At 37.1% G+C, this 57,671-nt stretch carries 44 protein-coding genes, 1 other RNA gene and 2 pseudogenes; 24 read left to right on the plus strand and 23 right to left on the minus strand.

The features are described from left to right. A partial coding sequence (locus SAGCYANO_RS03435) for a hypothetical protein (protein WP_202218799.1) occupies positions 1-2,432 on the plus strand: 2,432 nt, incomplete at its 5' end. Positions 2,433-2,892: 460 nt separating this feature from the next. On the opposite strand, the gene SAGCYANO_RS03440 is transcribed toward SAGCYANO_RS03435, so the two are convergent. The 6 genes from SAGCYANO_RS03440 to SAGCYANO_RS03460 form a co-directional block, all read right to left on the minus strand. Beyond that, complete coding sequence (locus SAGCYANO_RS03440; RefSeq protein ID WP_202218800.1) at positions 2,893-3,165, minus strand: DUF29 domain-containing protein; 273 nt, start codon at positions 3,163-3,165, stop codon at positions 2,893-2,895. Between the two features lie 73 nt (positions 3,166-3,238). Beyond that, positions 3,239-3,382 carry a hypothetical protein gene (locus tag SAGCYANO_RS43920; protein WP_237395703.1) on the minus strand — a complete coding sequence of 48 codons (144 nt, stop codon included), beginning with the start codon at positions 3,380-3,382 and terminating at the stop codon, positions 3,239-3,241. 217 nt (positions 3,383-3,599) lie between these two features. Next, positions 3,600-3,905 (minus strand): hypothetical protein, encoded by a 306-nt coding sequence (locus SAGCYANO_RS03445; protein WP_202218801.1) that lies wholly within the window; start codon positions 3,903-3,905, stop codon positions 3,600-3,602. A gap of 724 nt (positions 3,906-4,629) precedes the next feature. Next, a complete protein-coding gene (locus SAGCYANO_RS03450; RefSeq protein WP_202218802.1) occupies positions 4,630-4,779 on the minus strand; it encodes a hypothetical protein in 150 nt (49 codons plus the stop codon). A 38-nt stretch (positions 4,780-4,817) separates the two neighbouring features. Next, the gene (locus tag SAGCYANO_RS03455) at positions 4,818-4,991 is read right to left on the minus strand and encodes a hypothetical protein (protein WP_202218803.1); all 174 of its coding nucleotides are present in this window, start codon (positions 4,989-4,991) and stop codon (positions 4,818-4,820) included. Positions 4,992-5,030: 39 nt separating this feature from the next. Next, positions 5,031-6,872 carry a sister chromatid cohesion protein PDS5 gene (locus SAGCYANO_RS03460; RefSeq protein ID WP_202218804.1) on the minus strand — a complete coding sequence of 614 codons (1,842 nt, stop codon included), beginning with the start codon at positions 6,870-6,872 and terminating at the stop codon, positions 5,031-5,033. A 1,185-nt stretch (positions 6,873-8,057) separates the two neighbouring features. Here SAGCYANO_RS03460 and SAGCYANO_RS03465 point away from each other — a divergent pair. From SAGCYANO_RS03465 to SAGCYANO_RS03485, 5 genes are all read left to right on the plus strand, one after another. Continuing rightward, a complete protein-coding gene (locus SAGCYANO_RS03465) occupies positions 8,058-8,372 on the plus strand; it encodes a hypothetical protein (protein WP_237395704.1) in 315 nt (104 codons plus the stop codon). Between the two features lie 175 nt (positions 8,373-8,547). Continuing rightward, the gene (locus SAGCYANO_RS03470) at positions 8,548-8,787 is read left to right on the plus strand and encodes a hypothetical protein (protein ID WP_202218806.1); all 240 of its coding nucleotides are present in this window, start codon (positions 8,548-8,550) and stop codon (positions 8,785-8,787) included. Between the two features lie 691 nt (positions 8,788-9,478). Continuing rightward, entirely contained in the window at positions 9,479-9,640 is a 162-nt protein-coding gene (locus tag SAGCYANO_RS03475; RefSeq protein WP_202218807.1) for a hypothetical protein, read from the plus strand. A 150-nt stretch (positions 9,641-9,790) separates the two neighbouring features. After that, positions 9,791-9,952 carry a hypothetical protein gene (locus tag SAGCYANO_RS03480; RefSeq protein WP_202218808.1) on the plus strand — a complete coding sequence of 54 codons (162 nt, stop codon included), beginning with the start codon at positions 9,791-9,793 and terminating at the stop codon, positions 9,950-9,952. Then, positions 9,949-10,194, plus strand: a complete 246-nt coding sequence (locus SAGCYANO_RS03485) for a hypothetical protein (RefSeq protein ID WP_202218809.1) — start codon at positions 9,949-9,951, stop codon at positions 10,192-10,194. Before SAGCYANO_RS03480 ends, SAGCYANO_RS03485 begins: the two co-directional genes overlap by 4 nt. Before the next feature lie 478 nt (positions 10,195-10,672). Here the strand turns inward: SAGCYANO_RS03485 and SAGCYANO_RS03490 are convergent, their stop codons facing one another. Further along, positions 10,673-12,883: a peptidase domain-containing ABC transporter gene (locus SAGCYANO_RS03490; protein ID WP_202218810.1), complete on the minus strand. Its 2,211-nt coding sequence runs from the start codon at positions 12,881-12,883 to the stop codon at positions 10,673-10,675. Between the two features lie 228 nt (positions 12,884-13,111). Further along, positions 13,112-13,348 carry a hypothetical protein gene (locus SAGCYANO_RS03495; RefSeq protein WP_202218811.1) on the minus strand — a complete coding sequence of 79 codons (237 nt, stop codon included), beginning with the start codon at positions 13,346-13,348 and terminating at the stop codon, positions 13,112-13,114. A 248-nt stretch (positions 13,349-13,596) separates the two neighbouring features. Here SAGCYANO_RS03495 and SAGCYANO_RS03500 point away from each other — a divergent pair, with 248 nt between their 5' ends. Continuing rightward, positions 13,597-13,818, plus strand: coding sequence for a DUF6887 family protein (locus SAGCYANO_RS03500; protein WP_202218812.1), 222 nt, complete (start codon positions 13,597-13,599; stop codon positions 13,816-13,818). Positions 13,819-14,310: 492 nt separating this feature from the next. Here the strand turns inward: SAGCYANO_RS03500 and SAGCYANO_RS03505 are convergent, their stop codons facing one another. From SAGCYANO_RS03505 to SAGCYANO_RS47275, 7 genes and pseudogenes are all read right to left on the minus strand, one after another. Beyond that, positions 14,311-16,014 carry a calcium-binding protein gene (locus tag SAGCYANO_RS03505; RefSeq protein WP_202218813.1) on the minus strand — a complete coding sequence of 568 codons (1,704 nt, stop codon included), beginning with the start codon at positions 16,012-16,014 and terminating at the stop codon, positions 14,311-14,313. 675 nt (positions 16,015-16,689) lie between these two features. Then, positions 16,690-20,157 carry a magnesium chelatase subunit H gene (gene bchH, locus SAGCYANO_RS03510; RefSeq protein ID WP_202218814.1) on the minus strand — a complete coding sequence of 1,156 codons (3,468 nt, stop codon included), beginning with the start codon at positions 20,155-20,157 and terminating at the stop codon, positions 16,690-16,692. Beyond that, positions 20,154-20,792 (minus strand): DUF3479 domain-containing protein, encoded by a 639-nt coding sequence (locus tag SAGCYANO_RS03515; RefSeq protein WP_202218815.1) that lies wholly within the window; start codon positions 20,790-20,792, stop codon positions 20,154-20,156. The genes bchH and SAGCYANO_RS03515 overlap by 4 nt, the downstream gene beginning before the upstream one ends. A gap of 958 nt (positions 20,793-21,750) precedes the next feature. Beyond that, positions 21,751-21,897, minus strand: a pseudogene (locus tag SAGCYANO_RS43925) (nucleotidyltransferase domain-containing protein); the annotation flags it as partial. Between the two features lie 1,092 nt (positions 21,898-22,989). Beyond that, positions 22,990-23,226 carry a type II toxin-antitoxin system PemK/MazF family toxin gene (locus tag SAGCYANO_RS03525; RefSeq protein WP_202218816.1) on the minus strand — a complete coding sequence of 79 codons (237 nt, stop codon included), beginning with the start codon at positions 23,224-23,226 and terminating at the stop codon, positions 22,990-22,992. 213 nt (positions 23,227-23,439) lie between these two features. Beyond that, positions 23,440-23,604: a type II toxin-antitoxin system PemK/MazF family toxin gene (locus SAGCYANO_RS03530; RefSeq protein WP_202218817.1), complete on the minus strand. Its 165-nt coding sequence runs from the start codon at positions 23,602-23,604 to the stop codon at positions 23,440-23,442. Next, on the minus strand, positions 23,594-23,719 hold the full coding sequence (locus SAGCYANO_RS47275; RefSeq protein WP_255502451.1) for a hypothetical protein: 126 nt from the start codon (positions 23,717-23,719) through the stop codon (positions 23,594-23,596). The genes SAGCYANO_RS03530 and SAGCYANO_RS47275 overlap by 11 nt, the downstream gene beginning before the upstream one ends. Positions 23,720-24,029: 310 nt before the next feature. On the opposite strand from SAGCYANO_RS47275, the gene SAGCYANO_RS03540 reads away from it, so the two are divergent. From SAGCYANO_RS03540 to SAGCYANO_RS03575, 8 genes are all read left to right on the plus strand, one after another. Then, complete coding sequence (locus SAGCYANO_RS03540; RefSeq protein WP_202218819.1) at positions 24,030-25,301, plus strand: ATP-binding protein; 1,272 nt, start codon at positions 24,030-24,032, stop codon at positions 25,299-25,301. Positions 25,302-26,244: 943 nt separating this feature from the next. After that, the gene (locus tag SAGCYANO_RS43930) at positions 26,245-28,128 is read left to right on the plus strand and encodes an ATP-binding protein (protein WP_237395706.1); all 1,884 of its coding nucleotides are present in this window, start codon (positions 26,245-26,247) and stop codon (positions 28,126-28,128) included. Positions 28,129-28,178: 50 nt separating this feature from the next. Then, positions 28,179-29,069 (plus strand): ATP-binding protein, encoded by an 891-nt coding sequence (locus SAGCYANO_RS03550; protein ID WP_237395708.1) that lies wholly within the window; start codon positions 28,179-28,181, stop codon positions 29,067-29,069. Positions 29,070-29,162: 93 nt separating this feature from the next. Beyond that, positions 29,163-32,168 carry an ABC transporter substrate-binding protein gene (locus SAGCYANO_RS03555; RefSeq protein WP_202218820.1) on the plus strand — a complete coding sequence of 1,002 codons (3,006 nt, stop codon included), beginning with the start codon at positions 29,163-29,165 and terminating at the stop codon, positions 32,166-32,168. Between the two features lie 65 nt (positions 32,169-32,233). Continuing rightward, positions 32,234-33,796, plus strand: a complete 1,563-nt coding sequence (locus tag SAGCYANO_RS03560; RefSeq protein WP_202218821.1) for a glycosyltransferase family 39 protein — start codon at positions 32,234-32,236, stop codon at positions 33,794-33,796. 65 nt (positions 33,797-33,861) lie between these two features. Further along, a complete protein-coding gene (locus tag SAGCYANO_RS03565) occupies positions 33,862-34,023 on the plus strand; it encodes a hypothetical protein (protein WP_202218822.1) in 162 nt (53 codons plus the stop codon). A 452-nt stretch (positions 34,024-34,475) separates the two neighbouring features. Then, on the plus strand, positions 34,476-34,742 hold the full coding sequence (locus SAGCYANO_RS03570) for a type II toxin-antitoxin system HigB family toxin (protein ID WP_237395711.1): 267 nt from the start codon (positions 34,476-34,478) through the stop codon (positions 34,740-34,742). Next, positions 34,717-35,130 (plus strand): type II toxin-antitoxin system HigA family antitoxin, encoded by a 414-nt coding sequence (locus SAGCYANO_RS03575; RefSeq protein ID WP_202218823.1) that lies wholly within the window; start codon positions 34,717-34,719, stop codon positions 35,128-35,130. The genes SAGCYANO_RS03570 and SAGCYANO_RS03575 overlap by 26 nt, the downstream gene beginning before the upstream one ends. Positions 35,131-35,469: 339 nt before the next feature. On the opposite strand, the gene SAGCYANO_RS03580 is transcribed toward SAGCYANO_RS03575, so the two are convergent. Next, positions 35,470-36,069 (minus strand): DUF4126 domain-containing protein, encoded by a 600-nt coding sequence (locus SAGCYANO_RS03580; protein WP_202218824.1) that lies wholly within the window; start codon positions 36,067-36,069, stop codon positions 35,470-35,472. A gap of 121 nt (positions 36,070-36,190) precedes the next feature. Between SAGCYANO_RS03580 and SAGCYANO_RS47280 the strand changes: the two genes are divergently transcribed. Next, positions 36,191-36,313 (plus strand): hypothetical protein, encoded by a 123-nt coding sequence (locus tag SAGCYANO_RS47280; RefSeq protein WP_255502452.1) that lies wholly within the window; start codon positions 36,191-36,193, stop codon positions 36,311-36,313. A 799-nt stretch (positions 36,314-37,112) separates the two neighbouring features. Here SAGCYANO_RS47280 and SAGCYANO_RS03585 read toward each other — a convergent pair. Further along, on the minus strand, positions 37,113-37,271 hold the full coding sequence (locus SAGCYANO_RS03585) for a hypothetical protein (RefSeq protein WP_202218825.1): 159 nt from the start codon (positions 37,269-37,271) through the stop codon (positions 37,113-37,115). 152 nt (positions 37,272-37,423) lie between these two features. Here SAGCYANO_RS03585 and SAGCYANO_RS03590 point away from each other — a divergent pair, with 152 nt between their 5' ends. Further along, the gene (locus tag SAGCYANO_RS03590) at positions 37,424-37,732 is read left to right on the plus strand and encodes a hypothetical protein (RefSeq protein WP_237395712.1); all 309 of its coding nucleotides are present in this window, start codon (positions 37,424-37,426) and stop codon (positions 37,730-37,732) included. A 227-nt stretch (positions 37,733-37,959) separates the two neighbouring features. After that, a pseudogene (locus SAGCYANO_RS03595) lies at positions 37,960-38,901 on the plus strand (sigma-70 family RNA polymerase sigma factor); the annotation flags it as partial. A 138-nt stretch (positions 38,902-39,039) separates the two neighbouring features. Here the strand turns inward: SAGCYANO_RS03595 and SAGCYANO_RS03600 are convergent. The 4 genes from SAGCYANO_RS03600 to SAGCYANO_RS03615 all read right to left on the minus strand — a co-directional run bounded on the left by SAGCYANO_RS03600 (position 39,040) and on the right by SAGCYANO_RS03615 (position 43,265). Beyond that, entirely contained in the window at positions 39,040-39,234 is a 195-nt protein-coding gene (locus SAGCYANO_RS03600) for a hypothetical protein (RefSeq protein ID WP_237395714.1), read from the minus strand. A gap of 870 nt (positions 39,235-40,104) precedes the next feature. Then, complete coding sequence (locus SAGCYANO_RS03605; RefSeq protein ID WP_202218828.1) at positions 40,105-40,305, minus strand: hypothetical protein; 201 nt, start codon at positions 40,303-40,305, stop codon at positions 40,105-40,107. After that, complete coding sequence (locus tag SAGCYANO_RS03610) at positions 40,283-41,146, minus strand: VWA domain-containing protein (protein WP_202218829.1); 864 nt, start codon at positions 41,144-41,146, stop codon at positions 40,283-40,285. The genes SAGCYANO_RS03605 and SAGCYANO_RS03610 overlap by 23 nt, the downstream gene beginning before the upstream one ends. Before the next feature lie 754 nt (positions 41,147-41,900). After that, positions 41,901-43,265: a lipid-A-disaccharide synthase-related protein gene (locus SAGCYANO_RS03615; protein WP_202218830.1), complete on the minus strand. Its 1,365-nt coding sequence runs from the start codon at positions 43,263-43,265 to the stop codon at positions 41,901-41,903. 911 nt (positions 43,266-44,176) lie between these two features. Here SAGCYANO_RS03615 and SAGCYANO_RS48790 point away from each other — a divergent pair. The 6 genes from SAGCYANO_RS48790 (at position 44,177) to SAGCYANO_RS03645 (ending at position 55,311) form a co-directional block, all read left to right on the plus strand. Next, positions 44,177-46,003, plus strand: coding sequence for a serine/threonine protein kinase (locus SAGCYANO_RS48790; RefSeq protein ID WP_202218831.1), 1,827 nt, complete (start codon positions 44,177-44,179; stop codon positions 46,001-46,003). A 247-nt stretch (positions 46,004-46,250) separates the two neighbouring features. Beyond that, positions 46,251-46,645, plus strand: a transfer-messenger RNA (tmRNA) gene (gene ssrA / locus SAGCYANO_RS03625). A 1,017-nt stretch (positions 46,646-47,662) separates the two neighbouring features. Beyond that, a complete protein-coding gene (gene bchD, locus SAGCYANO_RS03630) occupies positions 47,663-49,687 on the plus strand; it encodes a magnesium chelatase ATPase subunit D (protein ID WP_202218832.1) in 2,025 nt (674 codons plus the stop codon). 757 nt (positions 49,688-50,444) lie between these two features. After that, entirely contained in the window at positions 50,445-52,805 is a 2,361-nt protein-coding gene (locus tag SAGCYANO_RS03635; protein ID WP_202218833.1) for a macro domain-containing protein, read from the plus strand. Then, on the plus strand, positions 52,802-53,335 hold the full coding sequence (locus SAGCYANO_RS43940; protein WP_237395715.1) for a response regulator: 534 nt from the start codon (positions 52,802-52,804) through the stop codon (positions 53,333-53,335). The genes SAGCYANO_RS03635 and SAGCYANO_RS43940 overlap by 4 nt, the downstream gene beginning before the upstream one ends. A gap of 479 nt (positions 53,336-53,814) precedes the next feature. Next, complete coding sequence (locus SAGCYANO_RS03645; protein WP_202218834.1) at positions 53,815-55,311, plus strand: M48 family metallopeptidase; 1,497 nt, start codon at positions 53,815-53,817, stop codon at positions 55,309-55,311. A gap of 675 nt (positions 55,312-55,986) precedes the next feature. Here the strand turns inward: SAGCYANO_RS03645 and SAGCYANO_RS03650 are convergent. Both SAGCYANO_RS03650 and SAGCYANO_RS03655 read right to left on the minus strand, forming a co-directional pair. Next, positions 55,987-56,385, minus strand: a complete 399-nt coding sequence (locus tag SAGCYANO_RS03650; RefSeq protein ID WP_202218835.1) for a nuclear transport factor 2 family protein — start codon at positions 56,383-56,385, stop codon at positions 55,987-55,989. 706 nt (positions 56,386-57,091) lie between these two features. Continuing rightward, on the minus strand, positions 57,092-57,601 hold the full coding sequence (locus SAGCYANO_RS03655) for a TM2 domain-containing protein (RefSeq protein WP_202218836.1): 510 nt from the start codon (positions 57,599-57,601) through the stop codon (positions 57,092-57,094). Positions 57,602-57,671: the final 70 nt, after the last annotated feature.

Raw genomic sequence — 57,671 nt, forward strand, 5'->3', positions numbered from 1 at the left:
AGAGTGCAGTTAATAATGAAATTGCCGATCAAAGCGATGGTTTCTTTGCTGTAGCAATACCAGCACCTATAACTATTACCAGTCCTAATGGTGGTGAAAATCTGAGATTAGGACAAGTATACGAAATTACTTGGGATGACAATATTGAGGGGAATGTCACTATAGAATTGCATGGGGAAGAGCAAAAAAGACAGTCTGAAGAAGACCCTGGGTTTTATAGTGAACTCCCATATCCAATTGTAATTGCCAGCGATATTCCTAGCAATGGTAGTTACACTTGGGATCTGAATCATTGGGATACAACGGCGCCAATAGAAGACGACAATTTTAAAATTAAAATTCGCAGCGTTGATGGCGAATTTGAAGATGAAAGCGACGACTTTTTTAACATTATATACGACCCCGATAAATACATCCAAGTTCTTTCTCCAAATGGTGGCGAAACTCTAGCTCAGGGAAGCACGGTCGATATTTCATGGACTCATAATATTGATGATGGAGATTCTCCCACTCAATCGGTTGAGATTCAATTGGTGAACGAGGAGGGTAGTTTAATACAGACTATTGGATTAACTGCCGCTAACGATTATAGCGATAGTTGGGAAGTCCCTACTTACTTGAATGGAGGTAAGGGAGGAAAATATAAAGTTGATGTTAGGGGTTTTGGGAATTATGTAACGACGCGGGATACTAGCGATGACTTCTTTACCATAGCACCAAGAGATTACCTCAATATCACTGATTCTATAGTAGGAGTTTATGAAGTTGGCGATAAAATTGACATCGAATGGGAAGATAATCTGGATGGAAATGTGGTCATAGAGTTGTATGATAATGTTGGTGTTGAACTAAAGCAAACTATTACTGACTCTACTCCTAGCGATGGTCTCTATACCTGGGAGGTGCCCAATAATTTACAAGAGGACTTTTATCGTATTAAGGTTCGCAGTCTAGACGGTAAACTTGCCGATGAAACTACGGTTTTCTCAGTAGATGGATTTGGCTCTCATATTAGTAGTGCTATTTTCAAAGGCGGTCCTCTCGCCCAGAGCATTGTTGAAAATTGGAGTGATACAGATTGGAACGCAGCGACAAATGCTCCTGTTAGCGTCTGGGAACATATTGAAAAAGGCGGTCAAACTGCATGGCAAGCTATAGGAGACGACACCTCTCCTCTGGGTGTCATCCAAGTTTTAGGGAATGAAATTTCTGAAGGCGGTAAAACAGCTTGGGAGGCGATCGCTGCTGGTGGCAACACAGCCTGGCAGGCATTAGGGAAAGGTGGTTTCACCACGGGCAAAGCTTTAGACCTATTCCAAAATCATCACCCCAAAGGAGAAACTGCCTGGGCAACTATTGCCGCTGGTGGAGACGACGCCTGGGAAGCTCTTAATAAAGGCGGTTTGAATGCGTGGAAAGCTTTAAATCATGTTACAAAACCTCGGTTTTCTTTTGGTAGTCCCTCTTGGTCGAATCGATGGAAAGGTTCAAAACCTACAGGTTGGGATGCCATTACCCGTTTGGGACAAAATTGGGTAGATAATGCTTGGGATACTCTTAAAGACGAGGGAATCAAGGCATGGAATAATTTGAGTGAAAATCCGACTACCTGGTTAGTTGATGATATTTTGAGCGATGTAGAAGCATTTAATTTCCCAAATACAAATAACGAACTATTGAAAAAATCCGTTCCAGGAATCAGTTACGATCCTGATGCTATGGAAGTTGGCGTGCGCATACCTGAAGCTGTTTTACGGCAGACGATAGAGACTTTACCAGAGCAAGAAGACCTGAGTAAGTATGAAAGAACTTACATCAATAACTTTCAATACAAAGGAATCAATCCTTCAACTAGGGAAGTAGTTATGGAATTCAGAAGTAGGTATCACAAGTTAATAGACAACCCGACAAGTTTCACTAATCCTTTCACCGGTAATAAAGTAACTCCCATAGGTGGAGAAATCGTAACTTTATATGACAATGCAGCTAATGTAACAATGGGATTAAATTTAGAAATAGTCGATCAAAATTTAAAAGCCAACGCCAGACCCAAAAAAGTCAATGCTGATTGGGCAAGCGGGTTATTAGGTATTGTCCAAAGTGGCTTTGATGTAGTTTCTGGCTTCTCTAGTTGGTTATTTACTGGAGAATTTATTCCGCTTACAGACGTTGTTACAACTGTCATTCCTGCGGCTTTTGAAGTTGTGCCTGAATTGAAAGAACTCACAGATGTCGGTCAATATACAGATGCCTTAGACACAATTAGCGACTTGAATAAGAAGAACTTCCTTCAAGCAGATCGCACTGATTACGACCAATATGGAGTGTGGGTGAAATTCAAGTTAGACAAATCCAAGTTTGATGATTGGTTCGAGGATGAAATTAACGATTTTCTGGGAATTGACGAGAAAGTAAAAGAACTATTTAAGTGATTCTCTGATAACAAAAGTTTCCCACTGAACAGGTAAGATGCCTTTTGTGCAGCATTTATTCCTATAGCAGACATTTTGCCTGTTTCTGGAGTCAGAGCGATCGCCTTTTTATTGTCTGGTAGATTTGAAAATACAGTAGTTTTCATTTTGGGACAGCGTTAGCGGAGCGTTACGCACCGAAAAATTTAGGATAGGCGGTGCGTTATATCATGTCCGCTGGCTTCGGAGTGATATAATATCAAATCCGGTAGCATCGGTGTAATTAGATGGGGGGATGGGGGATGGGGGGATGGGGGATGGGGACCCACCCCTAACCCCTCCCTGGAGGGGAATGTGGGGGGATGGGGACCCACCCCTAACCCCTCCCTGGAGGGGAAGTCAGGAGTCAGGAGCCATAATGAATAGCTTTAATACCATTTTTTAGGGCTTAAATTATCTTTTTCTCTCAAATAGAAATCTACTATAAATTATTTTTATCCCTCTTACTATTCGTAACATTCTTTTTGAAAATTGGTATAACATACATTCGTTTCAGAATATGAGTAAGCAGTACTGTTAATCGACTATTCAATTCTCGACGTTCACTTCTGCCCAAAGTTTCAATTTCCTCAATCAGGTTTTCCCAGTCTAAATTTTCTATATCTTTATCTTTTAGTTTAGCAGCAGTATCCTCACACCACGCCAGAAAGTCGCGTTCGTATAAAGTATCTATTTTTGGCAATTTATTACTCATATTTTACATCTTTATTGATTATGTTTTATATCATGTCCGTTTATATCGTTTGTGTAAACCCAAGGGTGAATATCTACAGGAAATAATGGTTTTTTTCTTGCGAGGGTAGCCTTTCTTCCTCTTCCTTCTTCCCTCTTCCCTCTTCCTTCTTCCCTCTTCCCTCTTCCTTACCTTTGCTATACAAGACCGATGCTACCGGACATGATATTAGACTCAAATTATGCTAAGTTTTTACTGAAAAATTAATCTACTCAAACCTTTTAATATTTGCAAAACATTCCACAAATCATTATGAAGGCGACACATAGAAAACAAATCTGACTCACTATAAATAAGTTTTTCCTGTTTAATTAACTTCAAAAAAATAAAATCCGTACCATTAGTCACAAAGCCATAATCAGGCTTTTATAAATTAGGACTTCCCAACATATAAGCTAGTGCTTGTGGAATCCAAACTTCCAGAGAATAAGCAGTTTTTTTGCCTCAATTACTAACACCCAAAATTCAGGAGTAAAAACTAAAAGGTCTAGGCTACCAGTAATAATTGTTGCCTCATCTTCCGAGCTAATTTTCACCTCCTTTTCAGCAGTAATAAAAAAAGGATAGCGATAAAAACCCGCCCACTTCAACAATGGAGATAAAACTACTAATTTCACAACAGGTTCTAACAATGGATATTGAGATAAATGCAAATATTCCTCTTTGACTTCATCCATAGCAGCCATTTCTAAATCTGTCATATCAAATCCGTTTAATTCGGCACTTCAATAATTGATAATTGATAATGGATAATTGATAATTACCTCTCCCTAAAAGGAAGAGGATTGAATCAAAGGAAAATTTTTTCTTGTTTCTCCTTAAAAGGAGAGGCTTTAAACCTTAATTATTCGGTAAAAAATGTTCCATCTTCAACGATTACCAAATATTTCTCCCCTCCAGGGAGGGGTTAGGGGTGGGTCCCCATCCCCCATCCTCCCATATTCCCCTCCAGGGAGGGGTTAGGGGTGGGTCCCCATCCCCACATTCCCCTCCAGGGAGGGGTTAGGGTGGGTCCCCCATCTCCCCATCTCCCCATCTAATTACACCGATGCTACCGGATTTGATATCAGTTCCGGCAAATTTTCTTGCCATTCCTGAAAAAATTCTGTAAGCATTTCCTCCGGAATGCTGCGCAAACAGCCGTCAGCTAGCCTCCTGTGGTCGGAACTGCGGACTTCAGCTAGCCTCCTGTGGTCGGAACTGCGGACTTCAGCTATTGCTTTTCCTGTGGCTTTAAAGCTGTATTAATTGAGCTAGAATTAATCTTACTACAAAAGTTGTTAAAGTCTATATTCATTTAAACTATGTCCTTAAAAGCAGGGTCTTATTGCCCTCGAGCTGACTACTAATAGCTGTTAGCTCCGCATTCCGCAGGAAATACTTACGAAAATATAGTATAAGTTAAACGAATTTTTACTTCATTCTTTAAAAAGCTGACAGCTGACCGCTAATAGCTGTTTGCGCAGCATTCCGCAGGAAATGCTTACAAAATTCTCCATCGTCAGTCCGTTCTAAACCAAACTTTAACTTTAAACCCAAAAAGTTAATTGTTTGAGTTTGAACAGTTTCAACCATGAATTTTTAGTCCTCACAAATTTTGCTGATAACTGAATTTAACTTGGTTCTGGAATTGTAATATCTATAAGAACACAAAAGTACTCCAAAGTCAGGATACCAGCCTTTTTATCAACTACAAAACACCGATTTTCCAGCCAAGACAAACCGATTAAAATCTCTGGTATTCCATCACCAACAACAACAGGAACCTTTATTTTTTTGACAGTCAAAAATTGCCGTTCCCTCATAAATATCGAAAGGTAAGAGAATCATTGTATTCCTTGCAAGGCATCTATTTTAGCTTTGATGTCTTCATCTTGGAGATTGTCGTAGTGTCTCTGAAGTAAGGCAATATCTTCTGGTTGCCAATTCACATTTTTAAGCACTTTATTAATCTGTGCTTTCAATTCAGAACGCAAGTCCCTTACTTGTTCTAATTCTATAGATTCGCTTTCTTCCCAAGCATCAGCAAAAATCTCTAAAACTTTTTTGCCCTCTTCCCTACTAACAGATTGTTCCTCGCCAAAATTATCTATTAGATCGGGATATCGTTTTGGTGAACCCAACCATTGAATTAAGGTAATCGTATCAGATTCTCCTCCACTGGTAAAGTAAGCGAGAAAACGAAGTCCTGCTTTTTGATCTCTGTTTGTATGAGTTGCATTCAAAATTTGTAAAATCTGCTGAGTATTAAATTTGCCCATCTGACCTAGTGCTTTTGCTGTTGCTTCACGAACCTCCGAATCTTCATCCATCAACAAATCCAACAATTGGGGAATCAATTGTTTAGCCTCCGACCCCAAATTACCCACTGCCAATGCTGCTGCTCTACGGACATCAGAATCTTCATCGCTCAACAACTGTTGCAACTGAGGAATCAATTGTTTAGCCTCCGACCCCAAATTACCCACTGCCGTTGCTGCTGCTCTACGGACATCCGAATCTTCATCGCTCAACAACTGCTGAAACTGAGGAATCAATTGTTTAGCCTCCCATCCCAGGTTACCCACTGCTCTTGCTGTGGCAGCACGGACACGCCCATCTTTATCTTCAAACAACTGCTGCAATTGGGGAATAAATTCTTGAGCAGTCTCGGACTCCATCTCACCCACAGCCCATGCTGCCGATCTGCGGACATCCGAATCTTCATCGCTGAACAACTGCTCCAACTGAGGAATCAATTCTTTAGCCTCCCATCCCATCTCACTCACTACTCTTACTACAGCAGCACGGACACGCCAATTTTTATCCTTCAACAACTGCTGCAACTGGGGAATAAATTCTTTGGCCTCCCATCCCATCTCACCCACTGCTGTTACTGCTGCGTAACGGATATTTGAATTTTTCTCCCTCAATAACTGCTGCAACTGGGGAATAAATTCTTTGGCCTCCCATCCCATCTCACCCACTGCTGTTACTGCTGCGTAACGGATATTCGAACTTTCATCGCTCAACAACTGCTGCAACTGGGGAATCAATTCTTTAGCCTCCGACACCAAATTACCCACTGCTATTGCTGCTGCACGACGGACATCCGAATTTTCATCGCTCAACAACTGCTGCAACTGGGGAATAAATTGTTTAGCCTCTGACCCCAGATTACCCACTGCTGTTACTGCTGCAGCACGGACACGCCAATATTTATTGGTCAACAACTGCTGCAACTGTGGAATCAATTCTTGAGCTTCCGACTCCAGATTACCCACTGCTCTTGCTGCTGCCATAACGACACGCCAATTTTCATCCCTGAACAACTGTAGCAACTGGGGAATAAATTGTTTAGCCTCTGACCCCAGATTACCCACTGCTGTTACTGCTGCAGCACGGACTTCCGAATCTTCATTCTTCAACAATTTTCCAATTTGTTCTACCCGCTCTGAGGGTATCTCAACAGGAGACTTAAGGTCATACTCAGACATTTTCTTCATGGCCTCACCCCAAACATCAGGGTCAGAATCATCCAACGACGCCAAGGTTCCCTGTAGTTGCCAGTCTTCGGGTGGTGACTTTTCAGAAGCTTGAACATGACCCAAATTTACTGCCAATAACGCCACCAATAACAGCAGGAAAAAACGCCATTTACGAAGAAAGGAGTTGGAGAGTTTCATCATTTTAAAATTGAAATATAGAAAGCAGCAAATTACTCAATTAAGTTTACACAATTAAATTGAGCCGGAACAAAAAATTAAGAAAGAATTTAGGCGTTGGTAATTAGATGGGGAGTAGGGGAGTAGGGGAGTAGGAGAGCTTGAGAAATATTTGGTAATGGTTGAAGATGGAACATTTTTTACGTGCCGAATTAAACGGATTTGATATTATTTAGGTAATTTCAAATTGGACAATAGTTATTTTTATTTATATACAGTCACAGTCAAGCGATAGAACATCCGTTCCGCGAGAGCGATCGCTCAGTTGAGGGAGATTGATGTTTGATTTATCTATTGTCCAATAGTTATTTTTATTTAGATACAGTCACAGTCAAGCGATAGAACATCCGTTCCGCGAGAGCGATCGCTCAGTTGAGGGAGATTGATGTTTGATTTATCTATTGCCCAATAGTTATTTTTATTTAGATACAGTCACAGTCAAGCGATAGAACATCCGTTCCGCGAGAGCGATCGCTCAGTTGAGGGAAATGGATGTTTGATTTAACTATTGTCCAATAGTTATGTTGAGTTTAGATACAGTCACAGGAAGCGATCGCTGAGTTTCGACAGATGGATGTTTGATTTAACTATTGTCCAATAGTTATGTTGAGTTTAGATACAGTCACAGGAAGCGATCGCTCAGTTGAGGGAGATTGATGTTTGATTTATCTATTGTCCAATAGTTATTTTTATTTATATACAGTCACAGGAAGCGATCGCTGAGTTTCGACAGATGGATGTTTGATTTAACTATTGTCCAATAGTTATTTTTATTTATATACAGTCACAGGAAGCGATCGCTGAGTTTCGACAGATGGATGTTTGATTTAACTATTGTCCAATAGTTATTTTTATTTATATACAGTCACAGGAAGCGATCGCTGAGTTTCGACAGATGGATGTTTGATTTAACTATTGTCCAATAGTTATGTTGAGTTTAGATACAGTCACAGGAAGCGATCGCTCAGTTGAGGGAAATGGATGTTTGATTTAACTATTGTCCAATAGTTATTTTTATTTATATACAGTCACAGGAAGCGATCGCTGAGTTTCGACAGATGGATGTTTGATTTAACTATTGTCCAATAGTTATGTTGAGTTTAGATACAGTCACAGTCAAGCGATCGCTCAGTTGAGGGAGATGGATGTTTGATTTATCTATTGTCCAATAGTTATATTTATTTTAGATACAGTCACAGTCAAGCGATAGAACATCCGTTCCGCGAGAGCGATCGCTCAGTTGAGGGAGATGGATGTTTGATTTATCTATTGTCCAATAGTTATATTTATTTTAGATACAGTCACAGTCAAGCGATAGAACATCCGTTCCGCGAGAGCGATCGCTCAGTTGAGGGAGATGGATGTTTGATTTATCTATTGTCCAATAGTTATATTTATTTTAGATACAGTCACAGTCAAGCGATCGCTTTCGGGGGATTAAGTAGTCGTGTAAAAATAACTTAAACAGTTTTTTTAATGGAAGCTATATTTCACAATTTATCCCAGATAAAATTTGTACAACTTATTCTTACATGGCTCCTAATGTTTGATTTATCTATTGTCCAATAGTTATTTTTATTTATATACAGTCACAGGAAGCGATCGCTCACTTTTGGGAGATGGATGTTTGATTTAACTATTGTCCAATAGTTATTTTTATTTATATACAGTCACAGGAAGCGATCGCTCACTTTTGGGAGATGGATGTTTGATTTATCTATTGTCCAATAGTTATTTTTATTTATATACAGTCACAGGAAGCGATCGCTCACTTTTGGGAGATGGATGTTTGATTTATCTATTGTCCAATAGTTATTTTTATTTATATACAGTCACAGGAAGCGATCGCTCACTTTTGGGAGATGGATGTTTGATTTAACTATTGTCCAATAGTTATTTTTATTTATATACAGTCACAGTCAAGCGATCGCTTTCGGGGGATTGATGTTTGATTTATCTATTGGACAATAGTTATCTTGAGTTTAGATATAGTCACAGGAAGCGATCGCTTTCGGGGGATTAATGTTTGATTTATCTATTGGACAATAGTTATTTTTATTTATATACAGTCACAGGAAGCGATCACTGAGTTTCGACAGATGGATGTTTGATTTAACTATTGTCCAATAGTTATTTTTATTTATATACAGTCACAGTCAAGCGATCGCTTTCGGGGGATTAATGTTTGATTTATCTATTGGACAATAGTTATTTTTATTTATATACAGTCAGAGGAAGCGCTCACTTTTGGGAGATGGATGTTTGATTTATCTATTGGACAATAGTTATTTTTATTTATATACAGTCAGAGGAAGCGCTCACTTTTGGGAGATGGATGTTTGATTTATCTATTGGACAATAGTTATTTTTATTTATATACAGTCAGAGGAAGCGCTCACTTTTGGGAGATGGATGTTTGATTTATCTATTGGACAATAGTTATTTTTATTTATATACAGTCAGAGGAAGCGATCGCTTTTGGGAGATGGATGTTTGATTTATTTATTGGACAATAGTTATTTTTATTTATATACAGTCAGAGGAAGCGATCGCTTTCGGGGGATTGATGTTTGATTTATTTATTGGACAATAGTTATTTTTATTTATATACAGTCAGAGGAAGCGATCGCTCACTTTTGGGAGATGGATGTTTGATTTATTTATTGGACAATAGTTATTTTTATTTATATACAGTCAGAGGAAGCGATCGCTTTTGGGAGATGGATGTTTGATTTATCTATTGGACAATAGTTATTTTTATTTATATACAGTCAGAGGAAGCGATCGCTTTTGGGAGATGGATGTTTGATTTATCTATTGGACAATAGTTATTTTTATTTATATACAGTCAGAGGAAGCGATCGCTTTCGGGGGATTAATGTTTGATTTATCTATTGGACAATAGTTATTTTTATTTATATACAGTCAGAGGAAGCGATCGCTCACTTTTGGGAGATGGATGTTTGATTTATTTATTGGACAATAGTTATTTTTATTTATATACAGTCAGAGGAAGCGATCGCTTTCGGGGGATTAATGTTTGATTTATTTATTGGACAATAGTTATTTTTATTTATATACAGTCAGAGGAAGCGATCGCTCACTTTTGGGAGATGGATGTTTGATTTATTTATTGGACAATAGTTATTTTTATTTATATACAGTCAGAGGAAGCGATCGCTCACTTTTGGGAGATGGATGTTTGATTTATCTATTGGACAATAGTTATTTTTATTTATATACAGTCAGAGGAAGATTGATGTTTGATTTATTTATTGGACAATAGTTATTTTTATTTATATACAGTCAGAGTCAAGCGATCGCTCACTTTTGGGAGATTAATGTTTGATTTATTTATTGTCCAATAGTTATTTTTATTTATATACAGTCACAGTCAAGCGATAGAACATCCGTTCCGCGAGAGCGATCGCTCACTTTTGGGAGATGGATGTTTGATTTATCTATTGTCCAATAGTTATATTTATTTTAGATACAGTCACAGTCAAGCGATAGAACATCCGTTCCGCGAGAGCGATCGCTCACTTTTGGGAGATGGATGTTTGATTTATCTATTGTCCAATAGTTACAGCAGTTTCCGCGCATTATGAAGTACATATCGGGAGTCTAGTCGCAGCTATATACTTTCATGCAACAAAGTCGCTGACAACTATAGTTATTCTGAATAAGACTGGAACACTTTTTCGGCTGAAACTCTTTCAAGGCAAGAAACCCTTGTCTCAATCTTAACTAGAATGACTATAAATTTAAGAGTTCAAAAAATCTAAATGATTCCCATGTTTTGCTCGTAAAGAAGCTACAGAACCTTGCAATTCTAACTTACCATGATCCAATAAAATAATCCATTCAGCCCGACTAATTACCCTTGGTCTATGACTAATAAAAATTGTTGTTTTACCCCGTCGATGCAACAATAAATTCTCCAAAACTTCTGCCTCACTCACAGGGTCTAAACCAGAAGTTGATTCATCCAAAATTAACACAGGTGGATCATTAACCATAGCTCTTGCTATTGCCAAACGTTGTCTTTGTCCGCCAGAAATATTTGCTCCAAATTCTCCTAAAACTGTTTGATACTTATCAGGTAAACGACTAATAAATTCATCTGCTCCAGAAATTTGACAAGCTTTAACGATTTGTTCAAAAGTTACTCCAGGTACAGCTAATTGAAAATTTTCAATAATCGAACGACTCCAGAAATGAGCATCTTGAGGAACTAAAGCTACCTGTTTTCTAAAAGAATCTATATCTAAATCTTGCAGATTATAAATCCCAACCTGAATATTACCAGACTGCACGGGATATAAACCAGCAATTAATTTTGCCAAGGTACTTTTACCACAACCAGATTCCCCAATTAAAGCGATAGATTTACCACCAGGAAATTTCACAGAGAAATTTTCTAATAAATCAATTCTACCAGCGTAGTGAAAACTAATATTGGAGCAAATAATATCGGCTTTAGGACTAATTTTCACATCGGGTTTTTGATGATTTTTATCTACTTCTGGTGGATAATCAATTACTTCAGAAAGTCGTTTAGTAGCAGTCTGAACTCTGGTTAATTCATCCATCAATCCTACCAAAGTAGTAACCAAAGTTGATACATATTGATTCATAGTAATAAAAGCCAATAACTGACCAATACTTAATTCTTGAGCAATGACTAAATTACTGCCAAACCACAAGAGAAAAATATTAGCAATATTACTAACTAAACCCGAAAAAGTATCATTCACAATCCCAATTTGAGTAGTTCTAAAACTCAAATTAGCCAACTTACCAAATCTGCCTTGAAATTCCTCCCAAAATTGAGGAGAGCTAGAGGTAGTTTTCAGAGTCATTGCTCCCTTGAAAGTCTCTACTAAGACACCCTGGTTTTCTGCCTCTAAAGCAAATAAACTCCTAGTTTTTTGCTGTAATATAGGCAACAAAGCAATAGTTGATAAAGTCATAATTACCGCCATAAAAACAGCAACTATACTCAGGGAAAAACTGTAAATACACATCACAGTCAAAGAAACCAAAGCAATAAAAAATTGACTGGGCAAACTGACAATTACTTGAGAAACCAATTGATTAATTTCTTTAATATCTGTCAACCTACTAACAATTTCACCGCTGCGTCGTGTCTCATAATACTTTAATGGTAAACTTAGAATTTTTCGCCCAAATTCCATCACTAACCCTAATTCCAAACGTTGGGCAAAATGAGCAATCATATTAGATTGAACCAATTCCAAACAACTGCTAAAAACATTCATCACAATCACAGCAATTACCACACTGGTAAGTAACTGAAAATCGCCTCTAACTAGCACATCATCAGTCAGAATTTGCACCAAAAAAGGAGAAGCAATAGAAAGCAAACCTAAAACAATATTCAGTAGAAAAACTTGAATAATAATTTGCCGATAATACCAAACCCGTCTGAGCAATCTACTAATATTACTAACTTTTTCATCAGCTTCAGAAAAGAAGCGTTTGGCATCTGGTTCTACTAATAAACAAACCCAATCTCCCCAGGCTTCAGCTAATTCTTTTTTTGATAAAAAACGAACTCCAAGAGCAGGGTCAGCAATGATATATTTATCTCCTTGTTTGCCATACAAAACCACCCAATGATAGCCTTGCCAATGGATAATTGCAGGTAAAGGGGCACTTTCAATTTGGTCTAAAATTCCTGGATTTGCTTTGACAGACCTAGCATTAAAACCAATAGTATCTGCACCTTGTTTTAAACCTAATAATGTAGTTCCTTGTTGATTAGTACCGATAGTTTCTCTAATACGATTTATTGTTAAATTACGACCATGATATTTAGCAATAGAAGCCAAACAAGCTGCCCCACAATCTTCTTCACTTTGCTGGAGAATTAATGGATATTTATTAACATTATTTATTTCGCGATCGCTAGATGCTTTTGGTAATATTGGTACTGGTACTATATCTAACATAATGACTTAAATTAAAAATTAAAAATAACTATACTGATGATTTATTTCATCCCAAATAACTACTTCTGTTGACTAGGGAGCAAATCAGAAAAAAGCACCCATAAAACTATGGATGCCTCATTTGATTAAGTATTAATCAAAGTTATAATTCCACCATTACCGAATAATTAATAACTAAATAATTCTGGTTTGTAATTATCAATTATCAATTATCCATTATCAATTAATTTAGTAGCAACCACCACGACGATATCCACCATAACCATAGCCATAGCTACTACGACGGTAACCATAGCTTACAGAACGACTGTATCCATACCCGTCATGGTAGTAGCGAGGGCGACCGTAGCCATAATATACAGAGCGACCGCGACGGTAACCATCACAACCACAACCACCATTAATAGTAGCAGATTCTTCAGTGGAAATATCGGAAAATAGTTCGTTGTTTTGAGTGTCTTGCATGATTTTTTTCTCAGAGTTAATTAGATCGACAAGCTAGTATAAATTTATGTTCATTTATTTAACTATCTTGTGATGTATAGTCTATTCTTCTTGAAGTGAAATGCAGCTTCAGGATATTTTTTGAATTTCTGTATATCAGTTTTTGTTGGGCTGTAGTTTGTTTACTATTGTAGGTGAAAAAATAATGCTAAAATTAAAATAAAATTTGGCAAATTTTCTGGATAACAATATGGAGAATGGTATTTTTTATGAAACCTAATTTTGAAGAAATGACTAAAGCTGAATTAAAAGCTTACGTTTTAGAACACCGAGACGATATCGAAGCAATTCGATTTCTTTTTCGTATTCCACCAGGAGTGGAAGTTAAACGATATCCTCCTGTTTGTACTGAAGAAGGTGTAGCAATTCCAGAAAATATCCGCATTATGGAAGAGGCAATTCAAGAGAGGGTGGCGCAAGATAATGGTTAGAGCGATCGCTAAATTTTCTGGAGTTAGATGTAGGTTGGGTTGAGGCAACGTTAGCGCCAGCTTATCTGAAAGATAAACTCAACACTATTTAAACCCAACACTATCTTGCTTTGTTGGGTTGCGCTACCGCTTAACCCAACCTACGTTTTATTTTCTGCCAATATTACCATCAAAATTTAGCCTTTCATGAAGCTCCTATATTTGCTTATACAGCAGTTTTTATTTCAGTAAACCCCTTGTAGAGACTTTCTCTGAAACATCCCTACAAGGGTTTGGGTTTTTACTGTGTAGTTCACCTACTCTGAAAAATGCTGGAAACCGTTATATTACACTTACTCAAATCCGAAAGTTGCCAGGTAAGGTAAGGGTTATTGAAAGTAATCTACCCGAAGCTTGTTGTTGAGCTGGCTTCTGTGAGAATCACCTACCGTAGTCTGTAAGCTTATTCTCAACAGCAGGGTTGAACCTTTTGAAACTAAAGCTACTTATCTATTAAAAGAAGCCTTCAGGTGCAGGAGTATCGAAGTATCCATTAGGCACGAATAAAATTTCACCTCCCATCATTTCTTCTTGAATATTCAAGGGGATAGAAGTTCCTTCTTCTATTACGAACAACTGTTTTCCAGGCTCAATAACTTCAGGAAGTAAGAAGTTATCTGCAAGAGCTGCTTCTTCTTGTTTAGCTAATTCATCGCTAATATATCCTTGAATTTCGGATAAAGCTCCTTGCAAGTCTGTTGTCGTCACGGTTTCTAACGCCGGTCCTTGGACTCCAAGCTCGGAGAGAGAACCACCAGCTTCTAAATGCTCAATTTGTTGAATCAGATTCGCTTCGGCCTCTCTCAAACGTGTGAGCGGGTCAGTAATTTCAGAGTCGGTTTCTGTTTCAGAACCGTCTTCTTGTGCCTGAAAACTTTCTTCATAATTCCCCAAGTCATCACTATAAGAGTCAATGGAAGAAGGCTCTACAAATTCAAAGGAAGATAGCAACGGAGTTAGATCGTTGATATATTCACCGTTACCCACTAAAGTTGTATATCCTTCGGATGTAGAATCACCAATTAGAAGATCGTTACCCTGCTGTTTGAACTCTAGAAAGAAGGGAGTATTTGGCTCCTCAAAGAAACCTTCAGGCGCAGGAGTATCGAAGTATCCATTAGGCACGAATAAAATTTCACCTCCCATCATTTCTTCTTGAATATTCAAGGGGATAGAAGTTCCTTCTTCTATTACGAATACCTGTTTTTCAGGTTCAAGAACTTCAGGAAGTAAGAAGTTATCTGCAACAACTGCTTCTTCCTGTCTCGCTAACTCATCGCTAATATATCCTTGAATTTCGGATAAAGCTCCTTGCAAGTCTGTTGTCGTCACGGTTTCTAACGCCGGTCCTTGGACTCCAAGCTCGGAGAGAGAACCACCAGCTTCTAAATGCTCAATTTGTTGAATCAGATTCGCTTCGGCCTCTCTCAAACGTGTGAGCGGGTCAGTAATTTCAGAGTCGGTTTCTGTTTCAGAACCGTCTTCTTGTGCCTGAAAACTTTCTTCATAATTCCCCAAGTCATCACTATAAGAGTCAATGGAAGAAGGCTCTACAAATTCAAAGGAAGATAGCAACGGAGTTAGATCGTTGATATATTCACCGTTACCCACTAAAGTTGTATATCCTTCGGATATAGAATCACCAATTAGAAGATCGTTACCCTGCTGTTTGAACTCTAGAAAGAAGGGAGTATTTGGCTCCTCAAATAAAGGAGTATTTGGCTCCTCAGAAAAGGTAAAATTATTTCTAGGAAATCCTCCCCGAATCCTCCTTATTCGATCGCCCTCAGAGGAATTGAAATCGACAAAAGAATCAGTTCCACCGCTTTCTATACGACGATTGGAAACAAATGTATCTGCACCACTTCCCCCATATAATAAGTCTATTCCCGCACTGCCACTAAGATAATCGTTACCATTATCCCCATACAATGTATCGTTTCCATCACCTCCAAAGAGGCTATCGTTTTCTTTTCCACCATACATAACATCTGAAGCATCCTCTCCTCGGAGACGATCTGCTTGTCGGCCTCCTGAAATCAAATCTCCCCCTCCGCTCCCTTCGAGCGTATCGAAACCATCGAACCCATAAATTTGATCGTTAAATGGGGTTCCTGTTAGAAAATCATTGCCACTTGTTCCATTGATAACTGCCATAATCAAACCTCAGACTAAACATCAGGATTTATCGGAATAGATTAACTTATATTATTCAATTCCGATACATTCACTATACCAAATAAATTAAATAATTAAATTATAAACTATATTTATTTTTTTATTAAATATAATTTTTTATTTTGTATACTCAGATAGGTGAAATATATATACAAATTTAAGTAAAATATATGTACATACAAGTTTAAATTAATTTTTTCAAAAATTAATTTGATATTTTCCGGTTTATATATCAATAATTATTGAATATATATATATAAATTTTTTTATCTTATCAATAATTTTTGTTATTTTTGTAGGTTGGGTTGAGCGAAGGGAAACCCAACATAATGTGTTTTTGTATGATTTATCCTACGGATAAGCTCTGCTGACACTTTGTTGTACTTAACCTACTTATTATCTTAATTATCTTGGTTTGTTGGGTTGTGCTGTCGCTTAACCCAACCTACTTCTTATTATCTTGGTTTTTGTTGGGTTGTGCTGTCGCTTAACCCAACCTACTTGTTACCTTATTTTGGTTTTTGTTGGGTTGAGGTCACGTTAGCGCCAGCTTATCCGTTAGGATAAACCCAACATTATCTTGATTTTTGTTGGGTTGTGCTTCGTTCTACCCAACCTACTTGTTATGTTAATTATCTGGGTTTTTGTTGGGTTTCACTTCGTTCTACCCAACCTACTCACACCTTCAATTTTCTCATCTGCTACCTCATACAACTCCCGCAACTTCTGCAACTTCTCTTCATCTGCTTGCCAAAAACCGCGTCCGTTCGCTTCCAACATCCGCCCAATAATATTCCGAAACGCTTCGGGGTTTGCCTCCCGTAATTTCTGCGCCATCTCTGCATCCAAAGCATAAGTCTCGGCGGCACCGTCATAAACCCAATTATCGGCAAAATTAGCTGTACCACCCCAACCTATCAACGCTGTCATCCGTTGGGAAATCTCGTAAGCTCCGCCACTACCTTGATTTGCCATTGCTTCTGCCCATTTTGGATTCAATAATTTTGTGCGATATTCCATCCGCAACAAGTCTTCTAATTTTCGGGGGGTGGTATCTTTGGAGAAACTTTCGACGAAACTAGCATTTACTTTTTTACCTCGTTGTTTTTCTGCTGCCAATTTTAACCCACCAGTATTAGCATAATATTCCTGAATGTCTGTCAAACCATATTCTACCGAGTCAATTTCCTGGACTATGCGATCGCAACCTTTCAACAACTCCTGCAAAATTTCTGGTCGTGCTTGACCTTTGTCCTGACGACCGTAACTAAAGACATTTCGTCCTTGCCAAGTATCGCCTAACTCATCTGCTGACTCCCAGTTACCATCGACAACTCGGTCGTTTACCAAGGAACCAAAATCACCAGCGGGATTGGAAAATAACCGTGCCGAAACATTTTCTATACCTTGCGCTTGCAATGCTAAAGCGTGTTTGCGGATAAAATTTTGTTCTACGGGTTCGTCTGCGGTTGCTGCTCGTTGGAATAGATCGTCTAATAATTCAATAATATTCACAAAACTATCGCGGAAAATTCCTGATAAATTTCCTAAAATATCAATGCGGGGATGACCGACTTCAGCTAAAGTTTTTAATTCATAACGAACGATTCGACCCGTACCTTCTTTTACTGGTTCAGCACCTACTAATTCTAATAAAATTCCGATTGATTCGCCACGGGTTTTAATAGCATCTAAACCCCATAACATTACTGCTACAGTTTCGGGATAATTATTATTTTCTTCCAGATGTTGATTAATAATTTTCTTGGCAATTTCTCGCCCTCTTTCATAAGCAGCAGGAGAAGGCATTCGATAGGGGTCTAAAGCATGAATATTTCGACCAGTTGGTAAAACTCCCGGACCATCTCTTAATAAATCTCCTCCTGGAGCAGCAGGAATATATTCTCCATTTAATCCCCGCAAAAGATTGGTAAGTTCGTCAGTATTTTGCATCAATAAATCCCGAATATTTACCACACTTTGCATAACATAATCATCTGTATATCCGTGCCCCAAATCCGAGTCTAGCTTATCAGCATTTTGCACCAACAAATTCCGCATATTTCCCACATTTTTATTAACTCTATCATCCGTACATCCGTGCCCCAAATCCGAGTCTAGCCCTGCAATTTCTTCCCCAAAATAAGCATCCAAATAAGATTTTAATTCCTCCTGATTCGGCACTTCTCCCAAAGTATGCAAACCAGAAGAAAATAACCTTTGCTCCAAAACCTGCAAATATTCGTAAACTTCCACAAAATAGGGATTAACCACATCCGAACTAAACATCCGCGCATTTTCCGGGGTAAATTCAATCCCTAAATTTTTGCCATATTCAAACGGACAATCGGAATTTAAACCAGTATCAATAATTTTCTTAAAAATCGGTTCCCGCAACCCCGAATTTTTCTGTGTGTCTTCCCGATATTCAGAAATTAACTCTCGCAAACTGACTAATTCTTTATATAAACCAGCTCGACCATAAGGAGGAATATTATGAGAAATTAAAACTCCATAACCCCGACGTTTTGCCAACATAGATTCGGAAGGATTATTAGCAGCATATATATATAGATGTGGCATATTTCCTAACAGAATGTCCGACCAAGAATAACCAGTATTTCCCAAAGGAGAACCGGGCAACCATTCCACAGTTCCGTGCATTCCAAAGTGAACAACTGCATCAGCTTGAAATTCATTTTGGAGCCATTTATAAAAAGCAGCATATTGGGGATGGGGTGTTAAATCTCGTTCAAACATTAAGCGCATTGGGTCGCCAGAAATTCCCAGGGGTGGTTGTACTCCTAGCCAAATATTTCCTAATTTAATTCCGCCAATATGGAAATTTTCTCCATCGGTTTTTATACCCGTGCGGGTGAGATTTCCCCATTGTTTTTCCATGCGAGTTGTTGATAGATAACCTAGCCATTTTTCTAGGGTTTTAATATTAACTTGGTTGTTATCCCCCCTGGTTCCGGGAAGGTCTTGGTTTCGATCCCCCCTCATTCCCCCCTTGGGAAGGGGGGAGGAAGAAGAGGAGTTGGTTTTATCCTTGTTAAAAGGGGAGGAAGAAGAGGAAGAAGAATAAATTTCGTCTGCTTCTTTAATTTGACGGATAAGTTCTTCCCCATCTTCGGGAATTTCCCCAACGTTGTAACCTTCTTCTTTTAGAGCGTGGAGGAATTTCAGGAGAGAACGCGGCACATTTAATAAAGCTGCTGTACCTGTGGCACCATAACCGGGAGGAAAACCATAGAGAATAACAGCTATTTTTCTTTCTGCGGGCGCTTTATGACGGAGTTTAATCCAATTTTTCACCCTACCCGTGAGACGTTTCACTCTTTCGGGAATTAAATAAATATCTTCTCCCACTAAACCACCCAGGGGAACGGGGTCGATCGCTCCATCTAATTCTGGCAGTGCATATAAAACTACACTTTGCAAACCTCCCACACCTTGGCGCGTCCAAGAATGAATATCTTGAATAAGTAGGGGTGCTGCGACAAAATAAGGTACATTTTTGGCAGTGAGAATGCGTTGGGAAACTTCCACTTGTCGTCCTGCTTCCATCGAACCCGCAGGACCCCCCACTAAGGGAAAACCAATAGTTGAAACGACTGCATCAACTTTTACTGCTTCCGGAGAAAGGGAAAGTATTGGTTTAACAGAATCATACTTTTGATTTTTGAGTTTTGATTTTAAATCTAGTGAGGGCGAATGCCATTCGCCCCTACATATCTCGTTTTCAAGGTTAATTTGCGTAAGTTCTGTTTCAGGAGAATCTAACTTTTGAATTTTATCTAACTTTTGCCTTTTGACTTTTGACTTTTGACTTTCATGCCTTTTGACTTTTGACTTTTGACTTTCATACCTTCTGACTTCTGACTTTTGACTTTCAAAAGCGCTGGTCATCCAGTCTCTGACGGCGACATGACCTTCGACTCCGTTGATAAATACAGGTAGAGGTGTTAAACCTGCTGCTTCAAATTTGCGGATAAGTTGGGGAATGTATGGTTGTTTGGTAATGACGTGTTTGCGGTAGAGCAAAATTCCAACAACGGGAGTAGAGGAAGTTTGCTTCTGTTGGCGATACCATTCCAGATATTTTTTTGGGAGACTCAAAATAACCCTGGTAGTCTGGATGCAGTAAACCCATATTGGGAGTTTCCACAGGTGGGGGGTATTTCCCCAACTTTTAAATCTAAATATTTTTCTGCCAAAACCCAACACATAGCAGCCACATTTTCTGTACCACCAGCATTCCAATAACCGTAAATTATCAACCAGTTGCGCAGGTCTTGCACTTTTTTCACTGGTACAAACTTGAGTAACTTCGGACCTGTTTTCAGGAAGCTGATATAACCCGCAAGTTTGTCTTCCTCTCTCCCGCTGGAAAATTTGCTGAGAATAAATTTGACTGGTTTTGGCATTCCTTTCGGTTGGTCACCAATAATAAATTTTCCCAATTTTGTTAACGCCATTAATTCTAGCGCTGACTCAAAAACGAGACGGATGGGAATATTTTCTACTCTTTCGCGCAACCATAAAACTTGGTCGTAGTCAAAAAGCAGACTGCCGAAAAAAACATCAGCATTTTCCAGAGCAGTAGCGACAGTTTCCGGTTGTTGAGAAAGGGCGCGATCGCTAAATACTTGGATATCTAAATCTGGACATTGGGAAGTTGCCATTTGAGCTGCTTGACGGTATAAACCAGTGTTAAAAGATTCAAAACCTGCGATTAAGACAATACGTTTCATGGCCTGATGTTAATAAAAGTTCCTATACTATATAGGGTAACTAAAAAAGACTAATTATTGTCGCTATGTTTTAGGATTGCTATATTATTGTTATAAGTTATAAGTGATGTTTTTTATAGCAATTCCCACAGTTATGAGATACATTTACGATCCCCCTAAATCCCCCTTAGAAAGGGGGACTTTTTGTTAGCTCCTCCCTTTTTAAGCGGTTCCCCCCTTATTAAGGGGGGTTAGGGGGGATATAAAAGTGTGCCTCATAGATTAAAGAACTGCGATATTTGCCTTTAACAATATTGTAAATCTACATAAAAAATGATGATTACTATTAATTTAAAACCGGAAATTGAAGCTCAGATTAGAGAAAAAGCTAACTCACAAGACTTATCAGTTGAAAAATATATTGAAAGTTTAATAGAAAAATAAATTATTGATGTTCGAGGCGATCGGCAATCTGAAATGTCTATTGACGAGTGGGAAAACAAATTATTTAAGTTCATTAATTCTTCTATTAATTCTCGTCTCTCTCCTCTACCGAATGAATCTATTAGTAGGGAAAATACAGCGGATTCCACTTTGTTAGGTACATCCATCGCGGGCAAGATTCCCGCACTTGCATTCATTTAATTGTTAATATCTGCACTTCATGTACTTGGAATCTGCTGTATTTATACAAGGGAAGATGAAAATTTATGACTTACAAGAATTTAACCTCTGACTTCTGACTTCAGCTATATCTCTGCTCATAAATTACCGAAAAACTGTGGTCTAAATCCTCCCCTTTTAAGGGGATAAAAAAAGATAATTCTGTATTTTATTGCCTCTTGTTTTAGCGAGAGGTACTGATAACTAATAACTGTTAACGCAGTTCCTCCGGAGGAGGCTAACTGATAACTGAAATTACTTGCGCTGTCTTAAGAATTTCCTGGCGACGAATCCAATTTTCACTATTTTAAATAGATTATTTTACGACAATATCCACTTCTCGCCCTATGCTATTTTCTAATTTATGCTTAATTTTAGCAATAGTTAATAATCCCTGGCGAGCATTGGGTGCAAAGCGAATGAGAATATCAATATCACTATCGGCGTGAAAGCGAGCGCTTAAAACTGACCCAAATCAAGCCATTTATGTAATATTCCAACGTTGACAAAATAGAGCTATTTTTTCTGTTGATATGCCCAAACGTTTTTGTAATTTAGGGTTTAACTTTACTAGCATATATATTTCAAAATAACTAATAGGTAGATAGAATTTATGCTATTATTAAATAATATATTAAGAGGATATCTGAAAAGTTTTTTGATACTGAATTTTGCCCCCTAGACCCCCTACTTTATTTTGCTCCCCTAGCCCCCCAACTTTATTTTGCCCCCTAGCCCCCAACTTTGGGGGGAACAAGAGTAAATTTGCTTGCTCTAGTCCCCCAAAATTGGGGTATTTAGGGGGCTTTGATGTAGCAAATGGGACTTTTCAGATAACCTCTAAATATATAATTTATAACTCTTAATCAATCAGAAAATATGTCTAGTTTTTATAGATTAAAAGCTAATCAACTTGACCATAACTTCCTAGAAACACTGTAAGCATTCAGCTATTAGCAGTCAGCTCGAGCGCGATAAGACCCTGCTTTTAAGGACAGAGTTAAAATGAATATAGACTTTAACGACTCTTATAGTAAGATTAATTCTAGCTCAATTAATACAGCTTTAAAGCCACACGAAAAGCAATAACTGATAAGCTGATAACGCAGTTCCTCCGATAGGAGGCTAGCTGACGGCTGAATGCTTACGAAACACTTAAAGCAAAATTTGGAGATAAAGAAATTGAAATTATTGTTTCTGAAGTTGACGAAAAACTTACTTATTTAAAAGTAAAACTAACAAAAATAGGCTGTTAAATGCAGTTAAAAATGTAGAGCGTAAAACCAATTTAATTGAAGTATCACTAGAGGAAATCGAGTGAGTAAAAGAATTGTCTTTGAGGCTTCTACTTTTTCAGATTTTACTGAGTGGATTAAAATTGATAAAAAAAATCATCAGATGTCGTATTGTTTGGAAATCGCTTGAATTTGTTTGATTTGAATGGCACTAATTTTTCCAATTGTTCATAGTTTTCAATTTTATATTTTTATCGGCGATCGTTCGCTTTAATTTGAAGGCTTATTTAATTTTAGGAGATAGATATCTTAGGGAAAATTCAACCATCATATTCTACCAATAAAGCAATACCTGTAGATATTTTATTCATAATTTCACTAGAGCAAACACCGATTTTTTTGACTAATCTTCGCAAATCCATTCCTCTTATTTGCAATATATCGACAGTAGAAACCTTAGTTAAATTATTTTCTAAATCTGCTTCTATTTTGATATGCCAACTATCATTTTCAAAATAGTCTTTCCAATCAGTTATCGGTGCAATTAACGTAAGCATTCAGCTATTAGCATTTCTTACGGAATGCTCCGCAAACAGCTATCAGCTTTTATTTGAATCAAGCAAAGACTAAGGTTAGCTGACAGAAATATTTCATTTCCTGCGGAATGCTACGCAAACATATTTCACTTCTTGACTACTAATTCCTTATTCCAAGATAATGAGTTAATAATTCATAGCTGATAGCTGTTAACGCAGTTCCTCTGAAAGAGGCTAGCTGAAGGCTGAATGCTTACCAACTAACTTAATTGGTAATCTCCCAATTCCATCAGAACTAATGATAATAGCCGGACGAATTTTTCTAATTTCCGATCCAATCGTTGGGTCAAAATTTGTTAGCCAAATATCTCCACGTTTAGGTAAATTATCATTGCTCATCTAGTTCATCCCAAGTTTGTAATTCTTGCCATTCTCCCTCTTGCTGATAATGTTCTAACATTTTTTCAGCTTGCTTTGCTAGAATTTTTCGTCTTTCTTCTAATGGTAATTTCATTAAATAACTGACATCTGTTTCATCTTTTTTTTGGAGGTAAGTCAAGAAATCTAGGGCTATTTGTAGTCGTTATGGGGAAAGATTTACTAACTTTTCTTTAACAATTTCAAGGATTGTAGGATATGTTGATTTTAATGACATTTTGGCATCTCTCATTTTTAATTCACGATTAGGATAATTTTATCTTATCATTCCCACACTTTTACAAATTCAACCCACCTACTTAGCTACCTATAAAGTTATAATAACTAAAATAGTAGAACTATTATCCGTCAATCCTTTATTCCTAAATTATTCAAGTCAAAATATAATGATAAATCCGAAAAATCCTTTTACTGTAGGTAAAACAGTTCCCCCAGAACGTTTTGTAGGACGCAAGTATGAAATTAATAGCACTTTTGCTCAAATAGCTAATGGTGGTCATGTGGCAATTTGGGGTGGTTCAGGTATGGGTAAATCATCTTTGCTAGAGTATTTAAAGTCTCCTGAAGTTTGGCAGAAACGTGGCTTCGATCCATCTCAAGTTGTTATTGTTTATTTCCGTTGTTTAAGTATCGAACCTTTCCTACCTTCTAAATTTTGGCGAGAAATTCTCAATTTGTTAGCTGAAAAGTTTCAAAAAGATGATTCTTTCTATTCAGAAATTAATACATTATTGGCTAAACCAGAAGTAAATAAAGATGATTTTCGCCAAGTATTAAGACTAATAGGAGAACAAAATAAACACTTAGTTTTGCTGGTGGATGATTATCATGTTGTTATGCACCAAAACTCTCAATATCAAGCAGAAAATATAGAGGAATTTTTAGGTGAATGTCGTAGTTTAGTCCATTATTCAGAGGAGAGTAAATATCTGTCAATGATTGTTACTTCATTGCGACGTTTGAATGACATAGGTCCTACTCTAACACCAGGAAAATCTCCTTGGTATAACCATTATTTGTTTATACCACTTAAGCCATTTACGGAGCAGGAAGTAGTAAATGTTTTAAGTGGACTGCCAATGACACCTGAGTTACGAGATGGGATTCGACAAATAGCTGATAGTAACCCTACTTTATTACAAAATGCCGGATTTATTTTGTACAATAAATTACAATCTGAGGAACCCCGGGATGTTAAGACATTTGCTAAAGATTTTTTAGCAGCAACGGAACATTTTTTTCAGGATATATGGCAGCTTTCAACTGAAGAAGAAAAAGCTATTTTAATGCTTATTGCTTTATCAAGTTTAAAAGGTCGTTTGCCACGAACAAAGAAGCGTTATGACTTGGGTAATATTGATATAATTTTTAGTCAAAAAGAGCAAGAATTAAATGATTTAGAGGAACGTGGCATAATTCTCTCTCATAAAACTGAGGATAAAACAATTTACTCTTTTGCTTCATCTTTGATGGAATGGTGGGTAATTCAGAAAATTAAAAATAGTAATGATGAAGAACTTAAAAACCGTGAGAAAACATTTCTAAATCTGATGAATCATAAGCAATTAGAGAGAATTAAAAAAGTGATTCGAGTTTTGTGGGAAAATAGAGAGGATGTAACATCTGTAGTAGAATGGATTTATGAGCTAGTTTTATAGAGAAAAACTTTTAGGGTGCGTATTTACGGCTAAAATTTAGACTGTAAAAGGTATTTAACAATCTGCCGTAACGCACCATTTTAGTTGTGTAGGTTTAATATAGCAGTTCTTTAGTCTACAAGGTACAGTTTTAGATCCCCCCTAACCCCCCTTAATAAGGGGGGAACTGCTTAAAAAGGGGGGAGCTAACAAAAAGTATCCCTTTTTTAAACTATGCTTGATCGACATCTTTAATTAACATAAAACTCGCTCAAACACAGAGGTACAGTTTTAGATCCCCCCTAACCCCCCTTAATAAGGGGGGAACCGCTTAAAAAGGGGGGAGCTAACAAAAAGTATCCCTTTTTTAAACTATGCTTGATCCCCTAACCCCCTTAATAAGGGGGGAACCATAAAAAGGGGAGGTTTCACTCGTTCTCCTTAAAAAGGGGGATAATTTTAGATCCCCCCTAACCCCCCTTAATAAGGGGGGAACCACTTAAAAAGGGGGGAGGTTTCACTCGTTCTCCTTAAAAAGGGGGATAATTTTAGATCCCCCCTAACCCCCTTAATAAGGGGAACCATTAAAAAGGGGGAGGTTTCACTCGTTCTCAAACACAGAGGTACAGTTTTAGATCCTCCTAACCCCCTTAATAAGGGGGAACTGCTTAAAAGGGGGAAGCTAACAAAAAGTATCCCTTTTTAAACTATGCTTGATCGACATCTTTAATTAACATAAAACTCGCTCAAACACAGAGGTACAGTTTTAGATCCCCCCTAACCCCCCTTAATAAGGGGGGAACTGCTTAAAAAGGGGGGAGCCAACAAAAAGTATCTTTTTTTAAACTATGGTCGATCAACATCTTTATTAACATAAAAAAAATCCCCCTTAAAAAGGGGGATTTAGGGGATCGTAAATGTATTTCATTAAGAAATGCTATAGGCTAATTTCAAATTAATTAATATGATACTTTCAGCTAATCGGAAAAATCCCTACATCATTGGTCGTCCAATTTATGAAAAGGAATTATTTTTTGGTAGAGACAATCTGTTTAACTTTATTAATGCTAACTTGAACAATGGTGCAAAAATTATCTTGTTACAGGGTCAACGAAGAATAGGTAAGTCATCTGTTTTATCTCAAATTCCTAATTTTGTGGGAGGAGATAAGTTTGTTTTTGTTGACTTCGACCTTCAAGATAAAGCTAAGTTAACTCTTGCAGAAGTCTTGGAGAAATTAGCTACAGAAATAATTATCAAACTTAAGCTGAAACAAGATAATATAAAGCTCCCTTTAAAGACAGATTTAGAAGCAAATACTGAATTTTTTTCAGGAATTTTTTTACCTCAAGTATTTCAAAATTTAGGTGACAAAAACTTAGTGTTGTTACTGGATGAATTTGATGTTTTGAGCGATTATAATCCTGCATCAGCAATAGAACATTTTTTCCCCTACTTACAGTCTATTATTTCAAATCATCAGCAACTTTTTATTATTCCAGTTGTAGGAAGACGACTGGATGAGATGGAGTACTTACTCAATTTATTTCGGAGAGCGCCCAATCAAGAAATTGGTTTGTTGGATAAAAAAAGTGCTACCCAGTTGATTACTAAACCTGCTGAAGGAGTACTGGAATATGGAGAGGATGCGATCGCAGCCATATTAGAACTTTCAGCAGGCCATCCCTATTTTACCCAAGTAATCTGTTTTCAAATTTTCCAGCAAGCAGAAGCAGAAGATAATTGGGAGGTGAAGAGTGCAGATGTGGATAATATTATTGTAGATAGAGCAATTGAAAGTGCTGAAGGTGGGTTGACATGGTTTCGGGATGGACTGCCAATTCCGGAGCAAGTGATATTCTCAGCAGCAGCAGAAGCTCAAAGGATAGCAATAAAATCTGCTGAAGTTGTGCAGGAACCATTGACACTCTTGAAAGAATATGGAGTTGTTCCTACAGAATCTCTGTTTCAAGCAGCAGATCGATTAGTTGAATGGGGTTTCTTAGATAAGGTAGAGAGTTCAGAGTTACCTGGAGAGAAGGTTCCTAGATATAAAGTGAAAATTGAATTAGTTCGTCGTTGGCTATTGAAACGATATTCTGTGAGAGGAGAAATACAGGAACTGGAGAATCTGAGTTCAGAAGCTAATCGCATTTATAATAAATTAGTGACAGACTTGCGACAAAAATCAGTTACGCTGACGGATGTCATTGCTCGTTGCAAGAAGGTTTTGAAAATCAACCCCAACCATTTCCAGGCTTTATTTGAGTTGGCAAAGACATATCTAAAGGTTGAAGACTTTAGTAAAGCAGCCGAATTTTACCAACGAGGGTATAAAGTTAATCCAATATGGGCTGAGGATGGGTTAGTGAAATCGCTTTTAGGTTACGGGCAAAAATTGATGGAGGAAAGAAAGCGGGGAATAGCTAAGGAACAGTTTGAAGAAGTATTAAATCTCGATCCTGATAACGCATTAGCACAGGAGATATTGACAGAAATTGAGCAATCTACAAAGATAAAGATAAAGAGAAATCCTTTCACTGTGGGTCAACCAATTGCTCCAGAACATTTTGTGGGGCGGGAAAATTTAATTGCAATAGCATTTGACCAAATATACAACCGTAGCAATTTAGCTATTTGGGGTGGCCCTGGTATGGGAAAAACTTCTTTCCTTAACCTGCTAACATCTCATCATGTCTGGGAGTCGCAAGATTTAGATCCATCCAAAGCGGTAATTGTCTACCTAAATTGCCTAGAAATTAAACAGTTTACACCCGCTAACTTCTGGCGAAAAATTATTAATTTAATTAGAGAAAAACTAAAGATGATACTATTCTACAACCTATAATTCGAGAGTTACTAAAAAAGCCCAAACTAACTAAAGATGACCTGCGCCTTGTGTTGAAAAAATTAGGTAAGCAAAACAAATTTTTAGTGCTACTTTTAGATGATTATCATGCAACTTTTAACTCCCATTCTCAGTATACCGAAACTGACGTAGAAGTATTTTTAAGTGAGTGTAGAAACTTAGCCTATCACTCCTCAGAAAGAAAGTATTTATCAATGATTGTAACTTCATTGCGACGCCTGAATGAAACTGGTCCTAGTCTGACACCAGAAAAATCTCCTTGGTATAATCATTACGCATTTCAACAATTAAAACCACTGAATCAAAATGAAGTAGATATTTTGTTTAGTGCGATAGAAATGACACCAGCACTGCGGGATGGAATTCAAGAAATTGCTGGTGGAAATCCAGCTTTACTACAAAATGCCGGGTTTATTTTGCACAACAAAAGACGCTCTGGAGAGACTATTAATGCTGAGATATTTGCTCAAGATTTTGTCGCAGCAACAGAGCATTTTTTTCAAGATACATGGCAAGTTGCCAATGAATTAGAGCAGACATTGTTAATGTTACTTGCATTATCTAAATTAGCAGATCGCGTGCAAAATAAACGATATGATTTAGGCGACCTTAGTATTATTTTTAGCCAGAAAGAACGAGATTTGATTGACTTAGAACAACGGGGAGTGATTAAAATAAGTACAGAACAAGAAAATACAGTTTATTTATTTTATTCGAGAATTATGGAGTGGTGGATAATTAGAGAAATTGAAAATTCTAATCCAGAAACACTTAAACAGAGAGAGAAAGTATTTCTCAATTTGATGACCCATCAACAAGCAGAAAAAGTAACAAATGCGATCGAGTATTTGTCAGAAAATAAAGAAGCTGTAAAATCTATAGTGAAATGGGTGGGTAAGCTAGCAAGATGGTTGGAATAATTTTTATAGTTCCTTAATTTAGATATTGAAAAAATTATTTTACTGTTAGTTTGCACAGTAAAAATATAATTCCTACAAAAACTAATAATTAATATGAAATCTGTAATAAATAAGCGAAATCCTTATATTATTGGTCGTTCTATTGATGAACCAGAATTGTTTTTCGGCCGAGAAAGTCTGTTTCGTTTTATTGAAGATAATTTGACTAATAATCAACAAGTTATTCTGCTGCATGGTCAAAGACGTATTGGTAAATCTTCTGTACTACAGCAAATTTGTCAACAGGTAAACTTGGATAATAAATTTGTTTTTGTCCTGTCAGATTTTCAAGATAAAAGCCAATGGTCTTTCCATGAAATTATCCATAAACTTGCTGAAGAAATTTTTGAGCATCTGGGAATATCTACAAATTATTTAGCTTCAATTCAAGATTTAGAAAAAGACGCAGATAAATTCAGTCAATTATTAAATCCGATATTCCAGAAGTTGGGTAATAGAAATTTAGTATTATTATTGGATGAATTCGATGTGTTAAACAGTGAGAATAATGACTCAGGATTTGAAGATTTCTTTCGATACTTAAGGCAAATTGTATCTCAGGAGAAGCAACTTTTTATTATTCCAGTTGTGGGAAGGCGACTAAGTGATATGCCGAAGCTACTGAAATTGTTTAAGGGTGCCCCTCATCTGGGAATAGGATTGCTAGACATATTCAGTACCCAAAGGTTGATTACAAAACCTGTGCGAGGATTTCTGCAATACAATGATAGAGCAATAAACGAAATTATCAGACTTTCAGCAGGCCATCCCTACTTTACACAAGCTATATGCTACGCTCTGTTTGCGCAAGCACGGGAAAAGGAAAAAGGTGAGATTTTAGTGAGTGATTTAGGCAGAGTTATAGACAATGCTATGGAGTTGAGTGAAGCAGGGCTAGTTTGGTTTCGGGAAGGATTACTGATTCCAGAAAGAGTAGTATTCTCAGCAGCAGCAGTAGCTCAAGAGAAAGTTACGCAAAAAATGTCATCCCCAGAAGACCCTCTAAAGCTGCTAACAAGTATTGGAGTTAATATAGAGCAATTATGTCAAGCACAACAAAATTTGATTGACAATGATTTTTTAGATGCAGATGGTCATAGAGTTACAATTGAGTTTGTTCGTCGCTGGTTGGTCAAATATTACCCGCTACAGTCAGAGATATGGGAACTTGAGAAACTCGATCCAGAAGCTAATGATTACTATGAAAAAGCTAATATATGGAGGAACCGAGGGAATATAGATGATGAGTTATACCACTATCGTAAAGCTCTGGAACTTAATCCTAACCATTTTAGTGCTTTATTCCGCTTGGCTGAAGCATATCGAAAAAATCAAAAATTTCAGGAATCATTAGAACTGTACGATCGAGCTTACAGAATTAATCCACAACGTGCGAAAGAGGGATACATAGAATCATTGCTTGGTTATGGCGATCATTTTTTCCAAAACTATCGTTTACTTGAGAGAAATTTCAGCTTAGTTAAAAGGCTCTATGAAAAAGTATTAGAAATTGAGCCTAAGAATACAGAAGTTCTAGAGAAACTTGAACTCCTGAAAACTAAGGGAAAATATATAAGTATTCCAGTTTATCACGGTAAAAAGCTGGAGCAAATTCCAATTCGTTTGGTGATTTTAACAGCAGTTTTTGCAGTTCCTATGCTAATTGGAATAGGAATATTTTTGGGATTAAAACTTCAAGCATTTCCAGATTATCCAACCGGAAAATTAGACTTAGATAAGCAAATAAGAGAAAGATTTAGCAGTGGGGAGCAAACACTATTTGATCTGGCTAATAACGAAGTTTATAATGCTCAATTTTTAAGTTGTAATCAACACTTTAAAAAGAAGAATTACGATGAAGCAGCTAATTGTTTTCAAGAACTTGTCAATGCTAATCGTAACGAACCAGAACCATTGATTTACTATAACAATTCTCTGGCTCGTATGGAGCATAAGCCTGATAATCCTCTGACAATAGCTGTAGTTGTACCAGTGCTTCAGAATAGTCAAAGAGCTAAAGCAATTTTGCGAGGCGTTGCTCAGGCACAAAATGAATATAACCAAAATAAATACCAAAATAACTACTTCTCATCAAATATGAGGTTACTGGAAATTGTTATTGCCAATGATAGTAATGATAAAAAAGTTTCTCCCAAAGTAGCTCAAGGGATAGTCATAAATCCAGACATTTTAGGAGTAATAGGGCATAATTCCAGTAATGCTACTCAGGCGGCACTAGAAGTATATGAAAAAGAAAAACTAGCAGTTATTTCTTCTACTAGCACAAGCACAGAATTGGAAAGTGACACTTTTTTTAGAACAGTGATTGATAACTCTGTACTAAGTAAAAGGTTAGCTGAATATGTCAAATCTTTACCTATAGAAAATATTGTGATTTTTTATAATAGACAAAGTTCATTTAGTAAAAGTCTAAAGGGATTTTTTGATTTTCACTTAAACAATTTGAAGCCTAGCATACAGGTTAAGAGTATAGATTTGAAACAACCATTTTTTGATATCAATAAAGAAGTTAAAGTCGCGGCAGATAACCAAGTTAACGTTGCTATGCTCTTTTCTGATTTAAGCACAATTGATTTAGCAGTTGAGATTGCTACTGCTAATTATAAATTATCAGAAAACCGAAGATTAAAATTATTTGCTGGCGATACTCTTTATAATTGCGATACTCTAGACAAGGGAAAGCAAGCAATTCAAGGTTTGATTTTGGCAGTACCGTGGTTTAAAGGATTACCTACAGCAAAACCATTTTTAGATCGAGCAAAAGCTCAGTGGGGAGGAGAGGTTGGTTGGCGTACTGCTACCAGTTATGATGCAACTAAGGCTTTTATTGATGCTTTATCTAATTCTGGCGATAATCCCACCAGGTCTACAGTTTTGGAAAAACTTAAAGAAGTAAATCTTCCAGCTAATGAAACCTCTGGACAAAATCTTAGATTTAATCCAAAAGGTGAACCTACTGGTCAAGCAATTCTTGTTGAAGTTGTTGAATCTCCAAATCCAGCTTGCTCTAATTTAGATTTTCGTCTGCTAGAAGAATAGTATATTGATAATTTCTGTGGGATAATTGATTTGATTTTTTTTTATTGGAAAAGGTAAATATTAAATTGGCAATTATAATTAACACTATAAAAACTCTAAAAACAAATAAATTCAACTATTTCCTACTAAGCATCTCCATTTTAATAGGTACTATTCTCCGCTACAATTTTTGGGCAGACAAACCTGCTGACTCCATAGAAATATCCACTTTAGGTTACAGTCTCGGTCATAACTTTCTTGACATCCCCCTAGATAAAGTCATCACTTGGCAACAACTCCTCTCACCCCTGCGCTTCGACGCAACAATTCCCTACAGCGATGTCATTCACAACCTAATGACTGAAAGCACTCATCCCCCTCTATATTTTCTGCTGACTCATTTTTGGCTAAAAATATTTACCCAAGATGGAGAAATAGTATCATTAGTAGTAGGGCGATCGCTCAGTGCTTTGTTTGGTGTATTAGCTATTCCGGCAATATTTGCCCTTGGTTGTTTTGCCTTTCGTTCTCAGATAGTGGGGCAAATAGCTGCTGCACTGATGGCGGTATCTCCCTACGGCATTTATATTGCTCAAGAAGCTCGTCATTATACCCTAACTATTCTCTGGATAATGATTTCTCTAGCTTTTCTCATTCAAGCAATACGTTGTATTCAGCAGCAAAAAAAATTACCTTTATGGTTAGGAGGTTTCTGGATAATAATTAATAGTTTAGGCATTGCCACCCACTACTTTTTTGCATTAACCCTCGCTGCGGAAGGTTTAGTTATGGGTTGGTTTTTGCTCAGGGATATCAAACAATTTTCTCAACGTTATTGGTGTCACATTTATATAGTTGGGTTGGGGAGTTTGGTAGGTTGTTTGGTGTGGTTGCCAGCAGTGACAGGTATTTCCAGCAATGACTTGACGAGTTGGATCGATACCAGTTATGACCTAGATGAAATATGGCAACCTATTTTGCGTTTATTTGTCTGGGGAATAACAATGATATTTATGTTGCCAGTGGAGGGAACAAATACTTTTATTAGCATCCTTTCTGGCGTAACAATGTTGTTAGTTTTAGTCTGGATTTTTCCTGGTTTATGGAGGGGATGGAAAAGAGCGTTCGCGGAGCGTGGCGTCAGCTATATCGCTTCTCCATTAGCAGGTCTTTCTATTCAGATATTAGGAGCATTTTTAGGGTTTGCCATCCTCCTATTTTTATTTGTAATTTATGGTTTAGGAAAAGACATATCTTTAGTTGCTCGTTATGGCTTTGTTTATTTTCCTGTAGTTTTATTGTTGTTGGCTTCAAGTATGGCTAGTTGTTGGCAAAATAATATTGAGGATAAAAAAACAAGAAGCAAATTGTTTAAAAATATTCCTAATTTTTTCAGAGCAACAGGCAAAAAAGTAGTTGTCATAATATTAGTAATGGGATTATGTGGAGCCTTAAGTGTAGTTACAAATTATGCTTATCAAAAATCACGACGAGCCGATTTATTAGCCCAAGTCATTCAAACCAAATCTCAAGCTCCAATATTGATTGCTATGAGTTATAAAACTCACTCAGAAATTCGTGCTTTAATGGCTATTGGTTTATATTTTCAAAGTTTGGAAAAAAGACTAATTTATCAACAGAAACATTAGAATTTATTCTGGCAAAAAAACAAGAAAATTCAGCATTATTACCAGATTCAACAATTGCTAAAATCTTGACAGAAAAAACCAGACCTCTAGACTTATGGACAGTGAATTTAGAAGTAAATGAAAATGATTTAGAGAAATTCAACTGTTGGGAAAATCCCGATAATTTACCAAAAGTTAATTATAGTTATGAACTATATAATTGTAGTTCAACAATGAATAATGAATAATGAATAATGAATAATTACCTCTCCTTGAAAGAAGAGGATTGACAAATTCATGAAAATTTTTCTTCTCTTGGTCGATTGGATATGGCGAGGAGACCCGCTCTTATCAGAGCCGCTGCGAATTGCGCCATCCCATCCTACGGAATGCTCCGCAAACGACCGCTTATTATCCCCTTAAAAGGGGAGGCTTTAAACCACAATTTTTCGGTAAAATAAGAAAGGCAGAAGGCAGAGTGCAGAGTGCAGAGGGCAGAGGGCAGAAGACAGAAGGGGAGAGGTTTTAGAGCTACTTTACTTTTTGTTAAATACTGAGTTTTTTTCGTCTCAACCAAATGAAACATTATTGACTAAATTGATGAATTGTGATATGGATGAATAATATAAATAAGTAGCGATCGCTAAAATGCGTATTATCAGTCGGAGGATGCTGAGAATATACTGGGAAAAACATTCTAATGCTAAACCTGGACTTTTACTATGATATAATAGAGTATAATAGAGTATCAGATGCAGAGTTTCAAAATTTTAATGATTTACGGCAAATCTTTCCTTCAGCAGACTTAGTTGGCAATTTTACCGTCTTCAACATTGGAGGAAATAATTATCGACTCATCACTTACATTGATTACGAATACAAAATAATTTTTATCCGCGCCGTACTAACGCACTCCGAATACGATCAGGAAAATTGGAAAAATGACGACTGGTTTCAAAACTCCTAACAATTATTATATAGACTTAATTACCACATTTCCCCCTCGCCCCATAACTAATGAAACTGAATTAATTGCTACTCAAAATCGGATTAATTCTATTTTAGACAAAGGTTCCCTGACAAAAGACGACCGCGACTATCTAAAAATTTTAGGAATGTTAGTCTATGAATATGAAGAAGAACACGAAGAAATTCCTACTATTTGTGGTGTCGAACTCCTGAAAGCTTTATTAGAAGAATCTCAACTTTCTCCTCAAGATTTAGTTCCTATTTTAGGCAATGAATTTATCGTATTAGAAGTATTGAATGGTAAATGTCAACTTTCAGAACATCAAATTCAAGAACTAGCTAATTTCTTCCAGATTTCTCCATCTTTATTGACAAATATTGCCTAAGTCCTGAAATCTATAAAGTTACAATACTGTAGGTTGGGTTAAGCGCACTTGGCAACCCAACAGATACCTAGGGTTTGCTGATTAAATCTAAAAGCACTGATATATAAAAGTTTTAGCCTTTTTGGAGCGAAAAAAAGTGCCAACTTTTCAGCTTGAGTTACCAAAAAGTTAAGACAAAAGACAGACAAGCACAGAAAGATACAGGCACAATTATTCCTCTCTACTTTCTCTTTCTCCCCACCCTCCCCACACTTCCCACACTTCCCACACTTTCCACACTCCCCACACTCTGCTTTTTTCAGCAAGCCGTAATTTATAAACATTCAACCAGACATGATATTACTCTATTTCTGTCGGTGGTATTTCTGTATTATTTCTCTGCCTCAACTTTCGATGCAAAGTTTTGACCCCTGATAATAATAACCCAATTACTACAAATACAAGGAAAGCTGCGAACACTGGTACAGAAATCGCCAAAATTGACAACACCGAGGAACTTAATAACTCCATAGTGGAAACTCCAGGATTTGCAAATCCTCCGGTGAGACTTGTAGATGCTAATCTGGTAACATCTGTTAAACCTTGCACTGTTCCCGCAGCACCCCCTCCCACCACCGCAGCGATCGTCCACTGTAGCATTGGACTCATCTCAGTTACAAATGAACTTGTGATGATTGTACCTGCAATGACTGCTGTTGGAGTAGCAACAATATCTAGTAGTTCATCTACCCAAGGAATATAGTAAGCTGCAACTTCTAAAAATGCACCAACTCCGAAAGCTATTGTTGCTTGTGGGGTACCCATCCAGGCAAAATCAGAAGAAAGTTGTAAATTTCCTGACTGTGCTGCAATACTCATGACTAAAGGAGGTACAAATATCCGAAAACCACAAGCTGCACTTAAACCTACACCTAGACAAATACCTAATAAAGTTTCCATAATTTTATTCCTAATTTTTCCTCATAAAAACTGTTAATTTTGCTGGTGACTATTTAATAATTATTCATTACTTCAATCTTTTATCTGCCGATTGCCGATGTATAAATATATATTATCAAGATTGACAAATTATCTTTTAATGTTAATGTTTAAAAATGGTTTTAAACTAAATCAGGACTTACGCAAATTGACTGTTAAACCACCATCTGTAGGGGCGAATGGCATTCGCCCTCACTGGATTTAGTGTCTCTGCGTAAGTCCTGCTAAATAAAAATACCGCACTATTCAAGATGGTCAGGTACAGTTTTATCGCAGAAGGAAGAAGGCTATAGCATTTCTCATAAAGATGAGGTACATTTACGATCCCCCGCGCATCCCCCTTAAAAAGGGCAGGGTCTATTTATTGTCACGAGAGAAAAAAGAAGTAGGGGAGTGGGGGAGTGAGGGAGTAGGGGATGGGGGAGCATTTGTCAATTCATCGTCACGCTTAGAAAAATTGTATCCTTTGAAATTTTGAAATTTTGTGCATCTTGCTAGTGAGTTAACCAAAAATATACAGTTGTAAATATTCTAGGCGCGACAATGAATTAGCCCTGCTTTAAAAAGGGGGACCCGTGAAACCTCCCCCCTTTTTCAGCGGTTCCCCCCTTATTAAGCTATCCCTTACCCATAACTCCTGAAACCCTTGTGGGAGGGTGGGGAGGATGGGGAGGATGGGGAGGATGGGGAGGAGCGGGAGGAAGAATCTTGTCTACAGTTATCAAAAAAACGTATTTTTCAATACATTTTTCTCCCGAAAAAGACGAACTAAGACTTACCCATAACTTGTCAATTTAGTCAAGTTTTATGTTAAGAAATATGTGGGTAAAGCATAGCCCAGGAGGGGAGGGGAAGTAGGGGATTTGAGCTTCTCTCCAAAAATATTGCGCCTTAAAAGGCGGGGTTGCGCGACCCATATTATCTTGATAAAGATAATATTAAGAATTTAAAAATAAAAATTGACATAAAAAAATAAATATGGTATAAAATACTTTATAAATTCATCAAGCTCTTTGATGATAGTGATAGGCATGATTAAGCGCGATCGCTAATTGTCTTAGATCGGGCAAAAGTTTTGCTTGACGCAGTTCCGACCATAGGAGGCTAACTGATAACTGAAATGACTTGAATCTTTGAATAACTAGAGAAAAATAAACAATCATTCTCAAAAACTACAACTATATAATTAGAAAACACAAAAAAATGTTTCTTATAAATTTAGCAAACTCAAAAAAATAGAAATAATAACGCTTTTAATCGCAATATATTAAAGACTCAACATATTAGCGTAAATTAATTGTGGAGACAGACAATCGTGATAGGGCATTCATTAGAAATAGACGATCTAAAAAAAGTTAATAGCCCGAAAAAAATAGTAGCCTTGTTTAACAAACTTGGCTATAATTTACAACTGGAAAATTTAGAGATTGAAGAACTAGAGTTACCCGTTTCTTACAGTGCATCTATTGATAATCTTTACAGAATTAATAGCAATGAAGAAGATAATTTAGAAATATTTTTGTTTGAATTGCTACAAAAAGAATTTAAAACACACCGTAGACTTCAAGACAAAATAATAACTATTTCCCAAAATCTTCCTCAAAGCAAAAAAAAAAATTACTAATTTGTACAAACAACTACCATCAGTTAGTAATAGTTGCTCTTCAGACAATCAAAAATATAAATATCAAAATTAAATGGTGGTTAATTGACTGTAAAAATCCTACTTATTATGATACTTACTGGCTAGAAAATATAACCATAAATAATTGGGAATATACAGAAGAATTTATAAATAAAGAGCCTACTAAAAGTAGCTACGACCAAGATATAGAACCACCAACCGCAACATTTACTCAAGACTCCATTCAACTTTATCACAAAGAAATTAATAAAATACCTCGCTTGCGTCCTGAGGAAGAAATTAGTTTAGCTCATCAAATTGATGAATTATTAGCTTTAGAACAAATTCGTGAAAATTTAGAGAAAAAACTCCAGCGATCGCCTAATGAAACAGAATGGGCGACAGCTGTCAAAATGAGTATACCAGAATTGCGCGACCGCCTCCAACAAGGTAGACAAGCCAAAAATCAAATGGTGACAGCTAACCTGCGACTGGTGACATCAATTGCCAAACGATATCAAAACCGTGGACTAGACTTCCAAGATTTAATTCAAGAAGGTAGTTTAGGATTAATTCGTGCTACAGAAAAATTTGACCATACAAAAGGCTATAAATTTTCTACTTATGGTATTTGGTGGATTAGACAAGCTATTACTAGAGCTATTTGTGACTATTCTCGCATCATTCGCTTGCCAGTTTATCTCTATGAAACCATTTCCCAAATTAAAAAAACAGTTAGACAGATGTCAATGGAACGTTCTCTGTTAACTGCAGAAGAAGTCGCTACACGCATGGAAATGACAACAGAGAAATTACGATTTATTGTAGAATGCGCTCAAGAAACGTTATCTTTAGATAACCCTATAGACAAAGGAGAAAATACCATCTATCAGGAAGCGATCGAGTTTGATGGGGAAACACCAGCAAAATATGTCTTTGAAAATTGCCTACAAGAAGACGTAGAAACTGTTCTCAACACTTTAACTGAACGGGAAAGAAATGTGTTACGAATGCGATTTGGTTTGGATGATGGTCAAGAAAAAACCCTGAAGGACATTGGCGATACTTTTAATTTAACGAGAGAAAGAATTAGACAAATAGAGGCAAAGGCATTAAAAAAGTTGGAAGACCCAAAACGTAATCGTATTTTGAGGGAATATCTTCGTTAGAAAATAATGCGCTGCCGCTACGCGGAAGTCAAAAGTCAAAAGTTAAAAGTCAAAATTATTGATTTGTAATTGTTTTAGGATTTTGTCACTGGTCAGTTATTTCCGCCATCCTGCAACAGTAATATCATGTCCGGATGATTATTTTTGCTCGGGATGGTTTATTTTATCTGTCTGAGATGACTTTGTAGTATTTTGTTCAGTTTCATTAGGTTGACTAGATTTCATTAAACCAGAACCATGCCACAGAAAACTGACAATCATTATTTTAGTTAATGCATTTAATTGCTCTAACTTTTCTTTGTTCATTGGTTGATTTATATTATTAGCTTGCATGAATTTTGAGTCGATATTTATTTTTTATAAACATTAACAAATCTTTCAACAGATATACTGATGAATCCGGTGAGGGTAATTACTTAATTTAGAAAATTGATTATGTAGCGTTCGGCTTTACTACTTAAGCATTTCGGCGCACTTTGACATAATTAATTAAAGAAGCACTCAGCAATCAGTAGGATAGAACTCCGTTCCGCTCCGCGGACATAAAACACGGAGCGCCGAAACATTTTTTTTGTGCCCTCATTTGCGGAGCATTCCGTCAGGAAAGGGGATTTTAACCCAAGCGCTGAATGCTAAAAGCTGATAGCTAGTTAACTACTATATTCTGCTTCAATATTAATACATAAATTTTAGGATTAGTATAAAAGTTACAATTATATTTTTCCGTATTTTTACTGAAATAACTGTGATTTATATTCTTGATTTAATGTGACTTATACTATAGATATTGTGTGATTTAAAACACAATATAAATTTTATCTAAAAGGTCATTTCAGTTATCAGTTATCAGTTATCAGTTATCAGTTATCAGTTATCAGTTATCAGTTATCAGTTATCAGTTATCAGTTATCAGTTGTCAAAAAAATTTATAAATTAATATCAAATTCACCGAACAATTTATAGCAATTTTCTGCAGAGTTTTGTAGAAAATATTCACAGCATTATAGTATTAGATAACAGGAGTAAAAATTTCATGATTTTATCTATGAATTTGAAGAAGGTTTTAGGTGGTAGGTTGTAGGTTGTAGGTTAATTATTTAGTGGTAGGTTAAAATTTTTGACAAATATTGTACAAGTTGATAGATATCAAAATAAGTAAGTAGTCAGTATTTAGAAGAAAGTAAAGAAGAAAAATACTCTAACCTAGACTGTGGTGAGAAAACATCTTCGCACGATCAATAGTGAGGAATTAAATTCATAAATATCTTTCTTCCTTGTTCCTTCTTCCTTGTTCCTTCTTCCTTGTTCCTTCTTTATTGTTCCTTCTTCCTTGTTCCTTCTTTCTTCTTCCTTCTTCCTTCTTCCTTCTTCCTTCCTAATATTAAGAAGCAAAATATTTACCATATAAATCTGGATATCTTTCTTTTATCCAACCACCTAATCCTTTTCTTGGGTCTCCCTCAAGTTGACGTTCAAGAGCAGCAATAATACCCTCATCCATCACCTCATCTATTAAATCAAAAATAAAGATATTACAATCTTCTCCTCGTCTAGATTGAAATTTATTAGCATTCAAATCAATTCCTAAATAAAAATCTATTGCTCCCTCTGTCTCAATATCACTACCTACACCAATCATTAAAATTTTAATCTCATCTTGACTATTGATATTAGAACAAGTTTTTCCAATAACATTAATAAATTCTTTATTATCATCAATTTGACCATCAGTATAAATAATTATAAAAGCACCTTTATCATCAGTTCTATTAGAAAACCACTGAGATAATGCCTCATTTAAAGTAGGGGCAATGTAAGTCGCACCACCAGGTTTATTTTCTTTAAAAGCAGCTTGTACTTGAGCAGCATCTCTGAGATAAATAGTTTTTGTTGGTTGTTGATTTCGATTGAAAAAATATAAAGTTACCTCATCACAAATTATGCCATAATCATCATCTTGTTCGGAGAGAATTTCAAATACATGACCTTGTACAGTTTCTTGAAGATATTGCCAACGATTTTTGTTTCCTGTAGTCGAATCAGATATTGTCATGGAACCACTACGGTCTATCAAAATAAAAACATCACGATTGTAAATTTGTGGAATTGGCATATTTTCCTCCTTTGGTAAGATTAATTCAGCAGGTTTTTGATAGCTTATATTTTTGCAGATATATCTACATATTTCTAAGATTTTACCAAACTTTGCCACTATAAAAGATATCAGTAAATTAATTTGTTTCATCCTACGTTAATTAAAATTAACAAAACTCAAAAAGGAAGTAAAATAGACCGCAGTTGTTGAGAAAAATATCATAGAAAAGAGGAAAAGTCTTTAGTTTTTTTGACTCTAGTCATATAATAATACCCTGTTAAATATTTATATCATGTCCGGATAATTAGTGATAAAAAAACTTTCTCCTTCTTCTCCTGTTCTTGTTCTTCCTTCTTTCTTCTTCCTTCTTCTTTCTTCCCTCCTGACTCCTGACTTCCCCTCCCTCCACGGTCGGGGTTAGGGGTGGGTTGGGAACTGTTACCGAAAAATTGTGGTCTAATATAGAATCCTGTTATATAGTATATTTTGGTAATTCTATAATTACTTCAACATTTAATCTCCCCCATTCCCCCACTCCCCACTATACAATAATACCAATTTGATAAGTGTTTGTTACAAATAGTAGGGACGTTGCATAAGGGCGTCCGTACGAAAGGAGGAAGAAGGAAGAAGGAAGAAGGAGGAAATATCGAAAAAAAGGTAAAAAAAATAGAGATAACTATCTAAAATGAACGAGAGTCATTATTTTTAAGCATATCTTATCTAGAGGCACTGTTTATAGCATTCTTTTTTCAAATTGGTATAACTATTCAACCGGATTTCTATATAAAGCCTCCCTTTTTAAAGGGATAAAACAAATAGACTATTCCTTATGTCAAACCTCCTTATTGCAGAGGTGCTGATAACTGATAACTGATAACTGATAACTGATAACTGAGATGAACTACATCCAGTTCAACTCCATTAAAAAATTAGCAATTCTGTGAGCTGCACCCGGTTGACCCATTCTCTGAACCCCATTTTTAGCAATTAATTGTAGTCGGTCTGGATCGTTCAACAAAGACTTAACTGCATCTGCAACTTCTCTGGGGTGCCTGACCAAAATTACAGAAATTCCTAAAAGGCGACTTTGAGCTTCCGCAAAAGCAGATGTGAATTGAGGACCATTGCCAGGAATAGCGATCGCTGGTTTCCCCAGACCAACAAATTGTTCCGTAGCAGTACCTGCCATCGCAATAGCTAAATTTCCCCGATGCACAAATTCAGGAAAAGCTTGTCGGTCTAAAATCATACTAGCATTTTTATTCTGAGAAGTTAATTTGACAGGAAACTGAATATTTCCCTCTCCAAAAAAAAAGGTTGGTACAGGACGATCGACTGGCAGTTGTAAAATACTGTTTTGAGTATCAGTTCTCATCTCTCGTTCAGTCTGCCAATGATAAGACTGAAGCAGTGTAATAAAAGGTTCTAAACTTAAATTAGGAGCGATCGCCCCCAGAAACAAAAACTTTTGCTGTGGAAAAGTTTCGAGCAACCCTACAACCGCTTGAATAATAATTTCCCAATTTGCATGAGCTTCAGGAGAACGAGATCCAGGTAATAAAGTAATAGTCACTTGGTTCTGCATTCCTAGCATTTCTGCATCAGAGCGGTCTCTTGACAGCAGAGAATTTTCTAACTCTACACCATCCATCATGGGGTTTCCCAGATAATAAGAGCGAATTGACTTTTTTCTGAGTATTTTTGCTGTTAGAGCGTCTCTAGCAAGTACCGCTCTACACTTACTCCTACTCATTAACCAACATTCCCAAGGAAAGTAAACCGACTTTGACCAATGCTGAAAACTTTCTACCCAAGAATTAGAGGCAAGTTTCCCAGTTTCATCTCGAATCAAATATTCTGATTTAGCAGTTCCTAAAAAAGCATAAGGTACTCCACTCAACCAAGCAAATAATAAAGGTACAATATCGCCAACTGCAAAGATAACTACTTGATGACCTAATTGAATTTCGGAACTTACCCAATATTTTAATGCTTTGAGTTGAGTAAAGGTCATTTTTAATAAACCACCTTTGACATCTTGCCATAACTGCTGTCCATCCATATAGATAAACCCCCCAGAAGGCATTTTTTGTCGGGGACCAATAATTGAGAGACGAGGTATTTTGGTATAAGCGCATCCTTCCCCAACTATAGGCAAGGCAGCAAGACTAGGAGGAAGAGGATATTTTTGTAGTTCTTGTACAATTTGAACTGCGATCGCATCTTCCCCATGACCATTACTAAGGCAAAGTATCTTCAAAGTCATTTCAGTTATCAGTTATCAGTTATCAGTTAGCCTCCTATCGGAGGAACTGCGTTAACAGTACCTCTAGTTAAAGTCAGAGGCTTAAAATATTGAACTTTATTTTTTTCATCCCCTTGAAAGGGCGAGACCTTATTTTTTGGTCATAATTAAAATTCGGTAATAGGGAACAGGGAATAGTTAATATTAACAAGTACAGGACTTACACAAAACATGAAATTATACACCGTTTGTAGGGGCGTTACGAAGTATGCGAAGCAAACGGCCGTTCGCCCCTACCAGATATAGTGGTTCTGCGTAAGTCCTGAAGTAGTTCAAACAATCCAAAATACAAAATTATTAACAGAACTTACCCATCACCAACGCCTAAAATTCAAACTAATAGTTCGTAATTGAAGCACCCTGAGAAGTAGTAGAAGTGAGGATACTATTTAGCATATCTCAGGGATTACGCAAATTGACTATTAAACCACCATCTGTAGGGGCGTTAACGATAGTTATGCGAAGCAAATGGCATTGGCTAACGCCAAGCTACGCTTTACACGCGGAGCGTTAACGGAGTTATGCGGTAGCAAAACGCCCTCACTCGATAACGGGCAAATATCAGGAACGGGCAAGATGCCCATTCCACAAAACTATTAAGAGGATATCTGAAAAGTTTTTTGATACTGAATTTTGCCCCCCTAGCCCCCCAACTTTGGGGGGAACAAGAATAATTTGCTTTTAAAAGTCCCCCAATTTTGGGGGATTTAGGGGGCTTGGATGTAGCAAATGGTACTTCTCAGACAACCTCTAAAATCATTCCGCATTTATGCAACGCCAAAACTTTAGTCAAGATGTTCCATGGAATGTCCCTACTACTAAAATAAAAACTGCTGTAATTCACTAAGACAAAGAGAAATGGGGAAATAAAAATGAATATATTAAGAAACTTACAAAATGGCAAATATACATTAGAACAAGAATTAGGAAGGGGAGGTTTTGGTATTACTATCAAGGCTACTCATAATTATTTAGGACAACCCGTAGTTATTAAGACTCTCAATGAGTCTTTATGTCAACATCCTAACTTTGAGGAATTTCAAAAGAAGTTTCAGGATGAGGCAAGAAGACTCGCTTTGTGTGTCCATCCTAATATTGTCAGAGTCAGTGATTTTTTTGTGGAAGATGGTCAACCTTACATGGTGATGGACTATATTCCGGGTAAAACTTTAGCAGAAGTTGTATCTGGTGGACAACCTCTACCAGAGGCGATCGCCGTGCATTATATTCGTCAGGTAGGCAATGCTTTGATAGTAGTGCATCAAAATAATTTGCTCCACCGAGATGTTAAACCCCAAAATATTATGCTACGTCGGGATACTGAGGATGTCATCTTAATTGACTTTGGTATTGCCCGGGAATTTATTGCTGGTAAAACTCAGGTTCACACTAATTTGGTTTCTGATGGTTATGCTCCTCCAGAACAGTATTTTGTTCAAGGAAAACGTACCGCAGCAACAGATGTATATGGTTTAGCTGCGACTCTCTATACTTTATTAACAGCACGACTGCCAATACCAGCGATGAGGAGATCCCAACAAGAAATGGCTACTCCTAGGGAATTACAGCCTCAACTTAGTCCTACTGTTAATCAAGCAGTGCTAAAAGGTATGGCAATGGATATTCAACACCGACCTGCAACTGTGGAGGAATGGCTAAAACAGTTATCAAATTCTAGCACAACTGATTTACATTCAACTATTCAGGTTGTACCTCAACAGCATCTAGGTCATAATGTGGGAAGTGGAAAAACTGCTACTACAAATATTCCTCCTACACAAAGACCTAAAGGAATATTGATGTGGGGTATACCCGGAGCGATCGCTACTCTAACAGTAGGAACATTAGCAGCAATATTGTTAAATTCTCAGCCCCCTGACACACCACCTATAGTTCAAACTCCTGCACCATCTCCCACCGTTAGACCATCAGATATTGCTCAAACTCCTATATCAAAACCAACTGCACCTCCTACACCATCTCCAAAGTCTAATGATACGGAGCAATTGCCCAATTTTACTCCTACCCCATCACCATCTCCACCTCCAACCCCCACTGCTGTTCCTCCTATAGTTAGACCAACCCCTACTCCTTCACCTCCAGTAGAAAAACCTACACCCATACCACCTACGGTTGAGCCAACCCCAACTCCAACTCCAACTCCAATTCCAACTCCAACTCCAACTCCGGTGCAACCTCCCGAAGATTCAGTTCCTGACATACCTATAGATTTAATATTGCCAGATAATATTCCTTCCGATCCTATTGATAATTCTACTATTAGGGATCTGCCGATTATTCGTGGCTTACCTCCAGGCACCTTAGAAAGTAAAGTAATAGAATTATTGGGAAAACCTACAAAAGTTAAAGAGCGTGGCTATTGGCCGAATACTAGGGTTGCGATTTATGATTTACTTCCTAATAAAGTTAGTTTAGGTTATCTATATGATCGGGACTCTAGTCGCTTGCGACAAACTGAGTTGTCTGTAGCAGATGGTGTAGATGGCCTAATGGTAAGATTAGCTTTTGCAAATATGTTGAATTTGAGAATTACTCCAGAAATTGAACAAGGACTGCAAGATGTGCGAAACCGTAAAATTAATCGCTACGAGTTTAAAACAGGTAATCTTGAAGGTCTAATTGAGCGTAGTAGGAATGATCTTGTCTATATTGGTGTGTGGGAAGATGATTTACATTAAGAGGGAGTAGGGAGTAGGGGAGATTGAAGTAATTATTAGACATCTGGTAAAAATCAAAAATAAAATCAATTATTATCCATATATCATCAATTATTCCCCCCTGTTCTCTGTTCTCTGTTCCCTGTTCCCTGTTCCCTCTTTTCTAGAGATATCTAAATGACTCCTGAATTCTAAATTCTAAATTCTAAATTCTAAATTCAAAAGTTGTCATAATGAAAATAATTGTGTAAGATAAAAACAATAACACGGGGCATTAACGGTTTCGACAGGGTGGTGAAATCTACTTTGTGATTCAGGTCGAGAGTGAGTCTTCTCTCGCAAATACCGGGCTCAAAAAATAATAAGTGCAAACAACATTGTACCTTTTGCTCGTAAGCAAGTAGCTGTAGCTTAATTGCGAAAACACCTCTTATAGGTTCGAGCGTCTGTGATTTGACTCCGTTAAGGATTGCAGACTTAACCCCAACGGATGCACTGGTAAACTGCCTCTGGTCAGCTGCTGGTTAAGACTTTACTAGAGAATCCCGCCATCCGGGATAATGGATGGTCCCGGCTCTGAGGGTTAACAAGAGCTAAACCTGTGAATGAGCGAAGAGTAAATAGCCATTTTGGACATGGGTTCAACTCCCATATGCTCCATTTATTAAAGAAGGAAGAAGGAAGAAGGAAGAAGGAAGAAGGAAGAAGGAAGAAGGAAGAAGGGAAAATTATAGATGGATAGTTTTTCACACCTCACTCCATCTCTAAAAGCCTCAAATAATTTTAAGCATCGTGTAGACGGTGGGTTATTAAACCCGCCATAGAAAAGATAACAATTATCCTAAAGCCGTTTTTTGCCTTTTGAGCATAAAGCGGTTTTTTTAAAGGGCATTTGTAATATTATGTCCCTTGGAGCGCGTTTGTGTAAACCAAAGCATGAATATGTCATGACTTACGCATAACCACTAAGTAGGCAGAATAATTCAGGGACAAATATATCCGACTACTTCCTCACTAAATTCTATCCTCCGCTCCTCCTAACTACTCCCCTACTTCTTAAAAAGACTTTTTCAGCAAACCCTACTAATCTAAAAAATAAAAGCCCCTTTGTCTATATTGACCAAGGGACAAATAACTATCAGGGTGCATCTACTAAACGTAGTATAACACCCATAAGGGGCAAAACCCACTATTTGAATAATTTAAAAAAAATATCATAAATCTAATAAAACATAAGTTTCATTAAAGTAAGCACCCATATCATCAAAAAAAAAGCCCCTTTGTCTATATTGACCAAGGGACAAATAACTATCAGGGTGCATCTACTAAACGTAGTATAACGCCATTAAGGGGTTAAACCCCTCATTTAAATATTTTTATTTATTATGATACATATAAGTATTAATAATATTTATTTAAAGTTTCTTTGCAAGAGTAAAAAAATAAAATGTACAGCTATATATTTTAATTAAAGTGTAACTTTAAAATAAGAATACATAGAACCCTTACAGTGCTGTTCAGATTGATAAACCACATCGTCATAACCAAAACCCTGTAAGGGCCAATGCCATTTGCTAACGTAGAGCTGCCGCTTTATATGTTGCGGAGCAAAACGCCCCTACTGACTTCTGACTTCGTTAATTTGATATCCTAAAAACCAAGAGTCAAACTATTTAAACTATGCCTGTAGTAAACCCTCCCGCCATCATCAACTTTCCTCTAGCTGCTGTAGTCGGACAAGAGGCAATAAAATTCGCTCTATTGTTAGCTGCCGTCGATCCGGGATTAGGAGGAGTTGCCATTGCTGGCCGTCGTGGTACTGCCAAATCGGTAATGGCCAGAGCGCTACATTCACTCCTACCTCCCATTGAAATTGTTCAAGGGTCCATTAGTAACTGTAATCCTAACTATCCCGAAGAATGGGACAACCAACTATTAGAGCAGTATGGCGACCCCACATCAGTAGAAATTCCCACTGAAGTTATACCCGCACCTTTTATTCAAGTTCCTCTAGGAGTAACAGAGGATAGATTATTAGGTTCGGTAGATGTAGAAAAATCAGTCAAACAAGGAGAAACAGTTTTTCAACCAGGATTATTAGCATCAGCTCACCGAGGAGTATTATATGTAGACGAAATTAATCTGCTGGACGACAATATTGCCAATTTATTACTCACAGTCTTAACAGAAGGACGAAATCAAATAGAACGAGAAGGCATCAGCTTTCAACATCCTTGTAAACCTCTATTTATCGCTACCTATAATCCAGAAGAAGGCCCACTACGAGAACATTTGCTAGATAGAATAGCGATCGCCCTCTCAGCAGATATGATTTTAGGTTTAGACCAACGAGTGGAGGCAGTAGAACAAGCTTTAGCTTATGCTAAATCTCCCCAAGCTTTTCTCGAACAATATGCAGAAGATATAGATAATCTCAAAACTCAGATTCTTTTGGCCAGGGAATGGATAAAAGATGTCACCATTACTAACGAACAAATCCAATACTTAGTAGAAGAAGCAATTCGTGGAGGCGTCCAAGGACATAGGGCAGAACTTTTTGCCGTGCGAGTGGCCAAAGCATCAGCAGCACTGGATGGACGGACAACAATTAATGCGGATGACTTGCGTCGGGCCGTGGAGTTAGTTATTGTGCCACGGGCAACAATAGTGCCAACTCCTCCAGAAGAGGAGCAACAACCGCCACCTCCACCGCCACCGCCACCAGAAGACCAGTCTCAAGATGAGCAAGAGGAGGATGAGGATGAGGATGAGGAAAACCCGGAACCTCCAGAGGAAGAAGAGGCTAGTATTCCGGAAGAATTTTTGTTTGACCCGGAGGGAGTGGTGCTGGATGATAGTGTGCTGATGTTTGCTCAAACAGCAAACCGTCAAGGTAAGTCTGGTAGTCGGAGTGTGATTTTTTCTGAAGACCGGGGGCGTTATGTGAAGCCAATGTTGCCGAAGGGTCAGGTGCGACGTATTGCGGTTGATGCGACTTTGCGAGCTGCTGCTCCTTATCAGAAGTCTCGCCGCGAACGTCAGCCAAATCGTCAAGTGATTGTGGAACCTATTGATATGCGGGCAAAGCGTTTGGCAAGAAAGGCAGGTGCTTTGGTGGTGTTTGTGGTTGATGCTTCGGGTTCGATGGCGTTAAATAGGATGCAGTCTGCGAAGGGAGCGGTGATGCAGTTGTTGACGGAAGCTTATCAGAGTCGCGACCAGGTGTCGTTGATTCCTTTTCGGGGGGAACAAGCGGAGGTGTTGTTACCGCCTACTCGTTCGATAACTACAGCACGACGACGTTTGGAAAAGATGCCTTGTGGTGGGGGTTCGCCTTTGGCCCATGGTTTGACTCAGGCGGTGAGAGTGGGTGTGAATGCCAAGCAGTCTGGTGATGTTGGGCAGGTGGTAATTGTGGCTATTACGGATGGAAGGGGTAATATTCCGTTGGCGCGTTCGTTGGGTGAGCCAATATTGGATGATGAGAAACCGAATATTAAGGAGGAGTTGTTGGAAATTGCTAGTAAAGTTCGGGGTTTGGGGATTCAGTTATTGATGATTGATACTGAGAATAAGTTTGTTTCGACTGGGTTTGCAAAGGAGTTGGCGAAGCAAGCGGGGGGTAAGTATTATCATTTACCCAAGGCGACAGAACAAGCGATCGCTGCTATGACTCAGAATGCTCTCAAGGATGCTATTGGTTAAAAGGGAGTGTGGGAGTGGGGGAGTGGGGGAGTAGGGGAGTAGGGGAGTAGGGGGGATGGAGGCAAATTTCAACCTTTTTCTCCTATTCTATCACACACCGTATCTTTACTTTTGTAGGACTTACGCACCTCAACGTATTTCGGTCATTGCGATCGATAGGAAAGCAATTTCGGCGTTGCTGAATTGAAGTATGAATGCGCGATTGTTTGGTTCTGCTCAAGCCCCCTAAATCCCACAAAATTGGGGGACTTTTAGAGTTTTATTCCCCCCAAAATTGGGGGGTTAGGGGGGCTTGCATCATACCCAGAATCAGCAACTCCGCAATTTCAAGTCCTAGTTTTTATACCTCATGCGTAAGTCCTGTTTTGTTGTTAAACAGCCTCTTAATTTCACTCCTGGTCATTTCAGTTATCAGTTGTGAAAAATCATGTATATACGTTTGAGAAAAGTTACCTACAAGGGTTAGAAAAAAGATTTATTTATTTGCTGGATATGTCTATACCTCTAATCTGAAATATTTACTGTCTATAATAATAAAAATTAAACCACTTCTATAACAATTAATAACTGATAACTAAAATGACCTACCTACATCCATAAATAGGAGAGAAATTATGTATAATAATTATAATATCAGGAATTACGCATTAGGTACGAAAAATTAGGATTTGAGATTGCTTCCGGTGTCGATCGCTTCGGAGGAAAATAGGTTGTACTGCGTAAGTCCTAAATATATATACAAGCTTTAAAAAAATTAATGAATATTTTAGGTAAAAATTGCCATATTCCTACAGAAAATCTTCAACTGAGTGAACGTATCACTATTACTCAAGGTGATATTATTTCTCAGCAAGTAGAGGCAATTGTTAATCCAACTAACAATAATCTCCGTAGTTACGGACTATGTACCAAAATTCATCAAGCAGCAGGAGAAGCACTCACAAGTACAACCAGACAAATAGAATGGCTCGATACCAGTGAAGCTAAAATCACTAAAGGCTATCAACTCCAGGCTTCGTACATCATTCATACCTGTGCCCCAGTTTGGGATAAAACTAATAGTCAAACCTCTAGTCAACAATTAGCTCAATGTTATCGCAACTGTCTGGAGGTAGCAGCAGAAAATCAAATTCATAGTCTCGCTTTTCCCTGTATAAGCACAGGAATGCGTGGGTTTCCCAGAGATTGGGCGGCAAAAATAGCCATGACAGAAGTGGTGAAATTTTTGCAACACAACTCTCTCCCCTGGAAAATAATTTTTGTCTGTCGCGAGTCAAATGATTACGAAAAATATCAAGCAAACCTACCAACTGATATAACTTCTCCCACTTCCTCCGAACAAACTAAAGCTCAAATTGCCAAAAGTTTAGTTGCTCAAATTGAATGTCAGCGTAGAGTCGCTATTATTGGCAGTACTTCCTTTTGGGGTGTGACTACGGAGGCAATATGCAAAGCTACTGGTAGACAACTGGCAACATTAGAAAATTTAGCTCTGTTGACGGGTGGAGTTATGGGTGTACCCGAAGCAGTATCCCTGAGTTTCTGGCGAGAGCGTCAACAACAAAATAAATTAGCCCCAGTTTACCATATTCAACCTGTTGGATTTGAACCGTGGGAATATGGTGTAAATTTGTATGCAGGCAAAACCTTATCTGAGCGCCGAGAAATTCTGGCTCAGATGGCATCAATATATATACTTATTGAAGGTGGGCCTGGAGCTAAACAGGAGGCTGAAATTGGAATGGCAGCAGGTGCGGTGGTGATTCCGGTGGGAGTAACGGGAGGTTTTGCTAAGGAACTTTATCAAAAAATGTCTCGCCCTTACTATATACCTTCCCAGTTGTGGCAAAAATTGGGGGAAGGCTATATTTCATCGGAAAATGTGGCAGAAGCGATCGCTCAAATTATTGAAAAAATTTGGCAACGTCCCAAAGATGTCATGTTTAAACCTGAAAAAAAATCTGTAACCGATCTAGAATTGCGATCGGCATTAGGGGTTAACTATAGGAAGTTGCGAGATTTATTAGCAGCATCTCAATGGCAAAAAGCAGACTGGGAAACTTTCCGCTTGTTTTGTGAAATTGCCCTGAGAGTAGAAGTACACAAAGGTGTTCAGGAAATTCGGGAAATTTTAAAGACAATTAACAAAAATACTCAAGTAGATAGATTTCGCGAACTCACTGACTTGCTGCAACATTACCAGACAATGTTTCACAGTATTTATCAACAGGAGTTTCCCTCTTGTTCACTTTATGGTTATCTTCCTGGTTGTCTCAATTGGAAATTTATTAATAAACTGCCTTTACTAGATTTACAAACAATTGATTTACTTTGGATGGTATATTCTGATGGGCATTTTGGTTTCAGCGTGCAGGAAAGAATTTGGCAAACATTATTTACTCAGGATGAGGCAAAGGTAGAGGAAAATTTTATCAGTTGTGTAGGTCGTGGTTATTCTCAAGGTGGAGATGCTTATCAGGAGGGTAAAAATTTTACCCTGAATTCTCCAGAGGGGTTGTTACCTTGGCTCAACTGGTATGATAGTGAGGGTAATCTTCATGGTATAGAATGTGATGGGAAGTTACGTTATTTGACTGGTGGGTTTGCTCAGAAGGGTTTAATTAGCAAGCTATGGCAAGAGAGAATTAGGAAAAGGTTGGAAGTGGGAGATAATGATTTTTCTAATTGCGTGCTAAGTGGTTTGAATTTGCAGGGTTTGAATTTTCAAGGTGCTAATCTTAGGGGTGCCGATCTACAGAATGCTAACTGTGAGGGAGCGTTGTTTGCTGAAGCGGATCTTAGAGGTGCTAATTTAGTAGGAGCGAAATTTTCAGTGGGAGCTTTGCAAGAGGCAGTTATTGACTGGAGTGATGCGTGCAGTCGTCAATGGTTGAAATCTTATACTATTCTAATTGTTGATGATTCTATTATCGTTCGTAAACTTTTGAGTACGACTTTTAGGAATGCTGGTTATCAGGTAGAAATTGCTAGAAATGGAGTAGAAGCTTGGGAAAAATTACAAAATAATTTACAGGTTGACTTGATTTTATTAGATATAGAAATGCCGAGAATGGATGGTTATGAACTAACTAAAAAATCAGAAATGATTCTAAGTTGAAAAATATATTAATCGCTATTTTGACTAATCGTGCTATAGCTAGAAATAAGCAGAAAAAAATTCAGGAAGAATTTAATTATTGTTGTTATTTGAACAAACCTTGTACTGAGGAAAAAGTGTTAGAAGCTGTCAATAATATTTTGAACAGATATGTGAAGCTTAAGACTATTCTAATTGTGGATGATTCTATTACTGTTCGCGAACTTTTGAGTATGACTTTTATCAAAGCTGGCTATCAAGTAGAAGTAGCAAAAGATGGGTTAGAAGCTTGGGAAAAATTACAAAATAATTTACAGGTTGATTTGATTTCATTAAATATGGAAATGCCAAGAATGGGCGGTCAAGAGTTAGCTTTGAAAATTAGACAAGATTCTAAGTTACAAAATTTACCAATAATGTTTATGACTTCTCGTGGTGCATCCAGAATGGGCGTACCAATTGAAAAATTAGTTAACAATTGTGCTTATATGACAAAACCTTATGTTGAAGAAAAGGTATTAGATACTGTAAAAAGTTTATTGAAGAAATAAGAAGAAGGAGTCAGGAGTCAGTAGGGGCGAATCGCGATTCGCCCGTACAGGAGTCAGGAGGCGAGGAAGGAAGAGAACTGAGAAATATTTGGCAATGACGCTCAGGTGGAACTGTTTTTATACCAAATTTAAAAAAGAATGTTACAAATAAACTGGCTAGTAAATAATTAATAATTAATAATTAATAATTAATAACTAACAATTAATAATTTACCGCGCCACCTACCACCTACCACCTAACACCTAACACCTAGAAAGTTATTTGTAGCAAATATTTATCAATTTGGTATTATACCAATTTTCAGAAGGAGTTAGTAGTTATATAGAATTTAGTTAATATAGTATATGTTGATAATTTCTTAAATTACTTCAATCTCCCCCGCTCCCTACTCCCCTACTCCCCTACTCCCCGCTCCCTACTCCCCACTCCCCCACTCCCCCACTCCCCACTCCCCACTCCCTACTCCCTATTCCCTATTATGAAACTTTTACTAAATTATTTCACAATTATAATCAGCTTATTTTCCCTGCAAAACTTAGCTTTAGCAGAAACAAATACTCTAGAAAATCAACCTCAAAAACCTCCGTCAGCCAAAATATTTCCTACTAATTTTCAGCCAGAAACACCATATCAAAAATTAGCAGAAGCAGACCGACTTTATTTAGCAGGAGAAAAAACAGCAGCAGAAAAACTTTACCGAGAAGTAAAAGAACCATTTTCTGAAGATATTGAAGCTAAAATTAATCGCCCTCAAGCAATTTATGAACCTACAGAATTACCAGTAACAGCTCAAGTTTATTGGCGACAAGTACAAGAAGGATTAGCTAAAAATCTAGAGACTCAAATATTTATAGCTTTAGAACTATTAGTCAAAGAATATCCTGAATTTATTCCAGCTCATATTAAATTTGCAGAAGTATTAAAAGCTGATGAACAAACAGAATTATCCTTAGAAATATTACATCAAGCAGCTAGTTTATATCCCAACGAACCAGAATTAATGAAAGCTCAAATTACTGCCCTAGCAAATGAAAAAAAATGGTTAGAAGCAACTTTATCTGCCCAACAATTTGCTTTGATGAATCCCGAACATTCCCAAGTAGATGAATTTAATCAATTAGCAGAAACCCATAGAAAAAAATTTCAATCCCAGCTCAAATCACAATTAAGAGGAAATACAATTGCTAATGTTGTTACTGGCGCTTTAGGAGTAGCTCTTACTGGCAATCCATTTGCTGCTCTGAATGCTGTTCAAACAACAGCATTAATGCTCCGAGGAGAATCAAAAATTGGCAAAAGTTTAGCAAAATATGCCACTAAAAGTTTACCTATGGTTGAAGATGAAACAATTCTTGAATATGTTAATACTATAGGAAAAAAACTTGCAAAAATGACTGGTAGAAACGACTTTGAATATCAGTTTTATATAATCAATGATGAAAATCTTAATGCTTTTGCTTTACCAGGTGGGCAAATATTTATTAATTTAGGAGCAATAGTTAAAACAAATTCTGAAGCAGAATTAGCAGGTTTACTTGCTCATGAATTAGCTCATACTGTATTATCTCATGGATTTCAGTTAATGTCTGAAGGTAATTTAATTAGTAGTGTTACTCAATATATTCCTTATGCGGGCGGTGTAGTTAGTAATTTAATTGTACTTAACTATAGTCGAGAAATGGAACGTCAAGCAGATGTATTAGGAACACGAATTTTAGTATCAGCAGATTATGCAGCAGATGGGGTAAGAAATTTGATGAAGACTCTGAATAAAGACACAGAAGATAGAGGTATTATTGCTTGGTTATCCACTCATCCAGAGACGGCAGAAAGAGTACGTTATTTAGAAGAGTTAATTGTTAATAGTGGTTATAATCGTTATGCTTACGAAGGAGTAGTATATCATGGCAAAATTAAGGCAAAAGCTAAAGCATTATTAGTAGAAAAGAAAAAGGATTTTCAGAAATATAGATAAGGAATAAGGAATAGGGAATAGTAAAATTTATCAAAATAATATGGATCTAAAACCCTGCCTTTTAAGGCGCAATATTTTTGGAGAGTTGCTCAAATCCCTGTTATACCAATTTGAAAAAAGAATGTTACGAATAGTAAGAGCCATAAAAAATTTTGACAGGAGATGTTTCTTTGACAAAAAAGATAATTTACGCCCTAAAAAATGGTATTAAAGCCATTCCCATACGACTCCTGACTCCTGACTCCTAACTCCTAAGAAATACCTTAGATATTTGTAGCAAACATTGTATCAATTTGGTATTACAAAAATAACTTCTGACTTCTGACTTGTGACTTCTGACTTCGTTAAGGTAGTCCTGCTCGCCTAATAGTACACAGGAAAAAGGAATACTTGGCATGGGAGCAAGATGCTCCCACTGTTCTCGTAATATTCTTTTTTCATGCATGGTATTATCCACAAATTATCAATTATTTCTCTCTGTTCCCTGCTCCCTATTCCCCCTTTTCTGGAGATATTTATATATAGCTATAGCAAAGAATGGGTTGGTTAGGACATAGACTGGTAATAAACTGTAAGACAGGGAAATATTTTTCCCACTTTTGCCTGTTGCCTGTTGCCTGTTGCCTATTCCCTATTCCCTATTCCCTATTCCCTATTCCCTATTCCCTAATATAATTAATTTGACTTACCATCACTACCTAAATATTCTCGGTAGGAGCAAATTTTATCTCCTCTCACATCAAAAGAAACTGCTACTCGATTTTTATAAGCTTTTCCCCACATTGGGCCTTCATCCCGAAATTCAAATACTACTGTTGTTTTGTTGCTAGTAATATTGTCTAAAGAAGTAATTAAAAGTCCTTCACTATAAGCTTCAGAAACATACTGAAAAAATTCTCTAGCGCGGTCTTTTCCTTTGTTTAAACCATGAAATTTTCCTACGGGAAACCAAAAGGTAAAGTCATCAGTAAGCATATCCAAAAATGCTTCCCATTCTCCAGTTGCTAAACCATGAGTAAATTTATCAAATGCTTTTTTAGCAACGGTAATTGTATTTATTTCTGTTTGAGTCATTTTTACAAATTCATTTAGAGGTTGTTTCTAAACAAAAGATTAACATAGGGTATGTGACGGTATGCTTATATAATGTATCTTTAGAATACCAAAAATTATTCTTATACCAATTTGATAAGTGTTTGTTACAAATAGTAGGGACGTTGCATAAGGGCGTCCGTACGAAAGAAGGAAGAAGGAAGAAGGAAAAAGAAGGAAATATTTTAAAAAGGTAAAAACGATATAAATAACTATCTAAAATCCACGATGGTCACTATTTTTAAGAATATCTGATAGAGTGGCACTTTTCATAGCATTCTTTTTTCAAATTGGTATTACACAATATTTTTAGCAATTATTTGTATGAAGTAAAGATATCTTGTTCGTTATTTCCCTAGGATATACGGAGATTTTACCGAATAATTAATAATTAATAATTAATAATTAATAATTAAATAATTCGCGCCTTGAAGCCTCCCCTTTTAAGGGGAAAAAAGCGGTCGTTTTGCTTCGCAACATGTAAAGCGTAGCTTCCCGAAGGGTGGGATGGCGTTTTGCTCCGCAACATATAAAGCGGAGCGGCTCTGTCAAGAGCGGGTCCCCTCGCCATATCCAATCGACCAAGAGAAGAAATAATATTTCCTGATATTCAATCCTCTCGGTTTTAACCAGAGGTAATTATCCATTATCCATTATCCATTATCCATTAATGAAACAATCTAATTTTTTAAAATACTTTATAAATAACTGCCCCTGTTTCGGGGTGATTTTCCATTTCCAATAAACCCTCTTTATATAAACTTTTTAACAGTTCTTTCATTTCTGATACTGTTTTATTTGTAGCAATAATACAATCTGCTATTGAAATTCCATCTGAATTTTCCTTAGCTAGTTGAAGAATAATTTGTGTATCTGATTTTGGGGGATTAGTCTCTAACATTCTCACTATTTGTTCTTGGGGAAAGTAGTTATATATATCCCCAGAATCTAATTGTTTCTTGAAATTTTTGAGATTTTTCTGTTCTACCATTCCAGGAATAAAGAAGACATCAAAAAATTGACCAATCCCTAATAAACCCGCAGTAGCTAACCATAAACTACCAGTTACATATTTTCCAGAATAAAATCTATGTAACCCACAAATACCTAAGAAACCAGAACACCATAAAAGGTAAGCCATACCTGTATTTTTAGTTTCATATATTTTGGGATTATTAATAATTTTAGATTTGTTCATTTTTTTACTCACCATCTAAATAAACAACCTTATACAAACTTTATATCTGACTCAATTACAGAATTCTTAC

Source organism: Okeania sp. KiyG1 (genome assembly GCF_014132355.1).
Lineage (GTDB): Bacteria > Cyanobacteriota > Cyanobacteriia > Cyanobacteriales > Microcoleaceae > Okeania.

Coding starts and splice junctions, on each gene's coding strand:
- bchD (WP_202218832.1), top strand. CDS start 47,663: ATGCCTGTAGTAAACCCTCCCGCCATCATCAACTTTCCTCTAGCTGCT.
- SAGCYANO_RS03635 (WP_202218833.1), top strand. CDS start 50,445: ATGAATATTTTAGGTAAAAATTGCCATATTCCTACAGAAAATCTTCAA.
- SAGCYANO_RS03515 (WP_202218815.1), bottom strand. CDS start 20,792: ATGAAACGTATTGTCTTAATCGCAGGTTTTGAATCTTTTAACACTGGT.
- SAGCYANO_RS03615 (WP_202218830.1), bottom strand. CDS start 43,265: ATGACTTTGAAGATACTTTGCCTTAGTAATGGTCATGGGGAAGATGCG.
- SAGCYANO_RS03450 (WP_202218802.1), bottom strand. CDS start 4,779: ATGGTTGAAACTGTTCAAACTCAAACAATTAACTTTTTGGGTTTAAAG.
- SAGCYANO_RS03540 (WP_202218819.1), top strand. CDS start 24,030: ATGATAAATCCGAAAAATCCTTTTACTGTAGGTAAAACAGTTCCCCCA.
- SAGCYANO_RS03580 (WP_202218824.1), bottom strand. CDS start 36,069: ATGGAAACTTTATTAGGTATTTGTCTAGGTGTAGGTTTAAGTGCAGCT.
- SAGCYANO_RS03610 (WP_202218829.1), bottom strand. CDS start 41,146: ATGAAACAAATTAATTTACTGATATCTTTTATAGTGGCAAAGTTTGGT.
- SAGCYANO_RS03505 (WP_202218813.1), bottom strand. CDS start 16,014: ATGGCAGTTATCAATGGAACAAGTGGCAATGATTTTCTAACAGGAACC.
- SAGCYANO_RS03655 (WP_202218836.1), bottom strand. CDS start 57,601: ATGAACAAATCTAAAATTATTAATAATCCCAAAATATATGAAACTAAA.
- SAGCYANO_RS03530 (WP_202218817.1), bottom strand. CDS start 23,604: ATGAGCAATGATAATTTACCTAAACGTGGAGATATTTGGCTAACAAAT.
- SAGCYANO_RS03645 (WP_202218834.1), top strand. CDS start 53,815: ATGAAACTTTTACTAAATTATTTCACAATTATAATCAGCTTATTTTCC.
- SAGCYANO_RS03605 (WP_202218828.1), bottom strand. CDS start 40,305: ATGGTAAATATTTTGCTTCTTAATATTAGGAAGGAAGAAGGAAGAAGG.
- SAGCYANO_RS03490 (WP_202218810.1), bottom strand. CDS start 12,883: ATGTTAGATATAGTACCAGTACCAATATTACCAAAAGCATCTAGCGAT.
- SAGCYANO_RS03440 (WP_202218800.1), bottom strand. CDS start 3,165: ATGAGTAATAAATTGCCAAAAATAGATACTTTATACGAACGCGACTTT.
- SAGCYANO_RS03555 (WP_202218820.1), top strand. CDS start 29,163: ATGAAATCTGTAATAAATAAGCGAAATCCTTATATTATTGGTCGTTCT.
- SAGCYANO_RS47275 (WP_255502451.1), bottom strand. CDS start 23,719: ATGAAATTACCATTAGAAGAAAGACGAAAAATTCTAGCAAAGCAAGCT.
- SAGCYANO_RS03525 (WP_202218816.1), bottom strand. CDS start 23,226: ATGCTTACGTTAATTGCACCGATAACTGATTGGAAAGACTATTTTGAA.
- SAGCYANO_RS03585 (WP_202218825.1), bottom strand. CDS start 37,271: ATGATTGTTTATTTTTCTCTAGTTATTCAAAGATTCAAGTCATTTCAG.
- SAGCYANO_RS03495 (WP_202218811.1), bottom strand. CDS start 13,348: ATGCAAGACACTCAAAACAACGAACTATTTTCCGATATTTCCACTGAA.
- SAGCYANO_RS48790 (WP_202218831.1), top strand. CDS start 44,177: ATGAATATATTAAGAAACTTACAAAATGGCAAATATACATTAGAACAA.
- SAGCYANO_RS43930 (WP_237395706.1), top strand. CDS start 26,245: ATGATACTTTCAGCTAATCGGAAAAATCCCTACATCATTGGTCGTCCA.
- SAGCYANO_RS03600 (WP_237395714.1), bottom strand. CDS start 39,234: ATGCAAGCTAATAATATAAATCAACCAATGAACAAAGAAAAGTTAGAG.
- SAGCYANO_RS03650 (WP_202218835.1), bottom strand. CDS start 56,385: ATGACTCAAACAGAAATAAATACAATTACCGTTGCTAAAAAAGCATTT.
- SAGCYANO_RS03445 (WP_202218801.1), bottom strand. CDS start 3,905: ATGACAGATTTAGAAATGGCTGCTATGGATGAAGTCAAAGAGGAATAT.
- SAGCYANO_RS03500 (WP_202218812.1), top strand. CDS start 13,597: ATGAAACCTAATTTTGAAGAAATGACTAAAGCTGAATTAAAAGCTTAC.
- SAGCYANO_RS03575 (WP_202218823.1), top strand. CDS start 34,717: ATGACGACTGGTTTCAAAACTCCTAACAATTATTATATAGACTTAATT.
- SAGCYANO_RS03460 (WP_202218804.1), bottom strand. CDS start 6,872: ATGATGAAACTCTCCAACTCCTTTCTTCGTAAATGGCGTTTTTTCCTG.
- SAGCYANO_RS03570 (WP_237395711.1), top strand. CDS start 34,476: ATGCTAAACCTGGACTTTTACTATGATATAATAGAGTATAATAGAGTA.